We start from the raw sequence: 57,671 nt of genomic DNA on the forward strand, positions 1-57,671 counted from the left end.
CGGGGGGGGGGCGGGGGGGGGATCGGAGAGGGTTGCAATGCGTCGAGGGAGGGGGTGGGAGGGTTCGGGGGGAGAGGCCGATTCCCGCGGATCGGGTTGGACGCGGGTCGAGTCGGTCGATGAATCAGGATAACGGGGGAGGTCGGGCACCCGCTCCGGATCGTCGTCGGTTGATTAATTCGAGATCTTCAGAAACCAGGCGCTGAGCGTCCCCGTCCACAGCCCCATGCAGGCGATCGCGGCGAGCAGGCCGAGGACCACCGCCAGTCGGGCGCGCAGGGCGATCATGCCGGCCCGACGTTCGATCCGACGCAGTTCTCGGGCCAGCGCCGCGATCTGAAGCTCCAGCGACTCGAACCGCTCGCTAACCAGGTCGGTCGGCATCGAGGCCGACCCCAGGCGGTCGGCGTCGGCGGGGTTGGAGGTCAGGGCGAGCAGCGTGCTGTCCCAGCGGCGGCGGCGCTCGTGCATCGCAAGCCGCTGCAACCGGTCAAACACTTCCGGCTCTGGTTCGTTCGAACGACGATCCGGCATCGCATCCCGACTCCGACGGCCGAAGACCCAAGACCCACCTTTCGATCCTAGGTTACGGTTCGGCCGGCGTCTCCCGGTCCGTTTCCGGGGATCCTCCTGGAGTGATTCGGCCGGCTTGTCCCGTCCCCGGGACCGGGCCCTCCAGCGCCTCGATCCACCTCTCGAAGGCTGGAGGCAGGCAGTCTCGAGCCGCCAGCGGCCGCAGCCGGGCCAGCGCGCGGTCGAACCAGGACCGGGCCCCGTCGCTGTCGCCGGCCGAGGCGCGAAGCCCCCCAAGCCGTCGGCAAATGTAGGCCACGTCGAGCTGCGCCTGAGCGTCGTCCGGCGAGGCGTCGGCCAGCGACTCGGCCAGGCAGAGGGCCTCGCGGTGCAGCCGGTCGGCCTCTTCCGGGTCGTCGGAGAGGCGGTGCAGCTCCGCGAGCTTGTTCAGCGCGATCGACATGCCTCGTCTGGCCAGCGCGCTGTCCGGGTCGGCCTCCAGCAGCGATCGGGCCAGCTCCAGGCCCCGGGCGTAGTACCGCTCGGCCTCCGGCAGATCCCCCGAGCGTCGGCAGACGTCCCCCAGGCGGTCGCAGCAGATCGCCAGGTCGCGTCGGGCGTCCACGTCCCGCGGATCGTCCCGAGCCTGGGCCTCGGCCAGGGCCATCGACCGGCCGAAGACGGCCCGGGCTCCGTCCAGGTCGCCGGCCAGGCGGAGCAGCGCTCCCAGCTTGTTGCCCGAAATGATCAGGCTCCGCCGAGCCCCGGGGTCGTCCGGCCTCGCCCCGGCCATCGCCTCGGCCACCGAGACGGCCCTCCGGTAATAGCCCCGGGCGGACTCCAGGTCGCCGAGCTGCCGCTCCACGTCCCCCAGCTTGTCCAGCGCCATGGCCACCCCGCGCATCGCCTCGGCCGACTCCGGGGCGATCCTCGCCAGCACATCGGCAATGGCCAGGCTCCGCTTCAGGTAGGACCGAGCCCGGTGCGCGTCGCCGGATTGCCTGGCCAGGTCGCCGAGTTTGCCGTAAGCGATCGCCAGCCCCCGCTGGGCCCGGCCGCTTCGGGGCTCCACCGCCGCCAGGGCTCGGGCCGCCGCCAGGCCGCGCCGGTAGTAGTGTCTCGCCCCGGCGGCGTCCCCCCGACGCCGGCAGACGTCTCCGAGCCGGCCGAGCACCACCGACAGCCCCCTCCGGTCCCCCGGCTCGGGCCTCCCCGAGCCGACCAGCGCCTCGAAGGCCGAGAGGCTCCGCTCGAGGTGCCTCCCCGCCTCGGCCGATCGCCCCAGCCGCAGCGCAATCTCTCCGAGCTGCCGGTGGGCCTCCGCCAGCGCCCGCTCCACCTCGGCCGACTGCCCGCGCTCGGCGTGCTCGATCAGCCCCTCCAGCCCGCTGACGGCCGTCGAGAGCAGCTCCTCGCGGGCCTCCCTCGCCGCCGGCAGCGTGCCGAGCCGGTCCTCCACCGTCGTCACCAGCGTCCCATACGCCTCCAGCGCCGAGGAGAACAGCGCCCGGGCCGTCCGGGCCCGCTCCTCGGCCAGCCACTCGTCGAGCGCCTCGGCCAGCGCCCGGGCGGAGGGGAAGCGGCGGTCGGGATCCGGGTCGATCGCCCTGAGGCAGATCCGCTCCAGCTCGGGGTCGACTCCCTCCCGCACCGCCCCCGGGGGCTCATACTCCCCCCGAATCGCCCTGGCCAGCGACGCGACCATGCCGTCTCCGCCAACAACCGGCGGACGGCCCGCGAGCAGGCAGTACAGCGACGCCCCCAATCCAAACACGTCGCTCCTCGGCCCGACCCGGTCGTGCTCCCCCCTGGCCTGCTCCGGGCTCATGTAGCCGATCGTCCCCCGGACGTGCCCCGCCCGGGTTTCCCAGGGCGATTCCCCCTCGGTCCGGCTCGGGCCGATCCCCGGCGCCCCCCACGCCACCGTGCCGGTCCCCTCCCCTCCCTGCTCGGCCAGGACGATCGGCTCCCCTCCCGGCGCTCGGCCCTCACGGAGCGGGGAGACGGGCGAGGGGACCCGAGGAGGGCCGGCCTCCTCCTCCCCCGTCGCCCTCGCCAACCCCCAGTCCACCACCAGCGTCTCGCCGAAGGGCCCCAGCAGGATGTTCTCCGGTTTCAGGTCCCGGTGCACCACCCCCCGGCTGTGGGCGTATTCGACCGCCAGGCAGGCCTGCGCCAGCCGGCTGACCAGCGCCCGGAGCGTCGCCTCCCCCCCCGAGCCGGGGCGACTCCCCTCCCGGTGGAATTCCGAGATCGCCTCGCGGAGGCTCCGACCCCGCACCAACCTCATCGCGAAGAACGGCCGGCCGTCCTCGAACCGCCCCCGGCCGTAAACGGGGACAATCCCCGGGTGCTCCAACGCCCCGGTGATCATCCCTTCCCGCTCGAACCGGGCCCGGCTCTCCGGGTCGTCGGCCCGCTCGGGCCGGATCTGCTTCAGCGCCACCTCCCGGCCCAGCTCCGCGTCGATCGCCCGGTAGACGACCCCGAGCCCCCCCCCTGCCAGCTCGCCAACCACCTCGAACCGAGCCCCGCCTCCCCGAGTCTCCTCCCCCTCCACCGTCCCGGACGGAGACGATCCTTCCCTTGGCCCAGCCGGGATGTGGTCCGGAGCCGGACCCGCCCTCGGCAGCGCGATCGTCCCGTCCGGATCCTCCCCCGACCGGCCCGCTTGCCGCTCGACCCTCGCCGCCCAGCCCTCGACGATCCTCCGCAGCGCCTTCCGGTCGATCCTCCCCTCCCGGAACTCCCTTGAGGCCCGGACCAGCTCCTCGACCTCCGCCTCGACCGCTCCCTCCCCCGATCCGTTCATCGCCGATCGTCCCTGGCCCGCCCTCGATCCGCCCCCTCACCGATTCCGATGCCCCCCGGGCGGCTCCATTGTATCAGCGGCTCCCCCTCCCGGCCGACTCCCGGCGAGAATTGTGCCCGACGGGCCCCGCCCTCCCCGATCATCCTGATGTCGGGCCGCTCCCCTCCGAGACCCGACGGGCCCCGCCCTCCTGCCGATCCTTGGCATCCCGAAGCACAGCGGATTCTGCAGCGTTCCCGGCCAAAGAGCGCGCCGGGGAAGGGAGGCCGGGGCCGGGGGCGATCCCCGACCCGATCACCCCCCGTCCCCGAGATCGTCCCGCCCCCGCCCCCCTCGGCCCGGACCACCCGTCGTCCGGGGGGCTTCTCCCCGAGAGCCTCCCCGCAAGGAATGACGCACGCTCTCAAGGAACCATCACAAGATTGGAACCAGAGAACCCCTCGGCGTCCGGGCGGCGAGGTCAAGGGGAATGCGACCATCCGGAGTCCGGTCGTCCCGGCGCGGAACGAACCCAATCGGGCGGACCATCCTCTCCCGCAAGTCGTTCCGGAAAAAGGAGAAGCGTCCACTCCCGCCGACCGGACGGCAGCGCACCCGAGGCGCACCGGGGCGTTCCCGTCGCGGCCGTCGCCGAGGCCCGCCGCTGCCGGGGTCGTTGGTCGAAGCCAAGGCGATCGGACGGCGACCCGGGGCGCGGAACGAACCCAATGCCGGGGATGGAACCCGGGTGGAAGTCCGTTCCTCGTCAGGAGAAGCGGCGAATTCCCCGCGTTCGCCGACCAGCGTGCCGGCCGGGTGTTCCGGGCGATCAGGAGGGGCTGGGGGCGCCGTTGGCCGGCGGGGTGACGGGGTCGGAGTCGGCCCTGGCCTCGGTCCCGGGGGAGTCAGGGGGGACGCACTCGGCGGGAGGGTCCTCAAAGAACGCGCCGATGCGGCGGAACTTCTGGTAGCGGTGCTCCAGGAGCTGGTCGGCGGGGATCTCGGCGATCTTGCGGAGCGACCGGGAGAGGAACCCCTTCAGGGCGACGGCGGCTCCCCGGGGGTCGCGATGGGCGCCGCCGGGGGGTTCCTCGATGATCTCATCGATGATCCCGAAGCGGAGGAGGTCCTTCGCGGTCATCTTCAGGGCCTCGGCGGCGCGGTCTTTCCGGTCGGCGGTCTTCCAGAGGATTGTGGCGCAGCCTTCGGGGCTGATGACGGAGTAGTAGGAGTGCTCGAGCATCCCGACGCGGTCGCCGATGCCGATTCCCAGGGCACCGCCCGAGCCCCCCTCGCCGATGACGACGCAGACGATGGGGGTTTGCAGCTGGCTCATGGCCATCAGGTTCTCGGCGATGATGGCGGCCTGGCCGCGTTCCTCGGCCTGGATGCCGGGGTAGGCGCCGGGGGTGTCGATCAGGCAGATGATCGGCAGCCGGTGCCGGGCGGCGAGCTTCATGGCGCGGAGGGCCTTGCGGTATCCCTCGGGGTGGGCGCAGCCGAAGTTGCAGGCGGTGCGTTCGGCCAGGTCTCGGCCCTTCTGGTGGCCGACGAACATGACCTTCTGCTCGCCGAGGTGGGCGAAGCCGGTCACGATGGCCGGGTCGTCGCCGACGGCGCGGTCGCCGTGGAGTTCGAGGAACTGGTCGAAGATCAGCTCTAGGTAGTCTCGGGACTGGGGCCGGAGCTGATGGCGGGAGACCTGGACGGTTTCCCAGGGGGAGAGGTTGGCGAAGATGGCCCGTTTCAGGCCGACCAGTTCGCGGCGGACGGTCTTGATCTGGTCGGTCAGCCCGGCGGCGCCATCGGCTCCCTTGGCCTGGGCCTGCCGGGCTTCGAGTTCCAGCAGGCGGGCCTCCATCTCAAAGATGGGAGCCTCGAAGGGGAGGCGGTACTGGTTGGCCGGTTTGGTGTTGGTGTTGGGGTTGGTCGCGGGGGGCATGGTCGGCCGCCTCCTCCTGGCGCGGGCCGCTCGCCGGGATGCCGGCGCGGATGGCAGATGATGGAAGGCTGATGACGATCGCTGGGCGGCTGTCGCCCGACGGCGGGCGGCGGGCGCCGCCCGGGAATCCCCAAACCGGCCGCGACGGGCGAGCCGATCCCCCTCACATCGACATCCGATCCGCCATTGGATCCGGGTCGTCTTTGTAGATTTTCATACGATTGAAGGCGGCGAGGAACTCGCGAAGGTCCTTGATGCGGTCGTCGGGCCGCTTGGCGAGCATCTTGAGGACGAGGTCGGAGAATTCCTTGGTGATGGCCTTGTTGTGCGAGGTGGGGGGAACGGGCTTCTCCTTCATGTGCTTGTTGAGCAGCTCCATGGGGGAGTTGGCCCGGAAGGGCTGGCGGCCGGTGGCCAGTTCGTAGCAGGTGATGCCGAAGCTATAGATGTCGGCGGCGGCGGAGGGGGGGAGGCGGCGGATGACGTCGGGGGAGATGTAGCTGTAGGTCCCCTCGCGGGGGGGCTTGCCGGCGAAGAGCTTGCCCAGGCCGGTGGGGATCTTCTTGGCCAGGGCGTAGTCGATGACGCGGACCTCCCCCGAGCGGTTGACCAGAATGTTCTCCGGCTTGACGTCGCGGTGGGCCCAGCCCTTCTCGTGCATGTAGGCCAGGGCCTCGGCGGTCTGGCGGAGCACCGCATGGGGCCGGCCGGCGGGCAGGGCGTGGTCCTGGGGCTTGCCGATGACCAGCCGCAGCGTCATGCCCGGGAAGTAGTCCATCACGAAGTAGGGGGAGGGCTTGGCGTTGACGTACTCGTGGACCCGGATCAGGTTGGGATGGGTGAACTGTTGGCCGAGCTTGGCCTCGAAGGCCAGGGCCCGTCGCTCCTCGGCGTCCTGGGCTCGGCTCTCCAGCAGCTCCTTCAGGGCGAATCGCCGACCGGTCCCCTCCTGGACGACCTCCATGATCATGGAGTTCTGGCCCATCTGGAGGACGCGGACGATGCGGTAGTTGCCGATCCGATCTTCGCCGGTCGTCTGGGTTCCGGTGGCCACGGGCGCTCCTCGGGGGCGGGACGGGCTGGTCCTCGATCTTACCAAACCGGCCGTCCCGCACAACCGCGGGTCGGCCGGCGCCGGCCGCGGGCCGGGGCCCGCCCGGGAAGCCTAGATCTCGGTCCCGTCCGGGATGATGGCGAACTTCGGCACGACCACGACCCCGTCCCGGATGACGAACAGCCCGTGGTCGTCCGACTCCTGCACGCGGTCCCGGTTGAGGATCTTCACCCCGCGGCCGATCCGGGCGTTCTTGTCGATGATCGCGTTCTCGATCACCGAGCCGTCCCCCACGCCGATGTTCGGCCGGCCCTCGCGCTGGTTCTCCCGGATCCGTTTCTCTCCCTCGAAGACGTCGGCTCCCATGACGTAGGAATTCCGGATCGTCACCCCCGCGCCGATCTGGGAGCGCAGGCCGATGACCGACCGTTCCAGCACGCACCCCTTGCCGATGGCCGCCCCGTCGGCGATCAGCACGTCGGTGAGGGTCGCCCCGGTGATCTTCGAGGGGGACAGGTGGCGCGGGCGGGTGTAGATGTTCTGGTTGTTCGCGGCGAAGTCGAACGGGGCGTCGGTGCGGGTCAGTTCGATGTTGGCCCGGTGGAAGGCGCCGATGGTGCCGATGTCCTCCCAGTAGCCGTCGAACGGGTAAATCTGCACGCGGCAACTGGGGTCGGCGATGGCCGCGGGGAAGACGCCCTTGCCGAAGTCGTCGGCCTCGATCCGGGAGAGCAGGTCGATGAGCACCTGGCGGTCGAACAGGTAGATGCCCATGCTCGCCAGGTAGGGGCGGCTGCCGGCCGCCAGGCCGATCCGCTCCAGCGCCTCCGGCTCGGTGCGGACGGCGTCCAGCGCCTCCCGGGTCTTGGGCTTCTCGACGAAGTTGTGCACCTGGCCGTCGGGCTGGATCTGCATGATGCCGCAGGCGGTGGCCTCCTGCTCGTCGACCGGCAGGGCGGCGATGGTGGCGGTGGCCCGGGTCTCGCGGTGGACCCGGATCATGTCCCGGAAGTCCATCCGGTAGAGCTGGTCGCCCGAGAGGATCAGGATTAGGTCGGCCGGGTCGTGCTCCAGCAGGGAGAGGTTCTGGCGGACGGCGTCGGCCGTCCCCTGATACCACTCCTGGTTCTCCATCGTCTGCTGGGCGGCCAGGATCTCGACGAAGCCGCCGCCGAAGGCGTCGAACTTGTAGGTGTTGGTGATGTGCCGGTGGAGGCTCAGGCTGTTGAACTGCGTGAGCACGTACATCCGGTTCAGGCCGGAGTAGATGCAGTTGGAGATCGGAATGTCGATCAGCCGGTACTTGCCGGCGATGGGCACGGCCGGCTTGCTCCGCTGGGCGGTGAGCGGGAAGAGGCGGGTTCCCCGGCCGCCGCCCAGGATCAGGCAGGTGACGATGTCTCGGTTCATGGCGAAGCTCCCTCCTCGGGCGCCGGGCCGGCGCGGATCGGTGCGGGCGAGGTGCCGACCCATGCATCCGCCGCGCCGCGCTCCAGTCTACCAGACCCGGGCCTGCGGGTCAGGGAATCGGCCCGACTCGGCCGCCTCGCCCCGACGCGAGGCGGCCGGGAGCGGGCCGGGCTCCTCACCAGCCGAGCGACATGTTCGACTCGATCACCTTCCGCGCCTGGTCCAGATCGGTGCCGGTCTGCTGCATGTACAGCCGCATGGCGTGCAGCTTGTCGCCCCGAGCGCTGGCCAGGCACTCTCGGGCCTTGGTACACGGGTCGATCCCACCCTCGATGCCCAGCAGCCGCTTGGAGATCACCCAGGCGTCCCTCGGCCGATGGGTGACGCGCAAGACCTCCTCGCCCGGGTAGTTCCGTTCGGCGAAGGCGCGGGCGTCTTGCTCGCCGTTGACGCAGGCGATCATGATATGTGACGTGGTTTCCACCTCGAAGAGAGGCATGGCGATTGGCCCCCTGTTGCGAGTCGGGCGGCCGGCCGCGGGACGGGACGTGTCGGGCGACGGCCGCGGGGCTCGTCGGAATGGTTGGAAGATGGGTTTCCGCCGTCGGGAATCGTAAGCCCGAGCGACGGGCCCGGTCAAACCCCTGGCGACGGAATCAACTGGTTCGCCCCCTGCGATCCCGGGGACCCGTCGCGACGATCCGGGGGATTCCCTTGGCGGGCCCGGGATCGGCGGTGGTACGATGAGGCGATGGAGCCGATCCGACGGCTCGAGCGGCCCCCTCGGGGGGAGACGTGGGCGGTCCTGACGTGAGTTGTTTGTGAGAAGCGGACCCGGGGCGGAGCGAGCCGCCGCGTCGGAGGCTGTTGGTGTCGGCGGAGATCGGCTCGCATCGCGGCCGGGGAGCTTTGTCCCCGCCGGACCCCGAGTCCTGAGCCCCAGCGAGTTGGCTATGCCGGGAGACCCGCGCCATCGCCCCGACCCGAACCCGCATGACCCCCTCCCCTCCGGCCCCGCCCCCTCCTCGCTCCCGTGGGCCGACCCGAGGGAGGGGGCCGCACAGGTCGCCTCGGGGGGAGACTCCTCGATCGAGACCGACCCCGGCCGAACCTCGGAGCGGCCCTTCGAGCCCTCCGGCGCCTCTGAGGGGGGCATCACCCCTCCCGGCCTGCGCTCCTCCCGGTCCGGCGAGGCGATCGCCCTGCCCCCCCGGCTCGAGCCCGGCCAGTTGATCCTCAACGACCGCTACGAGGTCGTCCGACCGCTGGGCAAGGGGGGGATGGGGGAGGTCTGGCTCGTCTACCAGCGGGTGCTCGACGTCGCCCACGCCCTGAAGCTGATCACCCCGGCCATCGCCTTCGACCACCAGGTCCGCGAGCGATTCCGCCAGGAAGCCCGGGTGATGGCCAAGTTCTCCCATCCGAACGCCGTGGCCGTGCACGACGCCCAGATCGGCGCGGAGGCGGCCTACATCCTGATGGAGTACGTGCCCGGCCTCAGCCTGCTGCAAGAGCTGGAGGCCCACCCCGGCCCCCGGGGGCTGGACCGCGTCGGCCGGCTGCTGAAGCAGCTCTGCTCGGTGCTGCACAAGGCCCACTCCAGGCAGATCGTGCATCGGGACCTCAAGCCGTCGAACCTGATGATCGTCACCGGGGAGCCGCCGGACAGCGATCTGAAGGTGCTCGACTTCGGCATCGCCAAGGTGCTCGACCGGCCCGAGGAGCACGCGCTGACCGGCACCGACCACTTCCTGGGGACCCCGTACTACGCCTCCCCCGAGCAGCTCCGGGGGGCCAGGGTCGACGGCCGCAGCGACCTGTATTCCGTCGGGGTGATCCTCTACGAGCTGCTGGCCGGCACCCGGCCGTTCGGGGGCTCGGCCAGTCAGCAGATGCTCCACCACGTGAACACCCCGGCTCCTCGGTTCCGGGAACGGGCGCCGAACGTGTCGGTGCCGGAGGCGGTCGAGGCGGTGGTGCTCTCCTGCCTGGCCAAGGACCCGGCGGACCGGCCCGCGTCGGCTCAGCAGCTCTACACCGCGTTCCTCCAGGCCCTGCCGCCGGAGTTCCAGCCGTCGAGCGTCTCGACCTGGGGCCCCGGCTCGGGCTCCGGCCTCGGCGGCCCGAGGGCGTTTTCCTCGGCCGACTCCTGGGAGTCGGCCGCGCCGGAGACGGCCGTCCGGACCCTCTCCGGCGAGCCCCCCCTGCCCTTGGCTCCGGGCTCCTCCTCCAACAGCGTGGAGCGCTTCCACCCGTCGGTCGAAACGCCGCTCGGCCCGCTGATCGCTCCCTCCCCGGGCCTCGAGGCCGAGGCGGAAACCCGGCCCGACCACGCCCGGCCCCGCTCTTCCGGTGGCCCCCGGCCCCTCGGAGCGGGCGACGCCAGGTCGGAACCGATCGTCTCGGGGCCCCCCGGCTCGTCGGCGGTCGAGCCGCCGGCTCCCCGGCCGGAGCCCCGGCGCCCGGCGCTTCGCCGGCCGGTCCTCGGGGTCGTGCTCCTCGCCCTGGTCGGGACGGCCTCCTACCTCGGGCTCTCCGGGAACCGGCCCTGGGAACGGGAGATGCCCTCCTGGCCGGAGGGCTACTCTCCGCTGCCGTCGGCGGGCCGGCACGAGGACGGCCTGCCGCTGGCCCTCGTCCGGGACGCCGATCAGGTCGAGTTCCGGTACATTCCCGGTACCGGGGACACCCCCTTCCTGATGGGAGACCCCGACGGCTCGGGGGAGGACTCCCCGGCCTTCCCCGTGCTCCTCTCGGGCTACTACATCCAGAAGTACGAGGTGACGATCGGAGAGATCGAGCGCGTCCTCTCTCCCGAGGAGATCGCCGACGAGGCCATGGCCTCGTATCGTAAGGCCCGGGACGACATTAAGAGGGAGTTCCCCGACGGGTTCGAGCGCTACCCGGCCGCGGGGGTGCCGATCCGGTTCGCCGACCGCTTCGCCCGCCGGGTCGGCGGCCGGCTGCCCACCGAGGCGCAATGGGAATTCGCCGCCAGCTCCCGGGGCCTTCGCCCGAGATACGTCTGGAGTGATCAGGAGGAACATCCCACCCGGAGGATCGCCGCGGTCGACCGGGCCGCCTTGCTCGGCCGGGTCAACGTCGAGCTTCCCGATCGCTTCGGCCGGGATCGCTCGGAACAGGAGGTTTACGCCCTGACGGGGAACCTCCGAGAATGGTGCCGGGACCCTTACCAACGGTATTCGGAGCGATCCGAGCCGGTCGTCAACCCGGGGGGCGAGGTCCCCGAGATCGACTCGCTCCCGGCCGGATCCCTTGAGTTCGTGATTCGTGGCAGCTCCTTCCTGGGCTTCGGGTCCGAGTTCCGGGTGACCCGGCCCCGGGGGCTCCGCCCGAGCGAGCGGAGGCTTCCGGAAGAGGCCCGGGCCGCGATCTTCCGGGAGGGGGCGGTCGACATCGGCTTCCGGGTCGTGCTCGAACTCCGGGAGGATCGGGCCGGGGGAGGGGCCGAGGCCGTCTCGGTCGCCGAGGCTCAGCCGGGGCGGGCAGGGTCGCCTCGGGTCGACCCGGAGGACTGATCCCGGCCTCCCCGGACCTGAGGCGGGTCATCCGTCACGGTTCGGGGTGAGGCCGAGCACCGCGACTCCCCGAGAGGAGGGCCAGCCATGCGATCCGGATTCCCCTGGCGAGGCTTGCTGCTGGGGCTCGTCGCGGTCGTCGTCGCCGGGGTCGGCTGGGTTGCCTGGAATCGCCTCCTCCCGAAGCCCGGCCCGGGGGGCGAGGAGGCCGAACCCGGGGAGGTCGCCGGCCCCGGTGCGCCGGGAGATCCGACGGAGGAGGAGGAATCCAACCCCGATCGCCCGCCTCAGCTCTGGGCGGTGGTGATCGGGGTGGAGTTCTACGGCGACGCCCTGCCGGACTGCCCGGGGGCGTCGGCCGACGCGGAGGCGGTCCGGGACTGGCTGGTGGATCGGGCCGGCTGGCCTGCGGAGAACGTGGCGCTGCTGGTCGAGAGCGGGGCCGAGTTCGTCAATGTCCGGGAGGCTCCTGATCCCGGAGGCTACCGGCCGTCCCGGGCGAACCTGGACTGGGCCCTGCGGCACTGGCTGCCCGATCGAGCCGGCCCCGAGGACCTGGCGGTCGTCTACTTCGCCGGCCGGTCGGCCGAGATCAAGGCCGGTCCCGACGCCAGGCCTTGGGAGGCGTCCCGCTTCGTCGTCCTCCCGAATGACGCCCGGCCGGACGACCTCGACACGACCGGGTTCCGCCTGGACGAGGCGATCGGGGTGCTGGCGGCCCGGCAAGACAACCCGATCCTCTGCTGGCTCGACACCTCGCTCTCCGGCCGGGGCGCCCCCGAGCCGGGAGCCGACGACGAGGGGGAGCCCGGGTTCTCCCCCTCGTCGAGCCTGCCCTGGCTGGCCGACCTGACCCGGTGGCCGGGCGTCTCGGCCTGGCTGGCGGCCGACGGCCAGCCGGCGGCCGGTCCCCCCGAGTCCGGCCGGCACAGCCCCTTCACCGAGGCGCTGCTCGGCGGCCTCGACGCGATCGGCCCCGGCGGCTCCGTGCATGAGTGCCTCTCCCGGATGCTCGCCGACCCGGCCCTCATCGCCCAGGGGTTCCGGGTTCAGGGGGGGATGCCGGCCGGTCTGAAGATCCGGCCCGGAGAGCTGGAGCGTCGCCTTCCCGACGGCCCGAGGGAGCTGGTCCTCTCCCAGGGGCATGGCACGGCCCTGACCGACCTGCGCTTCTCGGCCGATGGCTCGTGGCTGATCTCGGCCGCGGATCGGGAATCCTCGGTCAAGATCTGGGACGAGCGGGGGGACCGGGTCCTTCGGACGATCTCGGGAGCCACCGGAGGCGTCCGGGCGATGGACGTCCGGTCCCGGGACAAGGGGCTCCTGCTCGTCGGCGACGGCGAGGGCTACCTCCGCGCCTTCGACCTGTCGGATCGGCCGAGCAACCTTGGGTTCACCCCCCCGAATCTGGGAGGGGCCGTCGAGGCGCTGGCGATCCTGCCTCCCGGGCCCTCGGACGATCACGAGGGGGACCGCGTGGCTGTCGTCTTCAACGACGACCGGACCGGCGAGGCCCGCGCCTTCGTCCGGTCGCTGGACGACCTGGGAGGCCCCGGCGAGCAGATCTCCCGGGCCTGTTCGGCCCTGATCCCGGCGCCGGAGGGGTCCGGCTGGGGGTTCGCCCTGGCCGACTCGGACGCTCGGTCGATCCTGGTCTTCGACCGGCAGGGACGCCCCCTGGCCGTCGGCGACGGCCCCCCGATCTCGGTGTTCGACGGGTACGATCGCCGCATCGACGCCGAGAACGCCGACGCGGCCGGCGACCTGCTGGCGGCGGCCGACAGCTCGGGCACGCTGGTGGTCGTCGAGACGAAGGGCTGGTCCGAGCGGCTCCGGGTCGACCTGGGGAGCCGTCCCGACCGCCTGGCGGTGGCGGCGGGGGGCTGGGTGGCGGTTGCCTCGGGGACCAAGCTGAGGCTGTTCGACCTGAGGGGGGAGGAGCCTTCGGAGCGGCCGGCGACGACGATCGATCGGCCAGTGGTGGCGCTGGAATGCTCGCCGGACGGGTCGTGGCTGGCGGCCTGCCCGAGGTCGAGGAGCCACGCCCCGGCCCCCCCGCTGCTCTGGCGGCTCGACGGCCCGGATCTGGAGCCGGTCCCCCTGGAGGTGGACGACGACCGGCCCGGCGCCCCCTGGACGCTTGCCTTCTCGCCCGACGGCTCGAAGCTAGCCGTCGGTGATTCCCTCGGCGGCCTGAGGCGCTGGGAGCTGCCCAGATCGGGGAGGCCCGACCCGAATCCCCTGCGCGACCAGCCCCCCCGTCGGGGCCAGATCCGCACCGTGCACGCCTCGGCCGACGGTCGGTGGCTGGTCCAGGTCACCCAGGACGGCCCGGCCCTCTGCTGGGACCTCCGGGACGGCCGGGGCCCCCGGATCCGGCCCGGCCCGTGGACCTCGGGGGTCATGCTGCCTCCCCTCGACGGCGGCGGGCCAAGGCTGGCGCTGGCGAGGAAGGCCGACCCGCGCCAGGACGGCATCCGGACCCGGATCGAGCTCATCGACGCCCGCACCGGCGACCTGCTGATGGGGTTCGCCCCCCCGCTCGGGGAGGACGGCTCGGCGCGGGAGAACTCCTGGTTCGAGGGGCTCTGCGCCTCGGCCGACGGGAGCCGGATCGCCGCCTTCTCGCCGATCGGGAACATCGCCTCGGTCTGGGACGCCGGGACCGGCCGGCCGGTGGCCTCGCTCGAGGGTTGCCAGTTCCCGATCGAGGCGGTCGACCTCTCGGCCGACGGCCGGCTGCTGCTCACCTCGGGAGGGGACGGCGCCCGGCTCTGGGACCTGCCCGTCGACGGCTCTGATCCCGTCGAGCGAGCGGCGATCGCCCCTCCGACCGACCCGAGCGGAGCGGCGGTCGCGATCACCTCGGCGCGGATCCGGCCTGATTCCGGCGAAGGCGGGCCGGTCGAGGTCGCGCTCGGCTGCCGGGACGGCCGGGTGCTCCGCTGGCGGGAGGGGGCCTGGCTCGACCCGCCGGACGACCCCCTGGCGAGGCTGGAGGACGAGGTCGAGGCGCTGGCCTTCTCCGGAGACGGCCGATGGCTGGCCGCCGGGGGGCGGATCGACCCGATGATCCGGGTCATCGAGCTGGGAGGAGGGCCGGAGCCGGCGCTCGGGTTCGCGGTGGCGCCGGGACCATTCGCGATCGGCCCGCAGTCGAGCCACGGGGAGCAAATCAACGCGCTGGCGTTCGTGGGGAACCGGCCCGTCCTCGTCAGTGGCGGGGAAGACTGCCTCGTGCGGTTCTGGGAGGCCCAGCCGACGGGGGGGGCAACCCTGCTGGGCACCCTCTCGGCCGACCAGGAGGCCGGCCAGTGGGTCTCCTATACCCCCGACGGCCTCTTCGACTGCTCTCCTCGGGGAGCCGATCGGATCTTCTGGCGGCTGGCGGGCCGGCTGGTCCCCCTGGCCGGCTACCCGAGCACTCATCGCGTCGTCGGCCTGGCGGGGAGGCTCCTTTCTGGCGACCCGCCGGCGGTGCCGGGGGCGATCGCCGAGCCGCCGGCGTTGACAATCGATGGGCCGGCCGACCGGGTCGTCTTCTCCCGGGAGGTCGAGCTGACCATCCGGCTCGATCGGCCCGATCCAGGCGTGGTCCGGGTGTACCAGGACGGCCGTCCCGTGCTCCAGGCCCGGACCGATACCGCTGAGGAGCCGGCGGCCTCGGACGATCCTCCCCGGCTGCGCCGGGCTCCCGAGGATCCGACCCTCTGGCACGCGACGGTCCACCTGCACTCCGGCCCGAACCGCTTCCTCGCCATGGCCGGGCCGTCGCTCCGGGCGGGGGTCGCGGCGGAGGACGATCCGACGGAGCCGGTGGCCGCCACCCCCGACGGCTACTCCGAGCCGCTGGAGCTGGTCTACGGCGGCGCCGACCCGGACGAGGAGGGCCTGGTGCACGTCGTCGCCATCGGGGTGGGGGACTATCGCTCCCGGGAGCGAGCCCTGCGGTTCGCCTCCCGGGACGCCGAGCAGTTCGCCCAGTACGTCAGCCTGAGCGGAGCAGAGGTTGGGGGCTCGATCGGCCGCTGCCACGTCCTGACCGACGACCGAGTGACCGAGGAGGCGATCCGGCTCGCCTTCGACGACGTGAGGGAAGCCGTCCGGGGCCGCCCCCAGGACACGGTCATCCTCTTCCTCGCCGGCCACGCCGACGCCATCGGCCCGGCGGACGAGGGGAGGTTCGTCCTGATCCTTCCCGAGTTCCCCTTCCCCGACCCCGCTCCCGACGGCGACGGAGGAGTCGATCCGGGGGTGGCCGCTGAGGTCGCCGCCGCCAACCGGGAAGACCTGCTACCCTTCGCGGCCGTCTACTCCGAGCTGCTGGGGCTGGAAGCGTTACAGCGGGTGGTGGTCATCGACGCCTGCCAGGCCGAGGCGATCCGAAGCGACCGCTCGATCCGCCGCATCCAGGAGCTGATCGACGGCGCCGCCTTCGAGGCGAAGACCTCGTATTTCCTGGCCGCCTCCCGCCAGGGGGTGCCGGCCGGAGAGTCGGCCGAGCTGGGCCACGGGCTGCTGACCTACGCGATGCTCCGGGGCCTGGGCAAGCCCGTCGGCCGAGGAGCGTCCTTCCTTCCCCCCACCGGCGACCCCCGGCTGGAGGTGCGCGACCACGCCGACTCCCCGCCGTTCGACGGCTATGTCACCACCGACGAGCTGCGCGACTTCGTCGACTGGGCCTTGCCGCTGCTGGCCGATCGATTCCCTCACCTCGCGCTGCGGACCGGCATCGACGGCCGCCCGGACGCCGACGACGACCCCGAGGCCCAGGCGGAGGTCAACGCCTCCGCCGTCCCTCCGACCATCGGCCTCAACGACGGTGGGTTCACCTTGCTCCGCGTGGGAACACCCCCTGCCTCCCTGACCGGAGGCGACTGATCACGCCCCTCTGTTCTCAGCAACCCCCGCTCTCGCCAGTCGATCGCATCGAGGCGAGGCGCCGTCCTCCCCCCATTCGACGCGACCGGCCGGAATTCCGCTCCGCCCTGACGCAGCGATCTGTCGAGACGACTTCAACCGGGAGGATCGACCCGCTCCCCGGTCCCGGTCCCGAGGGTCGGTCATCCCGTCGCCCTGGAATCAATCGCTCCCGCCGGCGGCGACCTCGACCGCTTCGGGAGGGGTCGGCGGCCCGAAGGCGGGGTTGTTGGGGTTGAGGTCGGGCAGGTAGATGCCGACCTGTTGCCGGTCGTTCTCCGCCTTGACGGCGATCGGCAGGAGTTCGGCGAGGTCGCCGATCGTGAGGATGGGGGGGGAGCCGTCGTCCTGGTAGCGGTACGGAAGGGCGTCGGCGGTCTCTCCGTCGAGCAGGGCGAGCAATCCCCGGGCGAAGACGCCGTGGCCGGAGGAGCCGTCGTAGAAGCTCGGCCCGGAGTTGGAGGCGAGGACGACGACAACCCGGCGCCGGGCGATCAGGTCGCGAACCCACTCCATCAGGGCGTTCGGCCGGCGAGACGGCGGCGTCTCGGGGTGAACGGCGTCGAGCAGGAGGACGACCCGGCAGCCCTGAGCCACCATCTCGCCGAGCGTCCGGGACAACTCGGCCGCGGCGATCATGCCGGTTCCGGAGGCCTCGTCGGCACCGGCGTCGGCGTCGACCCCGAGCAGCCGGGAGCCTCGGTCGCCCCCGAAGTCGATGAAGTGGGAGTTGACGAAGACGAAGACCGAGTCCCCCCGGGCCGGCCCGGGACCGCTTGGGGACTCCAGGATGCCGGACAGCGCGTTGGCGAGGCCCCCGGCCGTGGCGTCCTCGCCGACGAGGAGGGGGAGCGGGTGGATCCGATCACCCTCGAAGCCGTCGGAGGCGCATCGATCGGCGATCGAATTCAGGACCTCCCGGGCGTCGTCCTCGGCGAACCGGATGGGAGAGAAGGCGGAGGAGCCGAAGCGCTCGATTCCTAGGCTGACGACCCAGGCCCTCGGCTCGTCGGGAGTGCGGGGCTCGAAGGAGACGGAGAACGACCGTCCCCTCGGGGTGCGGTTCCCTTCGAGATCCTCGAGCTCGACCCAGATCGTCTGCCGGCCCGGGATCAGAGGGACGGGGATCGCCTGGGCTTCCCCGACCCGCTCCAGCGGCAGGTCATCGGGTCCGACCTCGATTTCCTGGACGAGGTACGTGTCGGCGAAGACTCGGACCCGGCGGATGGGCAGGCTCTCGGCCCCGAAGTCCTGGGTCGAGGGGGCAGCGACCGTCAGCTCAAGCCGGAGTTCCGGATCCGGGCTGACCAGCTCCGCATCCGGGACCGGGCTGGATCCCCCCCCGATGATCGGAGCCACCCAGACCTCCGGCCAGGGCGGCGGCGTGGTCGCCACCGGGACCTGGTTGGGCTCGTCCGGCTTCGGCTCCTCCGGTTTCGGCTCGTCCGGCTGAGGAGGGGTTTGGAGGGGGCGATCGTCGCCCGGATCGTTGAAGAGCGGGGAGGGGCGGACGAGGGCCTGCCCCAAGGCGTCGGGGAGGCTGGCGGTCTGGATCAGCCGGGTGAGGACGGCGGGCCGTCGGAATCGGTCCTCGTAGGCCCGGAAGGGAGCGGCGTCGGTCCTGCCGCCCTGGGTGGATCGGTTGCGGTGCCAGACGAGGTACCGGGAATCCCCCTCGATCGAGGTCTGGTAGTAGCCCGGCTCGGTCCAGGCGATCCACTCGCCGTCCTCGGCCGGGAAGATCGACAGGTCCGGCTGATCTCGCTTGGAGGTGCCAAGCTGGAGGATCACCGGCTCGGCCCCCTCGCCGTCGCGTTCGACCTGGAAGTCGAGGCGGTCGCCGGCCTTCGCCTCGATGACCCGGGTGACGTCGTCGAGGGGACGGCCGCCGAGGCCGGCGACCGTGATGCGGTCGCCCGGCCGGAGCCCCGCCTTCGCCGCGAAGGAGCCGGCCGCCACGGATTCGACCTTCCAGGGGAGGCTTCGCCCGTCGGGGGAGAGCGACCTGAGGCCGGCGCCGAGCGGAGGGGGGCGGTCGGCCTCGGCGAGCGACCAGAGGCGGATGGTCTGGTCGGCCGAGCCCGTCGCCAGCCATCGGCCGTCGGGCGAGGGGGCCATCGCGAGGACCGGCCCGCTGTGGCCCTCCAGGGCTCGGAGCCGGGGGCATTGCTCCCCTTGCTCGGGAATGCCGAAGATCCGGACCCCGAAGTCGCAGCCGACGGCGATCACCTCGCTCCGGTTGCCGGTCGGGTCGGGCAGGACGCTGTAGCTCCACCAGCGCCCGTCTCGGGACGGGTCGAGCCGGATGGCGGCCCACAACCGGGAGGGGTCGGGATTCCGGGGGTCGAACCCGGGGAGGCCGACGGCCACGACGTAGGTACTGAACGGCCGGACGACGAGCCGGCCTCCCTGGGCGGTCGCGACCGGGCCCCTCGGGGCGTCCCGGGGCTCGATCGGCCCGAGGCGATCGGGATCACGCTCGAAGTCGCCATCGAGGCGGAAGCCCTCGTACCGAGGAGAGTCGCCGGGAGCGCCGGGGCGGGCCCTCGAAAAGGCGATCGTGCCGGAGTCTTCGGACCAGCGCAGGTCCCAGATGGCCCCGCCGAGGCCGGAGAGGGTGATCGGGCGGCGGTCGATCGCCGGCCCCTCGGCCGGGGCGGCGCGGTCGAGAGGAAGGAGGGTGATCCGCTGCCGGTCGCCTCCGGCGACGACGGCGAATCGGCCATCGGGGGTGACGGCGCAGGCCCGGACTCGGCCCCGGGTCCGGCCGATCTCGACGGCCGGGGCGAGGGGATCCGAGGCGTCCCGGAGCTCGATGCGGCAGTCCAGGGGGGGCAGGGTCGACTGATCCGGGAAGTCCCCCTCGATGATGCTCGTCAGAAGCCGGGGGCCCGGAAGGCCCTCGGCCTCGACGCAGGAGAGGGCCTCGATCGGCCCCTGATCGGCGCCGGTCGAGCAGACGACCCGGTTGGCCAGGCCGGCGTCGGTCACGTCGAACCGCAGCAGCAGCCCGTTCTCCTGGCCGATGAAGGCCCATCGGCCGTCGGGGCTGAAGGCCAGGCAGTGGGGCTGGGTGAAGGCCCCGCCGGATCGGCCCGATCGCTGGGGGTTCCGAACGGCCTGGATGAGCCGGGGCCTCGTCGGCTCCGAGACATCCCAGAGGCGGATGGTCCCGACCTGTTCCCGGGAATCGTCGAAGGAGCTGCAGGAGATCAGGCGGGTCCCGTCGGGGCTGAAGGCGATCTCGACGACGTGCGGGGAATCTCCCTCGAGGAGGTCCCGGGGATCGGTGATCGCCCGGTCGTCCCGGAGAACGACCGAGGTTTTCGGGGCCTGGAGATCCTGGAGATCCCAGAGGCGAACCGTGCCGTCGGAGCTGGCGGAGGCGAGGAAGCGGCGGCTGCCGGGGAGGAACTCCAAGTCGTTGACAAGGTTGAAATGGCCGGCCGGGCCTCCGGGGGAGATGCGGAGGTTGCGGTAGCCTTCCGGGAGGACGGTGACGACGTCGCCGGTCCCCGGATCCTCGACGCCAGGGAAGCGGAAGAGGGTGATCTCCCCCGGATTCGCCCGGACGCCGTAGCCGGCAACGGCCAGCAGCGACTGGCCGTCGTCGTCGGGGGCCGAGCGGGCCATCGCGAAGATCGCCCCGGCCTGGCCGCGATAGAGCCGGGGGCGGAGCGTTCGGGAGAGCGAGGGGCGGCCGTCGGTGAGATTCCAGACGCGGACCACCTTGTCCTCTCCCGCCGAGAGCAGCAGCAGCGTCCCCTCGTCGTCCTGGTGGAAGAGCAGCTCCCGGATCTCTCCGCTGTGCCCTCTGGCGTCGACCACGGGCCGAGGGTCGGTCGGGTCGGGGGTTGTGGCCTGCCGGGCGATCGCGGGCACGCCGATCAGGGTAAGCCACCCCAGCAGCAGCGCCGGGGCCCGGGAGCCGGGACGTCGCCCGGGGGCCGGGCGGGGGGCCTCGGCGGGATCGCCGGGGAGCGAAGGGCGAGGGCCGTCGGGAGGAGGACTCGGCTGGAACACGGTGGCATCCTCGATCGGTCGGAACATCGCGACCCGGGACGGGGAGCCAGGAGGCCCGTCCCCCCTTCCCGTTCAGTCGGCATCCCTCCGGGGCCGGCGACGGGGGCCGGTCCGGCCTACCGGCCCCGGAAGGGACCGGGACGATCGGTGGCCCCGCGGGAGCCGTCCCCGTCTCCCCCGCCCCGAGGAGCACGGTTTCCGGCGGTCCGGGACGCCAAGGCCGTCTCGGGAGGTGTCGAGGAGGAAGAAACGACGGTCCCCGGTCCGGCAGACACCTCGACCCCGCTCGACTCGATCCCTCCATGCAAGAGAAACGGAACCGGCCGCGCCGGACAAGCAGAAAACGGGCCCGGCTCGGGAGAAAGCCCCGGGCCCTCGCGACGGCGTCGAACCGGGGATCGTGGGGGCGATGCGATCGATTTTGAGCAAGGAGGCCCGGCCCACCGGGTCGATAACTGGACTTGACGAAGGCCGAGTCGGCCGGCTCGGGAGGATCCCGAGACCGGAAGGCGAGAGGCTGTGACGAGTCGACTCTCCCCGGCGGAGCCGGTGGTTCCCCTCGTTTTGGAGCGGTACCGATGAGCAGGATGCTCTCAGGAGCACGCCGGCCGGTTTCGGCCTGCGGGATCGTCCTGGCGACCCTGGCCGGCCAGGCGGCGGCAGACGGGAGGCCGGGGCCGGCGGTGGTCTGGTCGGGCCCGGCGCAGGACATCGGAATCGAATCGGACCGAGAGCCGATTCCGCCGCCGATGATCCCCGGCGACGTCCGGCCGCTCGTCGAGGACGACATCCCGCCCCCCGTGGTCGTCCCCAGCCGATTCCGGCAGGCGTTGCCGATGGTCCCGGCTCCCGAGATCGGCGGCGAAGGGGACGGCGCCCCCGTGCCTCCCCCGGAGTTCCCCCCGATCGGGCCCGACGGGGAAGGCGGCGCTCCCCGGCCGCTCGACCCGATGGAGATGCCCGAGGACGGGAAGTCCGGCCCCCCTGGGCTGCGGGATCTGCTGCCTCCCGACCCGGGCCTCGGGGCATCGCCGGGGATCGGCAACCTCGGCGCGGCGGCCCCCGGAGCCTCGCTGGATCTCCTCGATTCCGGGGCCGCCGGCTTCTCCCCGGGAACGGGGGGAACCCAGGCGGTCGGCGAGGCGTTCCTGCCCATGTTCGGCGACCTCTCGCCGCTGTCCGGGGCGGGGATCCGGCTCGGAGGAGGTGAGGGGGCCCGGCCGCTGGGGTCGATGCTCGGCGCCCGGCAAGTGACCGGGCCGGTTTCGCCGCCGATCCCGATCGAGGCGCAGAACGCTCGCATCAACACCCGGGCCCGCGTGTTCAAGATCTCCGACAACCAGGTCCCCCGCCCCGTGGACCGCGTCTTCTTCACCTTCAACCACTTCGAGGACGTCAACGACGCGATCAACCGGCGCTTGAACTCCAATGTCTTCAACATGCAGGTGCAGCGCTACGTCATCGGCCTGGAAAAGACGTTCTGGGAGAAGAAGGCGTCGCTGGGCATCCGGCTGCCGCTGAACGTGGTGCACGCCGACAGCGTGACCAACGACCCGATGCAGTACGACCTGACCCGGTCGAGCACCGCCCTGGGGGACCTGTTCGTCTACTCGAAGTTCATCCTCCACGAGAACCAGGAGAGGAATTTCCTCCTCTCCGGCGGCCTGGCCATGACCCTGCCCGTCGGCCCCACGAGCTTCGCCGGCGCCTCGTACATCAAGAACCCGCACAGCTTCGCGATGCAGCCGTACCTGGCCTACTACAAAGCCATCGGCCGTTTCTACATCATCGGCTTCGAGGCCATCGACGTTCCGATCAACGAGGGGGACGCCACGGTCCTGTTCAACGACATCGCCTTCGGCTACGTCGCCTACCGGTCCGAGGACCCCAACGCCCTGATCCGCCTGGTCGCTCCGGTCTTCGAGGCGCACGCGAACATCCCGCTGAGCCACACCGACCCGTTCGACCTCTTCGACGAGGCGGGAACCCCCGACGTGGTCAACCTGACCTACGGCCTGAACATCCAGCTTGGCCGCCGCACGATCCTCTCCGGAGCCTTCGTCAACCCGGTCACGGGCCCCCGGCCGTTCGACTTCGAGGCGATGGCGCTGTTGAACATCTTCTTCTGAGCCCCTGATCGATCCGATTCCGAGGCCGACGACGAGCCCCCGACGCCCCCCGATCGAGAGGATCGTCGGGGGTGGCGGGGGCCGGCTCGTCTCCGGGAGGACGGTCGATCAGCGGCGTCGGCGACGGGAGGCAGGTAGGGTCGATTCGATCTGGTTGGCGGCGGCCAGGCCGTCGACTCCCGAGGCGGAGGGCCGGATCCGGGAGGGGCCGGAGGGGATGATCGGCTCGACAGGCCGGGTGCCGACGAAGTCCCGGGAGAAATTGTCGCCGGTGGCGCCGTCGAAGTTGCCGTCGAAGAGGATCACCTGGCCGCCGTCGGTGACGGTGCGGAGCGGGTTCGCGCCGTCGCCGACGAGCGTCAACTGGTACCGGCCGGTCCTCGCGTCGGGCTGGACGTTCTCGGGGACCTGGAGGATGACCCGTCGGGCGACCTCGTCGTACTCGACCGGGATGAGCGGGGTCGAGCCTCTCCCGATCGCGATGCGGTAGTTGTCCGGTTCGATGGCCGAGACGAGTTCGATGTAACCGTTGAAGACCACCTCGATCGTCTCGATCCGGCCGTCGAGGTCGAGGTCCTGGGGGCGGATCGCCTGGACGGTCGGCCCCTGGTTCTGCTCCCGGGCGCCGGTGTCGTCTCGGTTGCCTCGGAAGGTGTTGTCGAGGAGGCCCTGGGTGTCGCCGGGGGCCTGGTTGATGAAGATGCCGAAGCCCTGGCGGCGCACCCCTCGGCCGTTGTCAATGATGGTGTTCCCCCGGACGACGTTGGAGGAGGCGTGCTCGCCGAAGATCTGGAGGCCGGCCTGGAGGTTGCCGGCGATCGTGTTCCGGAGGATCTGATTCCGGGGGGAGTCGTTGATGAGCACGCCCTGGAGGTTGGCCAGCGTCTCGGGGCCTCCCGGGAGCACGCCGACAGAATTCCCCGAGATGACGTTGCCCGAAGTGATCGCCCCCGGCGTCTCCCGGTTGACGGGCGTGCCGCCCTCCTCGGGAGTGACGAACTGGCCGAAGACGGTTCGGGAGTTGATCACGTGTACGCCCACCGTCGGGCTGGAGGAGACGCGGTTCCCCTCGATGGCGTTGTTCGAGCCGCCGAAGATGAGGACGCCAGTCTGGTTGGGCAGCGGGACCAGGCTGGAGGGGTCGACGCCGATGTCGTTGTCGGCCACTCGGTTGCCGTCGGCGAGGTCGCCGAGTTGGACGCCGGAGAACAGGTTGCCGCCGATCACGTTGCGCTCGACCACGTTCCCCGATCCCTGGACGATCAGCACCCCGTCTCCGTTGCCCAGCGGCAGGGGACCGCCAACCTGGCCGCTGACTCCTTCGACTCGGGTCCCGCGGTCGAACCGGGTTCCGCTGGCGTCGGTGCCGATCCGGTTGTCCAGGACGGCGTTGCCCGAGGCCATTCGGATCTCCACACCGTTGCGGTTGCCGGAGATCAGGTTCCCGGAGCCGACGACGTTGGCCGAGGCGCCGGAGTCGATCAGCACGCCGATGCTGCGGAGGTCGACCCGGACGTCGAACGGCAGGTCGATGCGGAACTCGATCTCGTCGTCGAGGCGGCGGGGAGGCTCCAGGTTCGGGTCGTCGTTGGCCCGGAAGCGGAGCAGGGAGGTGAACGATGCCAGGCTCGGGTCGAGTGCGTTGAGCCCGGCCCGGTCGGTGCCGATGGTGGAGCTGGCCACGACATTGCCGGTCGAGCCGGGGCCGGCGATCCGGACGTTGGCCCGGAGGTCGGGGGCGAAGCCCTGGCCGTTGGCGGCGATGAGCACGCCGTCGGCAGCCGAGGGGCCTCCGATCGTGTTGCCGGCCGAGTTCTGGATGAAGACGCCGTTGAGCGCGTTGCTCAGCGCGGCCGAGCCGTCCTGCGTCGTCCCGATCACCCCGCCGACAATGCGGGTGGACCGGGTCCCGTCGAGCAGGGCGATCCCGAAGCCGAGGTGGCCCGAGACGACGTTCCCCGAGAGCACGGTGCCCGAGGCGCCTTGATCGACGATGACCCCGCTGCCGGGATCGTCTCGAGAGCCGATCAGGTTGTCGATCACCACGTTCTCCGCCGCGCCGGGGCCGGTGATGAACACCTCGTTCCCCCCGTTGCCGGCGATCTCGTTCCGCAGGGCGTTCAGCGCCGGATCCGGGCCGATGGCGGTGCCGATCGAGTTCGCGCCCGCCCCGTCGATCCGCACGCCGACCCCGAGGTTGCCCGGCCCGATCCGGTTCGAGAGCAGCGCATTGCCCGACGAGCCGGCCCCCCGGAGCACGACCCCTTCGCCGGAGTTGCCGGCAACCGTGTTGTTGGCCAGCAGGTTGCCGGGAGAGTCGATCAGCACCACGCCGTCCAGCCGGTTCGGCAGGGATGCGCTTCCGACCGTGTTCCGTTCCAGCCGATTGCTCGGGGAGGAGAGCAGGGCGATCCCGAAGCCGCCGTTGTCGGCGATCTGGTTGCCGACGATCTGGTTGCCCGAGGAGTTGGCGACCAGGACGCCGCTCAGGGAGTTCCCGGCGCCGGCGATGCCGGAACGGTCGGTGCCGATGCGGTTGTCGGCCAGGAGGTTGCCGTCGGCCCCATTGACCAGCAGGACGGCGTCCCGGATCCCCCGGGAGATGACGTTGGCGACGATCGGATTGCCGTCGGCCCCGTCGATCTGGAGGCCGATCCCGACATTCGGCAGCGGGGAACCGTCGTCGTTACTCACGCCGATGAGGTTCCCCACCACGGCATTGCCGGAGCCGGCCCGGGGGTCGGTCGCGGTGGCCGACCGGACCAGCGAGACGCCGATGCCGCCGTTGCCGGCGACCACGTTCGAGAGGATCTGATTGGCCTGACCATCGAGCACGGTGACGCCGCCGATCGCGTTGCCCAGGCCCGGGGCGCCTCCGGCGTTGGTGCCGATCCAGTTGCCGAGGATCCGGTTGCCGCTCGACGAGAGCCCGGCAACGATGACCCCGAAGCCGCCGTTGCCCGCGAGGACGTTCCCCACGCCGCCGACGAGGTTGCCCGGCGCGTCGAGGATCAGCACGCCGCTGCCGCCGTTGCCCAGCGCCATCGCGCCGGAGGCGTCGGTGCCGATGCGGTTGCCGGCGACGACGTTGTTCGAGGAGCCGGCGAGGATCCGGACGCCGTCGCCGCCGTTGCCCGAGATCAGGTTGGCCGATGGCTCGTCGATGCCGCCGACGACGTTCCCCGTCGCGGAGGAGAGGACCACCCCCGCCCCGGCGTTGCCCAGGGCGGTTGTGCCGGCCGGGTCGGTGCCGATGCGGTTGTTGGCCACGACGTTGCCCGAGGCGCCGGCCTCGATGCGAACGCCGTCGCCGAAGTTCGAGGAGATGAGATTGGGGGAGGCGTCGGCCCGGCCGATGAGGTTGCCGGTCGCCCCAACAACCAGCACGCCCTCCCCGGCGTTGCCAAGGCGGGTGGCCCCGGTCGGTCCGACGCCGATGAAGCTGCCGACCAGCACGTTGGCCGAAGTTTCCTCGCCGGCGATCCGAACGCCGGGGCCGCCGTTCTGCGTGACCACGTTGCCGGCGCCAATGGTGTTGGCCGAGGCCCCCGACTCGATGGCCACGCCCACCAGATGGTTGGTCGAGACGATGTTGCCGGCGTCGAGCGCGTTGGCCGAGGCCAGCCGCTCGATCACCACGCCTCCCCCCGCGTTGCCGGTGATCGTGTTCCCGCCCAGCCGGTTGCCCGAGGTCCCCTGCCCTTCGATCCGGACGCCGGCGCCGGCGTTCGCGTCAATGGCGTTGTCAGTGATCGTGTTGGCCGACGCCTGGCCCTCGATCCCCACGCCATCGCCAGCGTTGGCGTCGATGGCGTTGCCGGAGACGAGGTTGCCCGAGGTCCCCTCGCCGAGGAGGCGGAGGCCGTCGCCCGCGTTGGCCGAGAGTGTGTTTCCGGCGCCAACGGTGTTAGCCGTCGCGCCTCCCTCGATGCGGACGCCATCGCCAGCATTGCCCAGGGGAAGCGAGCCGGAGGGGTCGGTGCCGATGACGTTGCCGACGATCGCGTTGGCCGACGTGCCAGCGCCGATGACCGAGACGCCCCCCTGGGCGTTGGCCGCGATCGAGTTGCCGACGCCGACGGTGTTGGCCGAGGCCCCCGACTCGATCCTTACGCCAAACTCGCCGTTTGGCCGGGCGGCCGCCCCGCTCGCGTCGGTCCCGATGCGGTTCCCCAAGACCAGATTGGCCGACGTCCCCACCCCGGTGATGCGGACCCCCGCCCCCGTGTTCCGACCGATGACGTTGCCGCTCCCGATCGTGTTGGCGAAGGCCCTCGATTCGACGCGAGCGCCGTCCCGTCCGTTCTCGGAGATCGAATTGCCCCGGGCGGTGTTGGCCGAGGCGGCCATCTCGAAGCGGATCCCGTCAGACGCGTTGCGTTCGAGAGCGTTGCCCAGGACGAGGTTGGCCGAGGTACCGGCGCCGGAAAGCACCACACCGGCGAGGGAGTTGCCGGCGACCGTATTGCCCTCGGCCGAGTCCATCCCGCCAACGGTGTTGGCGGCGGCACCGGCCCCGATGCGGACGCCGTCACCGCCGTTGCCGTCGATCGCATTGCCAAGAACAAGATTTGCCGAAGTGCCGATATCGATGATGCGAACGCCGTCTCGGGCGTTGCCGCTGATCGTGTTGCCAGCGCCGATGGTGTTGCCAAAGGCCCTGGATTCGATACGGACACCCTCGACAGCGTTGGCTTCGATGCGGTTGACCACGACAAGGTTGTTGGTGGTCGACGCATCAGTAATGCGGACGCCGTTGCCAACGTTCCGGGTGATGGTGTTGCCGTCGACGGTATTGGCTGAGGCGGCCTCTTCGATGAGGACGCCGTCGAGGGAGTTCTCGAAGATCGCGTTTCCAACAACGCGGTTGCCCCCCGCCCCGGAGAGGACGACGCCGGACGTATTGAAGCCGATCGTGTTGCCCAGGGTTGGATCACCGCCGCCGACGGTGTTGGCCGAGGCGGCCTGTTCCAGGCGAACGCCGTCCTGACCGTTTCCGAGATCGGTGGAGCCATCGCTCGCGGTGCCGATAACGTTACCGACGACGAGGTTGCCGGTGGTCCCGGCGCCGGTGAGCCGGACGCCGTTCTGATCGTTGCCGGAGATGAGGTTGCCGAACCCGGCGCCTGAGGAGCCGACCGTATTGTCGGAGGCAGCCAACTCGATCCGAATGCCGTCCTGGGCATTGGGCAGGGCGAGAGTGCCGCCGAGATCGGTGCCGATAACGTTACCGACGACGAGGTTGCCCGTGGTGCCAGATCCGCCGATGCGAATGCCGTCCAGATCGTGGCCGGAGATCAGGTTTCCCAGGCCAGTGGGCGAGCCCGGCCTGCCGGCGCCTCCGATGGTGTTGTCGGTGGCCATCGCCTCGATGAGGACGCCGTTCAGGGAGTTCCCCAGGTCGAGGGTGCCGGCGGGGTCGGTGCCGATGAGGTTGCCGGCGACAAGGTTGGCGGAGGTGCCGGCGCCGGTGAGCAGAACGCCCTGGGCGTTGTTGGCGGAGATGACATTGCCCGACGTGGACGAGGGGCCGCCGATGGTGTTTCCCGAGCTGCCGCCGACGAGGACGATGCCGGCGTCAGTCGACTCGCCGTCGCCGTTGGGGAAGGCGGTGCCGTCGGGGAGCAGCCCGACGTAGCTCAGGGCGATCCGGTTCCGCTCCGAGTCGTTCACCCGGATGCCGAAGTCGGTGAATCCGACAACGGAGAGCGCCAGCATCTCGGAGGCCGGCCTCGACGAGGCGCCGGCCCCCGAGGCGAGGTCGAGCCCGATCGAGACGTTGTTGCTGCCGTCGAGCACGATGACCGGCGCCGTCCCGTCGTAACCGGGCTGGGTCCGGCCGTCGATAACCACCCGATCGGTGATCGTCGGCAGCGGAGCGACGACGAGGATCGTGAACGGGGGGCTGCCGGACGGGATGCGGAACGTGATCCGGTTGCGGCCCGGCAAGAAGTTGGCGTTCCAGATGGCTCGGCGCAGCGACCGGAACGGGAAGGGGAACGGGGTGTCGAGCGTGGTGGTGACGCGGAACGGGTCGAAGGGATGGCCGACGCTCCCGCCCTCACCACTGGCAAGCGGGTCGTCGGAGGTGAAGGCGGAGGTGTTCCCCTGGGCGTCGGTGGCGGTGGCGTTGAAGACCAAAGAGGCCGGGTCGGCCGGGGTGGGAGCGTCGGGGAAGGCGAACTCGTCGCTCGGGAAGACCCCGCCGGGGAAGAGGGCGGGGTCGAGCGGGAAGGAGGTCGTCGTCTCCTCGGCCGATCCCAGGGCGATCGTGTGGGCCCCCAGGAACACGCGGCCCTCCGGATCGTTCGAAACGGCCGCGAACAGCTCGATGCGGAACGGGCCGTTGGTTCCGGGGGGAGACTGCACCGTGAGCATCACGCTCGGGTTGGGCGACCCGGCAACGATCTCGGCGTCGAGGATCGTCGGCGCCTGCTGACCGCCGTTGCCGCCGTCGGTCAGGTCAATCCCGCTCCCACCGTGGGAGAAGATGCGATTGCCGAGAATCGGGTTGCCGGTGGTATTCGAGCCGTCCACCCGGACGCCGGCCTGGCCGTTGTTGGTGATGAGGTTGTGCGGCTGGCTCGCCTGGCCGCCGATGGTGTTCAGCGCCGCGTCGGCCTCGATGAGCACCCCGCTCAGGGTGTTTCCCAGCGCGATCGTGCCGGCGAGGTCGGTGCCGATGGCGTTGCGGTCCACGAGGTTGCCCTCGCTGCCGGCCCCCGAGATGCGGACCCCGTTGCCGGCGTTCCCGGCAATGACGTTCTCCCGGCCGGCCGACGTCCCGCCGACGGTATTCGAGGCCGCGCCCCCCTCGATGATGACGCCGTCGCCGCCGTTTCCCAGCGCAATCGTCCCGGTCGCGTCGGTGCCGATGAGGTTGCCGACAATCTGGTTGCCCGAGCTGCCCGGCCCCGAGATGCGGACGCCAGCACCGTTGTTGGCCGAGATGACGTTTCGATCCGCCGACGAGGTCCCGCCGACCACGATGCCCGAGCCATTGAGGAGCAGGCCGGCGTCGGTCGCGTCGCCGTCGCCGTTGGGAAGCGGAGCGCCGCTGGCGTCGAGGCCGATCAAGTTGCCCGAGATCACCGCGTCGTCGGCATTCACGAACAGCCCGGCGGAAGTCGCGCCGCCGATCGCCAGGCCCCGGACCTCACTGCCGTCGGCGTCGAGCTGAAGGGCGATCGCGATCAAGCCTCCCCCGTCGAGCACCACGACCGGCGAGCCCGCGAAGTCCGGTTCGGTCGTGCCGTCGATCATCACCGACTCGCCGGCCGCCACCGTCAGCGGCGATCCCAGACGGATGACGTGGGGAGCCGTGTCGGTCGCGTCGGGGATCGAGAAGGCGATGACGTCCGCCATCCCGTTCGCCGTGTTCAGCGTGCCGGCGATCTGGGCCAACTCGGACGCCGAGAGGGCCAGGGGATCCACCGTCCCGGTGTCTCCATTGGCCAGGGCGATCGCCTCCCGGAGCGTCAGGAACGGGTCGCCGACGGCGATCACGTCGTCGGTGCTGTTGACCGTGATCGTCGCCAACAGGACACGTGGCTCCGCCTGCTCCACGATCGGCCGCACCGAATGATGCCTCGGTCTCCGGGACGACTTACCGCGAATTCGCTTGCCCTTCCTCATCGGTGCGGCTCCAGGTCTGGGCGCTCACAGGTCAAATCGATCCGTTCTTTCGGTATCGCAGCCGGCCGCGGGACAGTCTGCCGAACCCGTTGAATCGCCGCGATCGGCCCGATCCGCGCATCTTCCAAGAACTACACTGTAATGTGCAGCCCTCCGGAGTCAAACGAATTGTCGATGTTGCCCAGAACTCCCAAACACAATCGGATCAAAGGAAATGATGGGTGATTGCTTGAGATTTCGAATAGCCAGAGGATGGGAGCGGAATGCTGCCGAGACCTGGGGCCTCGATCGGACGGGAGGTGGGTGGGAGCGGGGCCACGCCCTCGCGACGGGCGGAGGGTTTGCTAGGATGGCGGGGGCGGCCCCTGGTTCGGCGTCGGGATCCGGGAGTGGGGGCGGCGGCCGTTGGCCCCGTCGGGCCGGCGGTTCGGAGCATCGATCGAGAGGTGGGGCCAAGCCATCGCGGAGGCGGGGCGACGATGACGCGACGCGACTGGGGACCGGGCCGTCAGCCGAGCGTGGCCGTCGGGCTGCTGCTGATGACGGTGGCGGCGGGGACGGCGACGGCGACGGCGACGGTGCAGACCCGGCAGGGGGCGCCTCGGAGCCCCGTGGGGCCGATCGAGGAGTTGGCCACCCTGCACCTCAACCCGGGCCTGCGGGCGGAGTTGGTCGCCTCGGAGCCGCAAATCGCTAGCCCGGTGGCGATCGCCTTCGACGAGCGAGGGCGGCTCTGGGTCGTCGAGATGCGCGACTATCCCAACGGCCCCGCTCCCGGCGACCCTCCCGAGGGCCGCCTGTCGGTCCTGGAAGACCGCGACGGCGACGGCCGCTTCGAGCATGCCCGGGTCTTCGCCGACGGCTTGCTGTTCGCCAACGGCGTGCTCCCTTGGGGAGACGGCGCGATTGTGACCGCGGCCCCCCACATCGTCTGGCTGCTCGACGACGACGGCGACGGCCGAGCCGACCGCCGAGAGGTGCTGTACGAGGGGTTCGCCGAGGAGAACCCGCAGCTTCGAGTCAGCCACCCGACCCTGGGAATCGACGGCTGGGTTTACGTCGCCAACGGCCTCCGAGGCGGCAAGGTCCGCCGCGCCGGCGACCCCGACGCCGAGCCGATCGACCTCTCCGGCCGGGACTTCCGCTTCGATCCGACGACCGGTCGTGCCGAGGCGGTCGCCGGCATGGGCCAGTTCGGCCTGACCTTCGACGACTGGGGGCGCCGCTTCGTCTGCACCAACCGCAACCACCTCATCCCCATCGTGGTTGAGGACCGCTACGCCAGTCGCAATCCCGATCTGCCCGCCCCGCCGCCCTCGCGAGACGATCAGACGGCCGGAGGCGCGGCCCGGGTGTTTCCGCTGGTCGACCAGTTCACCACCTCGTCGCTGCACATCGGCAGCTTCAGCGCCGCCTGCGGCGTGACGATCTACCGGGGAGACCGGCTGCCCTCCTCCTATCGCGGCTCCGCCTTCACCTGCGAGCCAACCGGCAGCCTCGTCCACCAGGAGGTGCTCTCTCCCGACGGTGCCGGCTTCAAGGGGCATCCTCCGCGAGAGGGGGTCGAGTTCCTCGCCAGCACCGATCCGTGGTGCCGCCCCGTGTCGATGGCTCACGGCCCGGACGGGGCGCTCTATGTCGTGGATATGTATCGGGCCGTCATCGAGCACCCGCAGTGGATGCCCCCCGAGCTACGCGACCGCCCCGACCTGCTGCTCGGCAAGGACCTCGGCCGCATCTGGCGGATTGTCCCCGACGACGAGGCCGACGCCGACCGGAGCCAGCGTCCCTTCCCGGCCGAGGCCGCGACGGCCGAGCTCGTCTCCCTGCTCGACCACCCCGACGCCTGGTGGCGGACCACCGCCCAGCGCCTGTTGCTCCAGCGGAACGACCCGGCGGCGATTGACCCATTGCGCAAGGCGGCCCGATCGTCGGCCAGCCCCCTCGGCCGGGTCCACGCCTCCTGGCTGCTCGAGCACGCCGGGAAGCTGGACGAGGAGACGATCCTTGGTCTGCTCCGGGCCGACCACCCCCGGCTCCGGGAGCACGGCGCCCTGCTGGCCGAGCGCCGACTCGCCGACGCTCCCGCCCTCCTCGAGGCCCTGGCCGGGCTGGCCGACGACCCCGACCCCCGCGTCCGCTTCCAGGCCGCCCTGAGCCTCGGCTTCTCGGACGACGACCGCGTCCTCGACCCGATGGCGACGATCGCTCTGCTTGGGGCCGACGACCACTGGACCCGATACGCCGTCGCCAGCGCCGTCCCCGGTCGGGCCGGTGCTCTGGTCGAGACGCTGCTCTCACCGGAGCACGACCTGGCCGCGCTCCCCGACGAGGGGAGGATCGCCCTGCTCCGGGAACTGACCGCGCTGGTGGGCGCCCGCCGCGACCCGGTCGAGATCGCCGCCGTGCTCGGGGAGATCCAGTCCATCGACGGGGGCACCGCCAGCCGTTGGCTCGTCGCCGGGCTCGACGGCCTGGCCGAGGGACTCGGCCGGCGAGGGACGGGCTTGGCCGCCGTCCTCGACCGGCTGCCCGAGGCGGTCGTCGATCGCACCGCCTCGGCGCTGGCCCGGCTCTCGGACGTGGCCGAGGATCCCGACCGCCCCGAGGACGATCGGCTCCGGGCGATCCGGCTGCTGGCCCAGGCCCCCGGCACGGTCGCCCTGCCGGCGTTAGCCCGGCTGCTGGTGGACGAGCCGATCCAGGACCTCCGGATCGCCTCGGCCCGAGCCCTCGCCGCCAGGCCGGAGCCCGAGGCGGCTGGGATCCTGCTCGATCCCTTCCGATCGTTCACTCCCCCGGTCCGCCGGGCGGTCGCCTCCGCCCTGCTCTCCCGCCCCGACCGCGCCTCGGCCCTGCTCGACGCGATCGAGGACGGCCGCCTCTCCCCTCGGGACCTGGACGCCGACCAGTCCCGACGCCTCCGCGACCACCCCTCGGCCGAGGTTCGCGACCGTGCCCGTTCCCTGCTCGCCTCCAGCCTCCCCGGCGACCGGGCCGAGGCCCTGAAGCGCTACCGGGCCGCTCTGGAGCTTCCATCCGACCCCTCCCGGGGCCGTGAGGTCTTCCGTCGGGCGTGCGCCACCTGTCACCAGATCGAGGGGATCGGCGCCGTTGTCGGCCCCGACATCGGCGACACCCGCACGAAGACCAAGGAGGCGCTGCTCTCCGACATTCTGAACCCGAACGGCGCCATCGACGCCAACTACCTCTCCTACACCGTCGCCACCGTCGACGGCCAGGTCGTCACCGGCCTGATCGCCGCGGAGACGGCCTCCGCCCTCACCTTGCTCCGAGCCGAAGGGCAGTCGGACACGGTGCTCAAGCGAGACGTCGAGGAGATGCGCTCCGACGGCGTCTCGCTGATGCCCGAGGGGCTGGAGAAGGACATCACGGTCGACCAGATGGCCGACCTGCTCGACTACCTCAAGAACTGGCGCTACATGGACGGCGCCGTCCCCCTGCCGAGCCCCTCCCCATGAATGGACCGAACCCGGAGGCGATCGCCCTGGCCGATCGCCTGGCCGCGCTGTATACCCCCGTCGTCGCCGACGTGCTCGACCGCCTCGGCTACCGAGACCAGTGCCCCCAGGCCGACATCCGCCCGCTGTCCCCCGCGATGCGGTGCGCCGGCGTGGTTCGGACGGTGCGGACGATCGTCGCTCCGACGCTCGACCCCCCCGAGCCCTACAAGGGGGAGATGGAGGCCGTCGACGCCCTGAAGGCCGGCGACGTGATGGTTGTCTCTCGGTGTGAGTGGAGCTTCTGGGGAGAGCTCCTTTCGACCGCCGCCCGCTACCGAGGCTGCCGGGGCGTGCTGATCGACGGTTTCACCAGGGACACCCAGGCCATCATGGCGATGGGCTTCCCCGTCTTCTGCCGGGGCATCCACCCGGCCGACAGCCTCGGCCGGCTCGACGTGGAGGCGCACGACGTGCCCATCGAGTTCGGCGGCGTGGCCGTCCGCACCGGAGACCTCGTGCTTGCCGACCACGACGGGGTTGTCTTCGTCCCCGCCGCCGCCGCCGAGGAGGCGATCGCCCGGGCCGAGGAGAAGGTGGCGGGCGAGAATCTCGTCCGAGACAAGCTGGCCGAGGGGATGTCGGTGACGGAGGCGTTTCGGCGGTACGGAGTCCTGTGACGCGGGCTTTCCTGGATGGCGGATCGTCGCTCCGAGGATCGGGGGGCCGGGGCCGTGTCGACTCCAGCCCCCCGATCCTCGGATCGACATCGACAGCCCTCCGAGACCTTTGGGATCACTCCTCATCCATCGGGAAGATTGGCCGCCGGATGTGCCGGTAGGCGAACCGCCTGGGGTCGATGGCGGTGATGCCCGGCGTGTCAACCGGGATGATCTCCCCCGCGATCGGCCCGTAGGCCGCCTTGTAGGCGACGGCGGCCTTGGCGACGAGGATGCGTTGCGCGGCCGGGTCGAGGCCGAGGCTGGTGAGCTGCCCCAGGCTGAAGGGGGGCGTGCGCAGCGTGTTCAGCACCAGGGTGATCGGACCGGGCAGCTCGACAACGGCGGTCGGGCCCTGGTCGTTCAGCCGGCGGCCGCCGTGGCGGGCCTGGTCCTCGACCCAGGTGCCGTCGTGCAGCGAACGGACCTCTCCCGAGACGGCCACCGGCCCGCCGTGATCGGCGATCCCCCTCCCGCCGACGGCCCGCTCGAACCGCCCGCCGGGGCCGAGAGCACGGGCATGGGCGGCCGCCTCGGGGTCGTGGAGCACGACAATGGCATCCCGGGCCCCCTGTCGGATCAGCTCGGCCAGCAGCACGGTGCCGTCCCCCGGCGTGCCGCCACCGATGTTGTCGCCCAGGTCGACGAGCACGACAGGGGGGCGATCGGACGCGATCGCCTGGCGGACGGCCTCGGCGGCATCCGGAGAGCGGACGTCGAGCGCTCGGCGGATCGACCACATCCGTTCCCCCAGCTCGGCGGCGACGTCGCGGGCAAGGTCGGGGTCGTCGTCGGAGACGGCGATGATCGAGGGGCCCATCTCGGGGACGTCGGCGTAGGGGAAGCCGGCCATCACGCTGACCGTCGCGATGCCGGGCCGGGCCTCCAGCGATCGGGCCAGCTCCATCAGCGACCGCATCGGCTCTCGGTCGGTCTCCTGGCCCAGCAGATTGATGACCATCGGCGGCGAGACCAGCGCGGTGCTCGGGCGGAGGTCCCCCCGGACGATCGCCGAGGCCAGCCGAGCGGCGAGGACGCCCCGCTCGCGCTGGTCGATATGAGGATACGTCTGGTATCCCACCAGGGCATCGGCGTGCTCGGCCATCGCGGGGGAGACGTTCGCGTGGAAGTCGAGCGAGGCGACGATCGGAAACTTCGGGCCGACCGCTTCTCGAAGGCGACGCAGGACCTCGCCGTCAGCATCGGGGTGGTTTGGGGTGACCATCGCGCCGTGCAGGGCGAGCAGAAGGCCGTCGACCGGCTCTCGGCGGAGGGCGGACGCGATGCGGGCCACCACCTCATCGAGCACCGCGTCGTCGACCGGGCCCCCCGGCGTGGCCCAGGCCATCGTCGTGGGCACCGCCTCGAACCCGAAGCGGGAGGCCCCCTCAAGAAAGCCGCCGACCTCGTGGTGGGCGTCTCGCCAGATGGGGACGAGGGCGTCCCCGTCCGCGAGGCTGCCGGCGCGGAAGTCGTCGAGCGTCGTCCTCGACCCGGAGAACGTGTTCGACTCGTGCATCAGGCCGCCGACGGCGATTCTCATGGGGACGCTCCGGGGGCTTGTTCGAGGGCCGGTGGCAGGTCGCGGCCGGTCCTCCCCGCCAAGGTTGACGACGCGGCCGGCAGGGCTATCGTGTCGTCGAGGACCCGATCCGTCGAGGGGGGAGTGGCCGACGATGCCGATCGCATCGGTTAATGGGACGGAGCTGTTCTTCGAGGACGAGGGCCGGGGCACGCCACTGGTCTTCGTGCCCGGACTGGGGGGCTCGCACGCCATGTTCGCTCCCCAGGCGGAGGCGTTCCGAGGGTCGCATCGCGTCATCCGCCTCGACCTGCGCGGCAACGGGAGGTCGGGGAGGCTCGACGGCCCGATCGGCACGGTCATCGACCGCCAGTGCGACGACCTGGCGGCGCTGTTCGATCGGCTGGGCCTGGATCGGGTCGTGCTGATCGGCGTCTCCTACGGCGGCGCGGTGGTCCTGCGGTTCGCGAGACGGCATCCCGACCGGTTGTGGGGCCTGGTGCTGGTGGACACGTTCGCCGAGCTGCGGTGGACCCGGCCCATGGAGGCATTGATCCGCGTCTCGTCCGTCCTGATGCTGCCGGGCTTCTTCCTGCCTCGCCCGGTACTGCGAGCGTCGTTGCGTCTCTTCTATCACCGATGGCCGGCCGCGATGGCGGCGATCCCGGACCTAATCGATGGGTTCCGACCCCGAGAGGCCGCGCTCCAGAGCGAGGCGATGTGCCTGGTCGATGAGGCGAAGCACGCGGGGGAAATCGGGTGCCCCTCGCTCGGGATCGTCGGCGAATACTCGAAGACGGCCGTCCGGCTGATGGAGCGGGCGACGCTCGGAATCCCTGGAGCCCGGCTGGAGGTTGTGCCGGACGCATTTGATCCGACCAACCTCTGCCAGCCCGAGGCGTTCGCACGACGGTTGGCGGAATTTCTCTCCCGGCTCGGTTGCCCCGGCGGACAGAAGATGAACGATCATGACCATTGATAGCGTTTCTCTTAATATTTTTGTTTTTATTTTTGATCAACCGTGTCTACAATCCTTTGCCAGCGATCGACCGCACCGAAGGCGTGGACGGCGAGGCGGAACACGGCGCTGACCGCCACCCAGATCGCATGCCCCACCAGCGAGACGACGGCCAGCGCCATCAGCGGGACGAGCACCGCTTCCATCGCACGATCCCCCTGTTCGTTGGTGTCCGCCTGCGGGGTCGGGCCGAGGACAGTCCTCCTTCCTCTCCTGAGAATCCGGCCGTCGGGCGTGCCACGCCAGGGATCCCCGGCTGGAAAAACCCGACATGTCGGGCGAACCCCGGTCGAATCGCGGTGTCTGCCGAGGTACAACCCGATGGCGGGGTAGCTCAATCGGGTAGAGCGCGACGGATCACCGGCTCCTTGCCCGGCGACGGGCCGATCGGACGATCCTTATCACTTGTAATGACGAGGTTGTGGGTTCGAGTCCCACCCCCGCCGCTCGGCGAGCCGGAGCCCCAGGGTTATCGTTCGACAACGAGTGCTCCCCTGTGGCGTCCCCTTGTTCGCCGAACCGTTCCCCTTCGATGTGACGGCCCGTGTCCGATCCGCATCGCCTTGACCGGCCTGATTCTCGGGCCGGGACGCCGTGGATCGGTTCTCTGGTAAAAGCGGGTTCGAATCCCGCACGGGCCGCTCGGCGGGCCGGAGGCCGAGGGAAATCACGACGGTCCCGCGATTCTCCGACGCGCTCGGGTCTGGCCGGCCTCCTCCCGGGGGCCGACCGGCCGTCATCGCGGTTCCTTGGCCGATGTGTGCCCGCCGGAAGGAGGTTGTGATGGTCAGGTCGTTTCTGAAGCACGTGAACATCCGGCGGACTCCGCAGCGCGAGCCGATCCCGGGCTCGGTCCAGGTGCCAAACTCGGCGGGAGGCTTCGCATTCCCGGTCGACGACTGGACCCGGCTGGAGCGGTTTCTGATCCTCGGCAGCGAGGGCGGGTCGTACGACGCGACCGAGCGGACCCTGACGATCGAGAACGCCGGTGCCGTCATCCGCTGCCTGGAGGCCGACCCGGTCCGGACGATCCGCTCGATCGTCCAGGTGAGCGAGTCCGGCCGCGCGCCGAAGAACGACCCGGCCGTGCTCGCGCTGGCGATCGCCGCCGGGATGGGGCACACTGAGGCCGCCTCGGCCGCCCTGCCGAAGGTCTGCCGCACGGGCACACACCTGTTCACCTTCGCCGAGGCCGTGCAGGGCCTCCGCGGCTGGGGCCGCGGCCTGCGCCGCGGCGTGGCGTCGTGGTACGAGGGGAAGCCGATCGACGCGATCGCCTACCAGGTCGCTAAGTACCGCAGCCGATCGGGCTGGTCGCACCGCGACCTGCTCCGCCTGGCTCACCCGACCACCGGCGACCCGGCCCGCCAGGCCGTTTATCGCTGGGTGGTTGGCGGCGCCGGAGCGCTCGGACCGCGCGAGGTGGCTCGGGGAGGGTCGACCGCGTCCTACCCGGACGTCTCCGAGCACCTGCCCCGGCTGCTGGCCGCGACCGACGAGGCACGCACCGCCGACCGGGCAACCGTCATCCGCCTGATCCGAGAGGACGGGCTGCCGCGCGAGTGCATCCCCACCGAGCACCTCAACGACCCCGAGGTCTGGGAGGCGCTGCTCGAGGCGATGCCGATGACCGCGATGGTCCGCAACCTCGCCAAGATGACCAGCATCGGCCTGCTGACCCCCGGCTCGATCGCGACCCGGACGGTCCGGGCCCGGCTGGCGGACGGCGACCAGCTGCGCAAGGCCCGCCTGCACCCGCTGGCGGTCCTGATCGCCTCGAGCACCTACGCCCGGGGCGCCGGCCTGAAGGGCGGCCTGTCGTGGGAGCCGGTGAAGTCGATCGGAGAGGCCCTGGACAACGCCTTCCTGCTGGCCTTCGGCAGCGTCTCGCCAGCGAACAAGCGGACGTTGATCGGGCTGGATGTCTCCGGGTCGATGGGCTTCGGCCGGGTCGCCGGCTCGCCGCTCACTCCCCGGGAGGCCTCCGCCGCGCTGGCGATGGTCATGGTGCGCACCGAGCCGGAGTGCCGCGTGATGGCCTTCCAGTCGAAGTTCGAGCCGTTCCCCATCGGCAATCGCGAGCGCCTGGCCGATGTGGTCCGGCGCGCGGAGGGCCTCCCGTTCGGCGGGACGGACTGCTCGCTGCCGATGGTCGAGGCGATGCGGAAGGGCTGGCCGGTTGACACCTTCGTCGTCCTGACCGACAGCGAGACCTGGGCCGGCGCGATCCACCCGGTTCAGGCGCTTCGGGAGTACCGCCGGGCAACCGGCATCCCCGCCCGCCTGATCGTCGTGGGCATGGTGTCCAACGGGTTCACCATCGCCGACCCGGACGACGCCGGCATGCTCGACGTCGTCGGCTTCGACGCCTCGGCCCCCGAGGTCATGAACGGCTTCTCCCGGGGTGATCTCTGATCGGTCCCCGGGCTCGGCGCCCCGGGTCGTACCCGCGACCCGGGGCGTCGTCGCGTTCTGGCTCGATCAATCAACCGGCCGCAAGACCGCCGTCACCGCGAAGTGATCGGAGGGCGTCCGGCCGTCCCGATCGGGCCGCTCGATCGTTGCCGACCGGACCTCCCAGCCCGGGGAGGCGGCGATCCAGTCGATCCTCGGGCCGTCCACGTCCTCGGCCCGGAAGCCCGAGAAGGTCCCCTCGCCGGCCGACCGCTCCGGATGGACGGCCCGGTAGGTGTCGATCAGTTGCGGGTCCGGCGCGTCGCCATCGAACAACGCCCGGTACGGCTCGCTCCCTTCCGCCGCGTTGAAGTCGCCGGTCACCACCACGAGGGCCCCCGAGGCGAGCTCGGCGATCTTCGATCGGATCAGGCGGGCCGACTCGACCCGGGCGACCCGCCCCCGGTGATCGAAGTGCGTGTTGAAGACGGCGATCGGCCGGGAGTCCGGCGACGTCAAGTCGCGCAGCTCGACCCAGGTCACCATTCGGGGCAGCGAGCTATCCCAGCTCGTGCTGCCGGCGGTTTCCGGCGTCTCGCTCAGCCAGAAATGGCCGCCTCGGAGCCGCTCGAAGCGGTCGGCCTTGTAGAAGAGGGCCATCATCTCGCCGGCCTCGGCACCGTCATCGCGGCCGGCGGCGAGGACCTCGTATCCGGGGAGCCCCCGGAGAAGGTCGTCGCGCTGGAAGGCGAGCGTCTCCTGAGTGCCGAGGATGTCCGGGTCGACGGCCCGGATCGAATCGATCAGGAACTCCTTGCGATGGTCCCAGGAGTTCTCGCCGTCGCTGGCGGATCCGTAGCGGATGTTGAAGCTCATCACTCGAATGTCGTCGGCCCGGTCCTCGCGCTGAGCGGGCAGACAGAGGGCCATCGAAAGTAATGCGATCATGGGACCTCCCGGCATGCTGGTTCGGGGCGGCAGCCTCCCGGCCGTCCCGGAGCGGCCATCCTACGCCCCTCGGCCCCCGAGGGCACGAGAAGTTGGGGTGAAATCCGGCTCGGGCGCCGATCAGTCGCATTCCCCCACCGCCCGGCCGCGGCGATAGGCGAGCCTCGAACGTCAAGGGTTTTCCCTCCACGCTCGACTTGCCAATCTCGATGGAGCGGGGCGAGCGACGAGGCGCCCGCTCGGGGGTTCCGGTCGCCCCCGTCGGGTCGTATCCTGAGCCCATCGAGCCCCGCCCTCCCCCGGAGTCGGCCCCTCGCCGAGCCTTCCGGAGCGATCACCGGACAGAAGAAGGTCCCGCCATGCACCGCCGACGATGGCTCCAGGCCGCGAGCGGCCTCGCCGCCACTCCCCTGCTGCTCCCGTCCCTCGCCAAGGCCGGGGCCGGGGCAACGGTCCTCCCGACGTCGGACGAAGGGCCGATCACGATCGGCTCGCGCCGAGAGCTGTTCGTTGACCGGTTTCTCATCGATCGCCTCGATGGCGGCGTCTCCCTCGACCTGGAGCGTCCGAGGGACGAGGGGATCGCCCTCCCCTTCGATCGTCCCTGGGAGGGTGCCTTCTGCGGCTACGCCACCGTACTCAAGGACGGAGACCGCTATCGCCTCTACTACCGGGGCCTTCCCCAGGCCGGCGCCGACGGCAGCGCCGTCGAGGTGACCTGCACCGCCGAGTCTCCCGACGGCCTCCGCTGGGAGAAGCCGGAGCTGGGCCTGTTCGAGGTCGACGGCACCCGAGCGAACAACGTCGTCCTCGCCGACATGCCCCCGTTCTCGCACAACTTCTGCCCGATGATCGACCCCCGGCCCGGCGTCCCCGCCGACGAGCGCTACAAGGCCCTCGCCGGCACGAGGCAGACCGGCCTCTGCGCCTTCGCCTCCGCCGACGGCTACCGCTGGCGACGCCTCGACGACGGCCCCGCCATCACCGCCGGGGCGTTCGACTCCCAGAACGTCCCCTTCTGGTCCGAGCACGAGGGGAAGTTCCTCTGCTACTTCCGCATCTTCGCGGATGGCTACCGGCAGGTCGCCCGCACCTCCTCCGACGACTTCCTCCACTGGTCCGAACCCGAGCGCATGACCTTCGGCGGCGCTCCGCTCGAACACCTCTACACCAACCAGACCAGCCCCTACGTTCGCGCCCCGCACCTCTACATCGCCATCGCCGCCCGGTTCATGCCGGGCCGCCGCGTCATCTCTCCCGAGCAGGCCGAGGCCATCGGCGTCGATCCGTCCTACTTCGGCGACTGCTCCGACGCCGTCCTGCTCTCCTCCCGGGGCGGATCGTCCTATGACCGCACCTTCATGGAAGGCTTCCTCGTTCCCGGCATCGGTCCCGAGAACTGGGTGTCTCGCACGAACTACCCGGCGCTGAACGTGGTGCAGACCGGCCCTCACGAGATGTCCTTCTACGCCAACCAGAACTACGGCCAGCCGACCTCCCACCTCCGCCGCTATTCCCTCCGCCTCGACGGCTTCGCCCGCGTTCGAGCCGGGTACGGTGGCGGTGAGCTGATCACTCATCCGATCACCTTCTCCGGCCGCCGCCTCTCGCTCAACTTCGAGACCTCGGCCGCCGGAGCCATCCGGGTCGAGATCCAGGAGCCCGACGGCCGCCCCATCCCCGGCTTCTCCCTGGCCGACGCCGTGGAGACGATCGGCAACGAGATCGACCGCGCCGCGTCCTGGGCCGGCGGCGAAGACGTGAGCGCCCTGGCCGGCCGTCCGGTGCGGCTACGCTTCTCGCTCAAGGATGCGAGTCTTTATGCGATGCAATTCATCGCATAAGTCCAACGAAGGTAGACCAGCAAGGGGCAATCACCCGGCTCGGAAAGGGGACCGACGTGTCGATCGTGGAGCTGGAGATCCGCCCCCTGACCGGGGCGACCGTCGATGGCGGCTGGCCGCAGGGGCATGAGCCGCAGGAGAACCTGCATACGCTGCTCATCCTCCGCACCGACGACGGCCGAGAGGGCTTCGGCAGTTGCTTCACCTCGGGATCGCTCGTCGCCGGGGCGATCGAGTTGCTCTGGCCAATGCTCAAGGGGGCGTCGTCCGTCGAGCCGGAGCGCGTCTCCGAGACGCTCCGCCAGTCCACCTTCTGGCAAGGCCGAGGGGGCGCCGTCGAGCACGCCATCAGCGGCATCGACCTGGCCCTCTGGGACCTCATGGGCAAGGCCTGCGGCCAGCCTGTCTCCCGGCTGCTTGGGGGAGACTATCGTCGGTCGATCAAGCCCTACGGCTCCATCCTCTTCGACGAGCCCGATCCCCTCCGCCGTACCCTGGCAAGCGTCGTCGAGCGCGGCTTCCGCGCCATCAAGCTCGGCTGGCGTCCCTTCGGCCGCCGCGACCGCAAGTTCGACGAGCTGATCGTCCGCTCGGCGCGTCAGGAAGTGGGGGACGACGTCGAGCTCATGGTCGACGCCGGCGGCAGCGAGCAGTTCTGGCCCCACGGCGTCAACTGGGCGAGGAACACCGCCGAGATGCTCGCCGACTTCAACATCGTCTGGTTCGAGGAACCCCTGCCCCCCGACGACCTTGACGGCTACGTCGCCCTCACCCGAGTCTCCCCGGTCCCCATCGCCGGTGGGGAGGTGCTCACCCGTCGCCAGTCGTTCCTTCCCTGGATCGAACGCCGCGCCGTCGACATCCTCCAGCCGGACTGCACCAAGAACGGCGGCCTCACCGAGTCTCGCCGCATCGCCTGGCTGGCGAGCGAACACAACATCCAGGTCGTTCCCCACGGCTGGAACACCGCGGTTGGCCTCGCCGCCGACCTGCAATTCTCCGCGGCGCTGCCCGTCGCCCGTTACGTCGAATACCTCACGCCGTGCGCCTACATCGACGCGATCACCGCCCGGCCCTTCCGCCTCGACGACCGAGGCCACCTCGAGATTCCCTCCTCGCCGGGGCTGGGCATCGAACTCGACCCCGAGGCCCTTTCCCGATTCTCGCCCAATCGTCGCGTCTTCCGCTGATCGGCCTCCCGCTCACCTTCCCCCGTCCGACGATTCTCCGCATCCGAAATGTACGACTTTTGTGCAACAGCCCTGTCCGTTATGCTCGACAGGGACCTCCTCGCGATCCGGCGCGCCGAGATCCCCCCGACGACGGCCACCCGAACGATCGAGCTGCCCCGATGAGACGCCCTCGAACGACCCTCCGGCCCGTCGTGATCGGTCTGATGCTCCTGCCCGCCGCCTCCCGGGCCGAGGATTCCGCTCCGGATGCCTTCTTCGAGGCGACCATCCGTCCGATCCTCGCCGAGCGCTGCCAGTCCTGCCACGACAGCGACGCTCCCGAGGCGGGCCTCTCCCTTTCTTCCCGGGCGGCGCTGCTCTCGGGAGGAGACTCCGGCCCCGCCGCCGAGCCCGGCGACCCCGAGGCGAGCCTGATCGTCGAGGCGATCCGCTACGACTCGTATGTGCAAATGCCCCCAAACGGCAAGCTGCCTCCCGACGAGATCGCCGCCCTGGAGCGCTGGATCGAGCTTGGCCTGCCCTGGCCCGGCTCTCCCGACGAGGAGGCCAGCTCCGCCCGGGAGGAGGAGCCGCACTGGTCCTTCCTCCCCATCCGGGAACCCCCGCCGCCGGAGGTGGACCACCGGGATCTCGCCCGCTCCCCGATCGACCGCTTCATCCTCCGTCGCCTGGAGGCCGAGGGGCTCTCCCCCTCTCCGGAGGCGGATCGTCGCACGCTCATCCGCCGCGTCTGCCTCGACCTGATCGGCCTGCCACCGACCCCCGAGGAGGTCGACGCCTTCCTCGACGACGACCGCCCCGACGCTTTCGAGCGGCTCGTTGACCGTCTCCTCGCCAGTCCCCACTACGGCGAGCGCCAGGCGCAGCACTGGCTCGACGTCATCCGCTGGGCCGAAACCTGGGGCTTCGAGACGAACTCCCCCCGCCCGAACTCCTGGCCGTACCGCGACTGGGTCATCCGAGCCATCAACGACGATTTGCCCTACGATCGCTTCCTCTTCCATCAGCTCGCCGGCGATTTGGTGTCTGACGATGCCGCGACCGGATTGCTCGTTTCCGGCCCGGCCAACTTGCCGGGGCAGATCGGCAAGGACGAGGAGTCGATGCGCCAGGCCCGCCAGGACGAGCTGGACGAGACGGTCCGCACCGTCGGAGAGGCGTTCCTGGGCCTGACGATCGGCTGCGCCCGCTGCCACAGTCACAAGTTCGACCCGATCTCCCAGCGCGACTACTACGCCTTCCAGGCCGTCTTCTCCGGCCTCCGCTACGGCGACCGCCGCCTCCGAGGCCCCGAGGACGACCGCTGGGCCTCCCAGGCCGCCGAGATGGCCGGCACGATTCAGTCCCTCCGCGATCAATTGGAGGAACGGCGCCTCTCCCTGGGCCTCCGCCCTCCCCTCTCGCCGAGCTACCAGGAAGACTGCTTCGACCCCATCGAGGCCACCGCCGTCCGCATCACCATCCTTGCGACGCACAACAACGGCCGCGCCTCGCTCGACGAGTTGGAGGTCTGGTCCGCCGACCCGGAGCCGGTCAATGTCGCCCTCTCCTCTCGAGGAGGCCGAGCCTCCGCCTCCAGCTTCGCCCTGGAGAACCAGACCAGGCACCCAGACAACCTCATCGACGGCAAGACCTTAGAGGAGGGTGCCTTCCCCTGGATCGTGGCCCAGGCGGGCCCGGCCTGGGCCCGGGTCGACCTGGCCGAGCCGACTCGCATCGACCGCATCGCCTGGCGACGGGGCTACGACGGATTCCCCACCGATTATGAGGTCGAAGTCCTCCTCCCCGACGGCTCCTGGCTCGCGGTTTCCAACTCCCGAGACCGCCTCCTCCACGAGGAAGATCGCCGAGCCGCCGACGCCGTGACGCTCTCCCGTGTCGAGCCCGAGGAGGTTGCCGGCCTCGTCTCCCTCCTGGCCGAGATCCGTCGCCTCGACGGCGAGCGTTCCCGACTCGCCGCGGGCCCCCAGGTCTTCTCAGGCCTATTCGGCAGCCCCGAACCGACCTATCTCCTCCGCCGCGGCGACCCGATGCAGCGTCTCGATCCCGTCCCCCCCGACGCTCCCGACATCCTCGGCTCGCTCGACCTGCCGCCCGACGCCCCCGACCCCGAGCGCCGAGCCGCCCTCGCCCGACACCTGACCGACCCCTCCCACCCGCTCACCGCCCGGGTCATGGTCAACCGCGTCTGGCAGTCCCACTTCGGCACCGGACTCGTCTCCACCCCGTCCGACTTCGGTCGCATGGGCCAGCCCCCCAGTCATCCCGAGCTGCTCGACTGGCTCGCCGCCGAGTTCGTTCGGGGAGGCTGGTCCGTCAAGCGCCTGCATCGGCTCATCGTCACCTCGGCCACGTATCGACAGGCGAGCACTCCCCGGACCGACGCAATCGCCGTCGATGCCGATTCCCGGCTCCTCTGGCGCTTCCCCCCCCGCCGCCTGGAGGCCGAGGCGATCCGAGACGCGATCCTTCGCGTCAGCGGTTCCCTGAACGACCAGATGGAAGGGCCTGGTTTCGACTTCTTCAACCAGAAGGGGGGCCTCTCCGACTACATCCCCGTCGAGCGCTTCGGGCCCGATGGCTGGCGACGCATGATCTACGCCACCAAGATCCGCATGCAATCGGTCGACGTCTTCGGCGCCTTCGACTGCCCCGACGCCGGCCAGATGACCCCGAAACGCTCCCAGTCCATCACCCCCATCCAGGCCCTCGGCCTGTGGAACAGCCCGTTCGCCCTCCACCAGTCGTCCCGATTCGCCGATCGCGTCCGGGATGAGGCCGGCGCCGAACTCGCCGATCAAATCGACCGAGCCGTCCGCCTCGCCCTCGGACGTCCCCCCACCGACGACGAGGCCGATTCCCTCGCCGCTCTCGCCCTCGAGCACGGCCTGGAGCAAGCGTGCCGCGTTCTGCTGAATACAAACGAATTCGTGTTGATCCCCTGATTGACGCGAACGACTTCGCGCCCCCGCCCCTCGGAGTGTCGCCATGCCCGAGCCCCGACCCTCGACGAGCGGGCTCCGCCTGCTGGACCGCCGCGCCTTCCTCGCTCGCACCTTCGACGGCCTCAGCTCCATCGCCGCCGCCGCGCTGCTGGCCGAGGACCGCCTGCTCGCCGCCGACGGCCCCCGACGCCCCGTGATCGACCCCGCCCGTCCCCACGCCCCTCGCCCGCCGCACTTCGAGCCGAGGGCGACGAACGTCCTTGTCATCTTCTGCGCCGGGGCCCTCAGTCATGTCGACACATTCGATTACAAGCCAGAATTAATTCGATTCGACGGCCGCCCCATGCCTGGCAACGAGCGGCTCGTCTCCTTCCAGGGCGAGAATGGCAATCTGAAGGCACCGCTCTGGCCCTTCCGCCCGCGCGGCCAGTGCGGCAAGATGACCTCCGACCTGCTGCCCCACCTCGGCGAGCTCGCCGACGAGCTCTGCTTCGTCCACTCGCTCACCACCAAGTCGAACACCCACGGCCCCGGTGAGAACGTGATGTCCACCGGCTTCACGACCGAGGGCTTCCCCGCCATGGGGGCGTGGATCACCTACGCCCTCGGCAGTGAGAATCGCGACCTCCCCGCCTTCGTCGCCATCGAGGACCCCCGAGGCATGCCCCAGTCGGGCCCAAACAACTGGGCCAACGGCTTTCTACCGGCCGCCTTCCAGGGGACACCGTTCAGCTCGTCGAAGCCCATCCGCCACCTCTCCCGCCCTGCCGGCGTGTCGGCGGAGGCCGACGCTGACGCCCTCGATGCCCTCCGCTCCCTGAACGCGAGGCACGCCGAGCATCACCCCGGCGACCAGTCCCTCGCCGCCCGGGTCGCCGGCTACGAGCTGGCCGCCCGGATGCAGCTCTCCGTTCCCGAGGCCGCCGCCATCGACGCCGAGCCCGAGCACGTCCTCCGGCTCTATGGCGCCGACCACCCCGACCCCGTCCGCTCCGGCTTCGCGCGCAATTGCATTCTCGCCCGCCGCCTCCTGGAGCGCGGCGTCCGCTTCGTCCAACTCTTCAACGGCGCCTACGCCTCCGGAGGACGGCTGAACTGGGACGGCCACAGCCAGCTCAAGGAGCAATACGAGGAGCACGCCGCCGTCCTCGACCGCCCCGTCGCCGGCCTGCTCCGCGACCTGAAGCGCCGAGGCCTGCTCGACTCCACGCTCGTCCTCTTCTGCACCGAGTTCGGCCGCATGCCCATGTTCCAGCTCGGCACCTACGGCCGAGACCACAATCCGTTCGGCTTCACCTGCTGGCTCGCCGGGGCTGGAGTCCGCGCCGGCACCAGCTTCGGCGCCACCGACCCCTTCGGCTTCAAGGCCGAGCAGGACGTCCTCACCGTTCACGACCTGCATGCGACGGTCCTGCACGCCCTCGGGCTCGACCACGAGGCGTTGACGTATTATCATAACGGCATTGAGCGCCGACTGACCGACGTCGCGGGCAACGTCATCCCGGCGCTCCTCTCCTGACCGGCTCGCACGATCCCCCGCAACCGACCCCTCCCGACTCCCCCTGATCGCGCCGCCATCGCCGGCCCGTCGGGAATTCGCCTGGCGACGAACCTCCCGGCCGCCGATCTCGTAGAAGGGAAGTCGCGAGGATGCCCCGCCCTCCTCGGGTGTTCGGGTGTCCTCGCCCTCAACTCCGGGTTGCCTAATCCCCTCCCGGGGGGTAACTTGGATTCGAGTTTCCCTCGCCCTGTCCCGGTTCGAGTGCCGATGCCAACCCGTCCCCGCTCCGATCGCCGTCGTCCCTTCCTGATCGCCCTGGTCGCGATCATCGGGATGACCTGCGCGGCCGGTGCCGCCTCGGCCTGCTCGACAGCGATTCCCGAGCCCGGGGCCTCCTGCCCGATGGGAGACTCCTCGGGGGGGTGCTGCTGCTGCTCCCCCGAGCCATCGGCCGTCGTCGATCGCGTGACGTTCGGCGATCCCGAAGCCCTCGATCACGCTCCGGCCCCGCTGCGTTCCCCGTCCTCCTCCTGCCGGTCGTGCGTCTGCCCGTCCAACGGGCCGGCAGCTCCCGCCTCTCGCCAGGAATCGAGGAGATCCGAGGGGCGCCCTTCCTCGGCGTCCTTCTCCTCGCTCTCCGCGATCCTCCCCCCCGACCTCCTCGACTCCGATCCAACCCGCCCGGTCCCCTCCGTCGCCACCGGGCCTCCTCGCGTGCCGATCTACCTGCGCACGCTCCACCTCCTGAACTAAATCCGATCGACCGGGGCCCCTCCGCGCCCTCCTTCCGGAGCGGCCGCGTCCGACCAGCCTCGAGGACGCCCCTCCCCGGGCCGACATCCCTCCTGCGCATCCGTCCCGATCCGGGACGATCGCGCCAGGCTCACCGTCCGATCGGACCTCGACCCCCGAGGCCGACCGATCGATCGACGTCATCGGATTCGTTCTCTTTGTTCAGGAGCACATTCGATCATGGCATCTCGCACGATTCTCCGCTTCGTGGCGGTGGTGGCATCCGCCGCGCTCTCCCTCGCGCTGCGTCCCTCGCCGGCCCTCGCCGGGCTCCCGGAGAACGGCGTTGCCCCTCAGCACGGCGGGACACTCGCCCAGACCGAGCGCCACCGCTTCGAGGTCGTCTTCGAGCCCGGCGGCCTCCGCGTCTATCCCGTTGGCGACGACCTGGCCCCCGGCGCGGTGGCCGGACTGAAGGGCCGGGCCTACGTTCTGCTGCCGGGAGCCTCGCAGTACTCGGCCCCCATCGAGCTCCGGCCGGTCGCGACCGCTCCGGAGGGTCCCCCCGATGCCCTGGCCGCCGAGGCGGACCTCGCCGCCCTGCCGGCCGAAGGGACCCGAGTCACGCTCCAGGTCTGGAAGCTCCCCGACCCCGCCGAGACGACGGCCCAGTTCACCCTCCCCCTCGTGATCGCCAGCCCCGCCCCCATCATCGCGGTCGAGGCCACCGAGGAGGACCGCCTTGCCGTCTTCGCCCAGGAGACCTGCCCGGTCAGCGGAGCGGACCTCAAGGCCATGGGCGGCCCGATCCGGGTCACCCGGGGCGACTCCGATCGGCTCTACCTCTGCTGCCGGGGCTGCCTGCCCAAGGTCGAAGAAGCGCCCGACCGCTCCTTCTCCGCGGTCCTCACCGCCTCCGGCGCCACCAAGGCCGATGTCGAGGCGGTGGCCGCTCAGGGAACCTGCCCGATCAGCGGTGAGAGCCTCGACAGCATGGGAGGCCCGATCAAGCTGGCCCGCGCCGGCCGGTCCGTCTTCGTCTGCTGCGCCGGCTGCATCCCCGCCGTCAAGGCTGACGTCGACACCTACCTCGGCGCCGATCCCGGCAAGGCTCCCGAGCCCGTCGAGCACGACGAGCACGACCACGGCCCGAACGGCTGACCTGCTCCTCCTCCGTCGGCCGGGGCCTCCCCGCCGCCGATCGGTCCGGCCGGGCCGCGCGACCCTCCCGATGTGTGTTTGAGCCCCGCTCGGGGGGACTCGTGTCGGCCCGGTCGGGCCGATCGGCGGCGGCAGCCCGGGGTTCCCGGCCGCCCGCTGGCGTTCGTATTGATCGAACCAGCATCCGAAGCAGACCATCCCCCGATCCTCGTCGAGACGTCGTCCGCTCCCTGGCGGGATGAACTCCCCGGCCTCGGCTCCCGGGCCTCGGGGATTGGTCGTCGTCCTCGACGGGTTCGTCCGGTTCTTTCCTTCGAGCGGTTCGCCCTCGTCGGGGCGTCACCTGACTCCGGCCCGCTCCCCCGCTTGCGGTGGCAGGGGCATCTCGGGCCGGGCCAGGGGGGCCGCGACCGGTCGAATCGCATCAGCCCATCGAGATCGGCTCACGATCCACCCCGATCGAACGATCTGACGCCCGCTCCGGGCGTGCCGGAGGTGCCCCATGCCTGATCACGTCCCGAACGCCGAACGCCCCACGGCGCCCCTCCCCGAGCCGCGACCGCGCGGGCGGGCCTCTCGGATCATGGGAGGCCTGGGGACGACCGTCGCCGTGCTGGGCGCCCTCGGCCTGGGGATCGGCCTCGGCCGGTCGCTCCTGGCGCCCGAGGGAGGCGGCCCCGACACCGAGGGGCCCAGCATCTCGTCCTCCGGGGCTGACGGAGCAACCGTCTGGACCTGCTCCATGCACCCTCAGATCCGGCAGCCCAACCCGGGCGACTGCCCCATCTGCGGCATGGACCTCATCCCCGCCGCCTCCTCCGCCGGCGATCAGGCCGAGGGACTCCGAGCGGTTTCCATCAGCCGAGAGGCCCGAGAGCTGCTCGACCTGAAGGTCGCCCCCGTCGAGCGCCGATACGTCACAGCCACCGTCCGCATGGTCGGCAAGGTCGACTACGACGAGACCCGCCTCGGCTACATCACCGCCTGGGTTGCCGGCCGGCTCGACCGGCTCTTCGTCGATTACACCGGGGTCGAGGTGCAGGAGGGGGACCACATGGTCTCCATTTACAGCCCCGAGCTCTACAGCGCCCAGGCCGAGCTGATCCGGGCCCGCCAGGCCACCCAGCAGCGTCGGACCTCGCCCGGCATTCTCGGAGCCGATCGCCTGCTCGAATCCGCCCGGGAGAAACTCCGTCTCTGGGGCCTGACCGAGGGGCAGATCGCCGAGATCGAGGCGAGCGAGGAGCCGTCGGACCATCTGACCATCTATGCCCCGATGTCCGGCATCGTCATCGACAAGAATGCCCAGGAAGGCATGTACGTCGACACCGGAACGCGCATCTACACCATCTCCGATCTCTCCGAACTCTGGGTGAAGCTGGACGCCTACGAGTCGGACCTGCCCTGGCTCCGCTACGGCCAGGAGGTCGAGTTCACCACCGAGGCCTACCCTGGCGAGGTCTTCACCGGCACCATTGCCTTCATCGACCCGGTGCTCAACGCTCGGACCCGCACGGTGAAGGTCCGCGTCAATGTGCCCAACCCCACCGGCAAGCTGAAGCCTGATATGTTTGTCCGAGCGGTCGTGCGCGCCCAGGTCGCCACGGCCGGCCGAGTCATGGACGCGGGGCTGGTCGGCAAGTGGATTTGTCGGATGCACCCCGGCGTGGTGAAGGAGACCGCCGGCGACTGCGACATCTGCGGCATGCCCCTGGTCCGCACCGAGTCGCTCGGCTACGTCTCCGCCGCCGCCGCCGAGTCGGCCGAGCCGCTCGTCGTGCCCGCCTCCGCCGTGCTCAAGACCGGCACTCGAGCCGTCGTCTACGTCGAACGTCCCGACGCCGAGACCCCCACTTACGAGGGCCGAGAGATCGTCCTCGGCCCTCGAGCCGGCGACTTCTACATCGTCCGAGCCGGTCTGGAAGAAGGTGAACGTGTCGTCACTCAAGGAAACTTCAAGCTTGACAGCGCCCTTCAAATCGCCGCCAAGCCCAGCATGATGAACCCCGACGGCGGGATGGCGGGAGGCGCCGAACACCGGCACGGTGGCGGCCCCCCTTCCGGCAAAGGGGCCGAGGCCCCTGAGGACGCCGCACCGCCGATCCCCCCCTCGGTCGCTTCCCAGCTCTCCCGCGTCCGCTCGGCCGCCGCGAAGGTCGCCGAGGCGGCCGAGTCCGGCGACCGAGAAGCCATCCGCTCCGCGTTGCGGACCGTCGAGCAGGCCGTCGACGCCGTCGACGCCACCAAGCTCGACGGGCACGCCGCCATGCTCTGGAAGGAGCTGGCCATGAGGCTCCGGAATGATGCCGTCGACGGCCGATGGGCTCTCAGCGACCCCCGCATCCGGGACGCCGTCGACCGCCTCACGTCCGACTCGGCCCTCCTCGCCGGCCGCTTCGGCCTCTCCGACACTCCCGCCTCCCTCATCGCCTCCGGCCCGTTCGATGCCCCTGACGCCTTCCGGGAGCAGCTTGCCCACCTCTGGGAGGCCTACCTCGAGGCCCAGGGCGCCCTGGCCTCCGACGACCCGGACGCCGCCCGATCCGCTGTCGCCTCGGCCGAGCAGGCCCTGAAGGATGTCGAGATGTCCCTGCTCGACGGCGAGGCCCACCAGACCTGGATGGCCGCCCTCCCCGAGATCGCCGACGCGCTGGAGTCGATGGCGGCCGCCTCCGATCTCGAACACCTCCGCGCCGGCTTCGGGGCCTGGTCCGAGGCCATGCCGGTCGTCATCACCGCCTTCGGCCTTCCCGAGTCGGCCGGCCCGGTCTACCAGCTCTTCTGCCCGATGGCGTTCGACAACCTCGGCGCCGCCTGGCTTCAGGCCGATGACCAGGTGCGCAATCCCTACTTCGGCGCTGCGATGCTGACCTGCGCCACCGATCTCTCGAAACTCTGGGCTCCCCCCCCCGACGAACCGGCCGCCCGCCGTCTCGTCGAGCTCCCCGACGCCTTCCAGGAGCAGCTTGCCCACCTCTGGGAGGCCTACCTCGAGGCCCAGGGCGCCCTGGCCTCCGACGACCTGGAGGCCGCTCGTGCCTCCTCCGGCTCGATCGAGACGGCGATCTCCGCCGTCGACCCCTCCGGCCTCGACGACGAGGCCCTCGCGGTCTGGGAGCGCGAGCGGCCCAACCTCCTGGCGGCCGCCTCCCGCATGGCCTCGGCCGAGGGGATCGAGCCCCTGCGAGCCGGCTTCGCCCTGCTCTCCGAGGAGATGCCGGTCATCCTCGAGGCCTTCGCCTTCGACCCCGGCGGCGAGTTCTACCGCATGCACTGCCCGATGGCCTTCGACGGCCGAGGCGCCGCCTGGCTCCAGGCCGGCGAGCAGCCCCGCAACCCCTACTTCGGCGCCACGATGCTCCGCTGCGTCGACCAGGTTGAGCCCCTCGCCCTCGGCAACTCCCCGGCCTCCCCCGAGGAGGGCCCCGCCCATGAGTGACCCCCGCCCTTCCGTCCCTCCCGGGCCGGCCTCCCGAGCCTCGATCCTCGACCGGATCATCCGCTTCTGCCTGGAGAACAAGCTGGTCGTCGCCCTGGTCGTCGTCGCCGTGGCGGTCTGGGGGGCGATGGTCGCTCCCTTCGACTGGGACCTTGGCCCCCTCCCCCGCGACCCCGTCCCCACCGACGCCATCCCCGACATCGGCGAGAACCAGCAGATCGTCTTCACCGAGTGGATGGGCCGATCGCCGCAGGATGTCGAGGACCAGATCACCTACCCGCTGACGGTCAACCTGCTGGGCATTCCCGGCGTCAAGACGATCCGCAGCTACTCGTTCTTCGGCTTCTCATCGATCTACATTGTCTTTAACGAGGACATTGAGTTTTACTGGTCCCGATCCCGGGTCCTGGAGAAGCTCAACAGCCTCCCCGCCGGCACCCTGCCCGAGGGGGTCCAGCCGGCCCTTGGCCCCGACGCCACCGCCCTCGGCCAGATCTTCTGGTACACCCTCGAAGGCCGGGACCCCGACGGCAACCCCGCCGGCGGCTGGGGCCCCAACGAGCTGCGCACGGTGCAGGACTGGTACGTCCGCTATGCGCTGCAGTCGGCCGAGGGGATCAGCGAGGTCGCCTCGATCGGCGGCTTCGTCCAGGAGTACCAGATCGACGTCGACCCGGACGCCATGCGCGCCTTTGGCGTCACGCTCGATCAGATCTTCAACGCCGTTCGGATGTCGAACGTCGACGTCGGCGCCCGAACGATCGAGGTCAACAAGGTCGAGTATGTCATCCGAGGCCTCGGCTTCCTGGAAACGGTCCAGGATATCGAGGAGTCGGTCATCGCCCAGTCGGAGAACGTCCCCGTCCGCGTGAAGGACGTGGCCACCGTGACCCTGGGCCCCGCCCTCCGCCGCGGCGCCCTGGACAAGGCCGGGGCCGAGGCCGTCGGCGGCGTGGCTGTCGTCCGCTACGGCTTCAACCCGCTCGAGGCCATCCGGAACGTCAAGGCCAAGATCGCCGAGATCGCCCCCGGCCTGCCCACCACCGTCGACATCGACTTCGATCGGGTCGGCCGAGACGAGGTCGAGGCCTTCGCCAAGGCCCACGGCTTCCGCGCCTTCGATGGCGCCGGCCCCGACGAGGACGCCTGGCTCTCCTGGCTCCGCTCCCACCCCCGAGACGACTGGCCCGACTGGGCGACCACCAGCCAGGTGACCGTCGTCCCCTTTTATGACCGCACCGGCCTGATCCACGAGACGCTCGGCACCCTGAACACGGCGCTCGTCGAGGAGATCCTCGTCACGATCATCGTCGTGATCGTCATGGTCATGCACCTGCGCAGTTCGTTCCTCATCAGTGTGCTGTTGCCCCTGGCTGTGCTCATGTGCTTCATCGCCATGAAAACGTTCGGCGTCGACGCCAACGTGGTCGCGCTGTCCGGCATCGCCATCGCCATCGGCACGATGGTGGACATGGGCATCATCATCTGCGAAAACATCCTCAAATACCTTGACGAGGCCGACCCCGAGGAGCCCCGCATCGAGGTGATCTTCCGTGCCTCCAGCGAGGTTGCCTCCGCCGTGCTCACGGCCGTGTCGACGACCGTGATCAGCTTTTTGCCCGTCTTCACCATGATCGGCGCCGAGGGGAAGCTGTTTCGTCCGCTGGCCTTCACGAAGACGTTCGCCCTGATCGCCTCGGTGATCGTGGCCCTGACGATCATCCCCCCCGCCGCTCATCTCCTGTTCACCGGTCGGGTCGGCTCCCGGAAGCCGCGGATGTTGTTCGCCATCGGGTTGATCGCCGCTGGGGCGGTGGTCGGCGCCGAGTTCTTCTGGTGGGCCGGGGCGATCCTCGCCGCGCTGGGCACCTACCGGCTGGCCGAGCCGATCCTGCCGGCCCGGGCGCGCCGACTCGCTGTCTACGCGGCCAACGCGGCGGCCGTGGCCGCGGTCGGCGTGGTCCTGACGCGGCACTGGGAGCCCCTCGGGGTGGATCGTGGCTTCCTCCGCAACCTTGCCTTCGTGTCCGCGCTCGTCGGCGGCCTGCTCGGAGGATTCGTGCTCTTCCAGACGGTGATCTACCGGCCGCTCCTGCGCTGGTGCCTTGATCACAAGGTGCTGTTCCTCTCGTTACCCACGGCCGTCGTCCTGCTCGGCGCCTCGGCCTGGCTCGGGTTCGATCGCGTCTTCGCCGTTGTCCCCTGGGCCGTCGCTCGGGCCGGAGGCGACGCCGAGGGGGTCCGCCTCTCGAGGCCCTGGGTGACGCTCCGCCACACCTTCCCCGGCCTCGGCCGCGAGTTCATGCCCCGGCTCGACGAGGGCTCATTCCTCTGGATGCCCACCACCATGCCCCACGCCTCGATCGGCGAGGCTATGGACGTGCTCCAGCTCCAGGACACGGCGATCAACGCCATCCCTGAGGTCGACCTGGTCGTCGGCAAGATCGGCCGCGTCGAAAGCCCGCTCGACCCGGCCCCCATCTCCATGATCGAGACGATCGTCTCGTACAAGCCCGAGTACATCACTGACGAGTCCGGCCACCGCATCAACTTTCGTTACGATGAAAATACCGGAGAATTCGTTCGGGACGAGCGCGGCCAGCTCATCCCCGACCCCTCCGGCCGCCCCTTCCGCCAGTGGCGAGACGAGATCCGCAGCCCCGACGACATCTGGGACGCCATCGTCGAGGCCGGCACCATCCCCGGCTCCACCTCCGCGCCGAAGCTCCAGCCTATCGAGACGCGGCTCGTCATGCTCCAGACCGGCATGCGCGCCCCGATGGGGCTGAAGGTCTACGGGCCCGACCTGGAGACGATCGAGCGCCTGGCACTGGAGCTGGAAGGGCTGCTCAAGCAGGTTCCCAGCGTCGAGCCCTCCGCCGTCATCGCCGATCGGGTCGTGGGGAAGCCCTACCTGGAGATCGACATCGACCGCGAGGCGATCGCCCGGTACGGCCTGATGATCCGGCAGGTTCAGGACGTCATCGAGGTCGCGATCGGCGGGAAGCGCATCACCACGACCGTCGAGGGCCGCGAGCGCTACCCGGTGCGCGTCCGATACCTCCGCGAACTGCGCGACCAGATCGAGACGCTTGGCCGCATCCTCGTCCCCGCCCCCGACGGCACCCAGATCCCCCTGGAGCAGCTCGCCGAGATCCGCTACGTCCGGGGCCCCCAGGCCATCAAGAGCGAGGACACGTTTTTGGTCGCTTATGTCCTGCTCGATAAGAAGCCCGGCCATGCCGAGGTCGACGTCGTCGAGGACTGTCAGCGCCTGCTGGCGGAGAAGATCGATTCGGGCGAACTCGTCCTTCCCGCCGGGGTCAGCTATCGCTTTTCCGGCAGCTACGAGAACCAGATCCGGGCCCAGCGGACGCTGTCCGTCGTCCTGCCGTTGGCGCTCTTCCTGATCTTCCTGATCCTGTACTTCCAGTTCAAACAGGTGCCCACCACCCTGCTCGTCTTCTCCGGCATCGTCGTCGCCTGGGCCGGCGGCTTCCTGATGATCTGGGCCTACGGGCAGGACTGGTTCCTTAATTTTGATGTGTTTGGAATCAACATGCGTAACCTATTCCAGGTTCACACGATCAACCTTAGCGTCGCCATCTGGGTCGGCTTCCTCGCCCTGTTCGGGATCGCCTCGGACGATGGGGTGGTCATCGCCACCTACCTCGACCAGAGCTTCGGCGCCGCCCGGATCGACACCGTCGAGGACGCCCGGGCCGCCACCCTCGAGGCCGGCCTCCGTCGCGTTCGCCCGTGCCTGATGACCACGGCGACCACCATCCTCGCCCTGATCCCCGTGCTCACCTCCACCGGCCGGGGCTCGGACATCATGGTCCCCATGGCCATCCCCAGCTTCGGCGGGATGCTCATCGAGGTGATGACCATGCTCGTCGTTCCGGTCGTCTACTGCGCCGTCAAGGAGTTCAAGCTGCGAACCGGCCTCCGCGACGAGCTCTTCGCCGAGGGAGCCCGCTGACCCGTCGGGCCGGCCCTGGGATCCCTCCCGAGCGGCGATCGGACAAATTTCCATGGTCATCTGAAACCTCCCCGTCCGTACCCCTGTATTCAGGAAAAGACGCCGCCCGGGAGGAGTCCTGGGACCTTCGCCTCCCCCGATCGATTCCAAGGGAGCAGGCCGCCGATGCGACTCGCCAGGGATCTCCCGTTCCTCGGCCTCGTCCTCGTGATTGCCCTCGGCCTCGGTGCGGTCCTGCTGCCGCCGATGTCCCCCGGCTCCTGGCCCGAGGACCGTACCGACCTTGGCCGCTCCGCCCCCGCCGACGTCGTCAAGGCCGTCGACGTCTCCTTCCGGGGCCGTTGGGAACGCGAGGGCATCCTCCCCGCTCCCCGGGCCGACGACCTGGCGATCATGAGACGGCTGTCGCTCGCCCTGACCGGCTCGATCCCCTCGCTCGAGGAGATCCGGGCCTTCGAGGCCCGTCCCCCGGACCGCCGGGTCGCCGAGTGGGTCGACCTGCTGCTGGAAGACCGCCGGTCGGCCGACTACCTCGCCGAGCGGTTCACCCGGGCGTTCGTCGGCACCGAGGCCGGGCCGTTCATTGTCTTCCGGCGCCGGCGGTTCCGCTCCTGGCTGAGCGACCAGATCCTCGAGAACCGCCCCTTCGACGGGATCGTTCGCGACCTGATCGCCAGTGACGGGCTCTGGACCGACCGCCCCGCCACCAACTTCCTGACCGCCACCTACGACCCGGAGCGAGAGATCCCCGACCCCGATCGCCTCGCCTCCCGGTCCGCCCGCGCCTTCCTCGGCCTGACAGGGAGTCTAGAAAGTGAGTTTCCTGACCAGCCGTCGGGCCATGAGGTGGATCATC

General features: G+C 70.7%; 26 protein-coding genes, 1 tRNA gene and 2 pseudogenes (1 of these 29 running past the window's edge). 17 read left to right on the forward strand and 12 right to left on the reverse strand.

Features of this window, described 5'->3' with window-relative positions:
- Positions 1–174 precede the first annotated feature (174 nt).
- The 6 genes from TsocGM_RS19765 to TsocGM_RS19790 form a co-directional block, all read right to left on the reverse strand.
- Positions 175–534: a hypothetical protein gene (locus tag TsocGM_RS19765; protein WP_126727192.1), complete on the reverse strand. Its 360-nt coding sequence runs from the start codon at positions 532–534 to the stop codon at positions 175–177.
- Positions 535–586: 52 nt separating this feature from the next.
- Entirely contained in the window at positions 587–3,325 is a 2,739-nt protein-coding gene (locus TsocGM_RS19770; RefSeq protein ID WP_126727193.1) for a serine/threonine-protein kinase, read from the reverse strand.
- A gap of 808 nt (positions 3,326–4,133) precedes the next feature.
- Positions 4,134–5,246, reverse strand: a complete 1,113-nt coding sequence (locus TsocGM_RS19775; protein WP_126727194.1) for an acetyl-CoA carboxylase carboxyltransferase subunit alpha — start codon at positions 5,244–5,246, stop codon at positions 4,134–4,136.
- Positions 5,247–5,409: 163 nt separating this feature from the next.
- Entirely contained in the window at positions 5,410–6,300 is an 891-nt protein-coding gene (locus TsocGM_RS19780; RefSeq protein WP_233579049.1) for a serine/threonine protein kinase, read from the reverse strand.
- Positions 6,301–6,411: 111 nt separating this feature from the next.
- Positions 6,412–7,710: a glucose-1-phosphate adenylyltransferase gene (locus tag TsocGM_RS19785; RefSeq protein WP_126727195.1), complete on the reverse strand. Its 1,299-nt coding sequence runs from the start codon at positions 7,708–7,710 to the stop codon at positions 6,412–6,414.
- Positions 7,711–7,885: 175 nt separating this feature from the next.
- A complete protein-coding gene (locus TsocGM_RS19790; RefSeq protein WP_126727196.1) occupies positions 7,886–8,209 on the reverse strand; it encodes a DUF6793 family protein in 324 nt (107 codons plus the stop codon).
- A 454-nt stretch (positions 8,210–8,663) separates the two neighbouring features.
- Here TsocGM_RS19790 and TsocGM_RS19795 point away from each other — a divergent pair, with 454 nt between their 5' ends.
- Together TsocGM_RS19795 and TsocGM_RS19800 are read left to right on the forward strand one after the other, a co-directional pair.
- Positions 8,664–11,249: a bifunctional serine/threonine-protein kinase/formylglycine-generating enzyme family protein gene (locus TsocGM_RS19795; RefSeq protein ID WP_126727197.1), complete on the forward strand. Its 2,586-nt coding sequence runs from the start codon at positions 8,664–8,666 to the stop codon at positions 11,247–11,249.
- A gap of 87 nt (positions 11,250–11,336) precedes the next feature.
- A complete protein-coding gene (locus TsocGM_RS19800) occupies positions 11,337–16,130 on the forward strand; it encodes a caspase family protein (protein ID WP_126727198.1) in 4,794 nt (1,597 codons plus the stop codon).
- A gap of 201 nt (positions 16,131–16,331) precedes the next feature.
- Here the strand turns inward: TsocGM_RS19800 and TsocGM_RS19805 are convergent, their stop codons facing one another.
- On the reverse strand, positions 16,332–20,192 hold the full coding sequence (locus TsocGM_RS19805) for a WD40 repeat domain-containing protein (RefSeq protein ID WP_158633642.1): 3,861 nt from the start codon (positions 20,190–20,192) through the stop codon (positions 16,332–16,334).
- A 578-nt stretch (positions 20,193–20,770) separates the two neighbouring features.
- On the opposite strand from TsocGM_RS19805, the gene TsocGM_RS19810 reads away from it, so the two are divergent.
- Entirely contained in the window at positions 20,771–22,321 is a 1,551-nt protein-coding gene (locus tag TsocGM_RS19810; RefSeq protein ID WP_126727200.1) for a hypothetical protein, read from the forward strand.
- A gap of 108 nt (positions 22,322–22,429) precedes the next feature.
- Here TsocGM_RS19810 and TsocGM_RS19815 read toward each other — a convergent pair whose 3' ends face one another.
- Positions 22,430–29,860, reverse strand: coding sequence for a right-handed parallel beta-helix repeat-containing protein (locus TsocGM_RS19815; RefSeq protein ID WP_126727201.1), 7,431 nt, complete (start codon positions 29,858–29,860; stop codon positions 22,430–22,432).
- A 575-nt stretch (positions 29,861–30,435) separates the two neighbouring features.
- On the opposite strand from TsocGM_RS19815, the gene TsocGM_RS19820 reads away from it, so the two are divergent.
- Both TsocGM_RS19820 and TsocGM_RS19825 read left to right on the forward strand, forming a co-directional pair.
- Complete coding sequence (locus tag TsocGM_RS19820; RefSeq protein WP_158633643.1) at positions 30,436–33,438, forward strand: PVC-type heme-binding CxxCH protein; 3,003 nt, start codon at positions 30,436–30,438, stop codon at positions 33,436–33,438.
- Positions 33,435–34,097, forward strand: coding sequence for an RraA family protein (locus tag TsocGM_RS19825; RefSeq protein ID WP_126727203.1), 663 nt, complete (start codon positions 33,435–33,437; stop codon positions 34,095–34,097). Before TsocGM_RS19820 ends, TsocGM_RS19825 begins: the two co-directional genes overlap by 4 nt.
- A gap of 115 nt (positions 34,098–34,212) precedes the next feature.
- On the opposite strand, the gene TsocGM_RS19830 is transcribed toward TsocGM_RS19825, so the two are convergent.
- Positions 34,213–35,679 (reverse strand): M81 family metallopeptidase, encoded by a 1,467-nt coding sequence (locus TsocGM_RS19830; RefSeq protein ID WP_126727204.1) that lies wholly within the window; start codon positions 35,677–35,679, stop codon positions 34,213–34,215.
- 133 nt (positions 35,680–35,812) lie between these two features.
- Here TsocGM_RS19830 and TsocGM_RS19835 point away from each other — a divergent pair, with 133 nt between their 5' ends.
- Positions 35,813–36,637, forward strand: a complete 825-nt coding sequence (locus TsocGM_RS19835; protein WP_158633644.1) for an alpha/beta fold hydrolase — start codon at positions 35,813–35,815, stop codon at positions 36,635–36,637.
- Positions 36,638–36,663: 26 nt separating this feature from the next.
- Here the strand turns inward: TsocGM_RS19835 and TsocGM_RS26180 are convergent, their stop codons facing one another.
- Positions 36,664–36,822, reverse strand: a complete 159-nt coding sequence (locus TsocGM_RS26180) for a hypothetical protein (protein WP_158633645.1) — start codon at positions 36,820–36,822, stop codon at positions 36,664–36,666.
- Positions 36,823–36,999: 177 nt separating this feature from the next.
- On the opposite strand from TsocGM_RS26180, the gene TsocGM_RS26185 reads away from it, so the two are divergent.
- Positions 37,000–37,122 (forward strand) — tRNA-OTHER (locus TsocGM_RS26185).
- A 337-nt stretch (positions 37,123–37,459) separates the two neighbouring features.
- Positions 37,460–39,091, forward strand: a complete 1,632-nt coding sequence (locus TsocGM_RS19840) for a TROVE domain-containing protein (RefSeq protein WP_126727206.1) — start codon at positions 37,460–37,462, stop codon at positions 39,089–39,091.
- Between the two features lie 66 nt (positions 39,092–39,157).
- Here the strand turns inward: TsocGM_RS19840 and TsocGM_RS19845 are convergent, their stop codons facing one another.
- Positions 39,158–40,018: an endonuclease/exonuclease/phosphatase family protein gene (locus TsocGM_RS19845; protein WP_126727207.1), complete on the reverse strand. Its 861-nt coding sequence runs from the start codon at positions 40,016–40,018 to the stop codon at positions 39,158–39,160.
- 359 nt (positions 40,019–40,377) lie between these two features.
- Between TsocGM_RS19845 and TsocGM_RS19850 the strand changes: the two genes are divergently transcribed.
- From TsocGM_RS19850 to TsocGM_RS19890, 9 genes and pseudogenes are all read left to right on the forward strand, one after another.
- The gene (locus TsocGM_RS19850) at positions 40,378–41,862 is read left to right on the forward strand and encodes a hypothetical protein (RefSeq protein WP_199756844.1); all 1,485 of its coding nucleotides are present in this window, start codon (positions 40,378–40,380) and stop codon (positions 41,860–41,862) included.
- A 56-nt stretch (positions 41,863–41,918) separates the two neighbouring features.
- A complete protein-coding gene (locus TsocGM_RS19855) occupies positions 41,919–43,052 on the forward strand; it encodes a mandelate racemase/muconate lactonizing enzyme family protein (protein WP_126727208.1) in 1,134 nt (377 codons plus the stop codon).
- Between the two features lie 161 nt (positions 43,053–43,213).
- Positions 43,214–46,000, forward strand: a complete 2,787-nt coding sequence (locus TsocGM_RS19860; RefSeq protein WP_126727209.1) for a DUF1553 domain-containing protein — start codon at positions 43,214–43,216, stop codon at positions 45,998–46,000.
- A gap of 43 nt (positions 46,001–46,043) precedes the next feature.
- On the forward strand, positions 46,044–47,519 hold the full coding sequence (locus tag TsocGM_RS19865) for a DUF1501 domain-containing protein (protein WP_126727210.1): 1,476 nt from the start codon (positions 46,044–46,046) through the stop codon (positions 47,517–47,519).
- A 249-nt stretch (positions 47,520–47,768) separates the two neighbouring features.
- Positions 47,769–48,254, forward strand: a complete 486-nt coding sequence (locus TsocGM_RS19870) for a hypothetical protein (protein ID WP_126727211.1) — start codon at positions 47,769–47,771, stop codon at positions 48,252–48,254.
- 219 nt (positions 48,255–48,473) lie between these two features.
- On the forward strand, positions 48,474–49,394 hold the full coding sequence (locus tag TsocGM_RS19875; protein ID WP_126727212.1) for a hypothetical protein: 921 nt from the start codon (positions 48,474–48,476) through the stop codon (positions 49,392–49,394).
- 502 nt (positions 49,395–49,896) lie between these two features.
- Positions 49,897–52,833, forward strand: a complete 2,937-nt coding sequence (locus TsocGM_RS19880) for an efflux RND transporter periplasmic adaptor subunit (protein WP_126727213.1) — start codon at positions 49,897–49,899, stop codon at positions 52,831–52,833.
- Positions 52,826–56,815: an efflux RND transporter permease subunit gene (locus TsocGM_RS19885; RefSeq protein WP_126727214.1), complete on the forward strand. Its 3,990-nt coding sequence runs from the start codon at positions 52,826–52,828 to the stop codon at positions 56,813–56,815. Before TsocGM_RS19880 ends, TsocGM_RS19885 begins: the two co-directional genes overlap by 8 nt.
- A gap of 246 nt (positions 56,816–57,061) precedes the next feature.
- A pseudogene (locus TsocGM_RS19890) lies at positions 57,062–57,556 on the forward strand (DUF1549 domain-containing protein); the annotation flags it as partial.
- A 66-nt stretch (positions 57,557–57,622) separates the two neighbouring features.
- On the opposite strand, the pseudogene TsocGM_RS27210 reads toward TsocGM_RS19890, so the two are convergent.
- Positions 57,623–57,671, reverse strand: a pseudogene (locus tag TsocGM_RS27210) (IS5/IS1182 family transposase); its annotated part runs 69 nt beyond the window's last position; the annotation flags it as partial.

It is taken from the genome of Tautonia sociabilis, from assembly GCF_003977685.1.
Classification (GTDB): Bacteria; Planctomycetota; Planctomycetia; order Isosphaerales; family Isosphaeraceae; genus Tautonia; species Tautonia sociabilis.

Bases quoted from the DNA above. Each gene is read 5' to 3' on its own strand.
- TsocGM_RS19880 (WP_126727213.1), top strand. From the start codon at position 49,897: ATGCCTGATCACGTCCCGAACGCCGAACGCCCCACGGCGCCCCTCCCC.
- TsocGM_RS19840 (WP_126727206.1), top strand. From the start codon at position 37,460: ATGGTCAGGTCGTTTCTGAAGCACGTGAACATCCGGCGGACTCCGCAG.
- TsocGM_RS19785 (WP_126727195.1), bottom strand. From the start codon at position 7,710: ATGAACCGAGACATCGTCACCTGCCTGATCCTGGGCGGCGGCCGGGGA.
- TsocGM_RS19800 (WP_126727198.1), top strand. From the start codon at position 11,337: ATGCGATCCGGATTCCCCTGGCGAGGCTTGCTGCTGGGGCTCGTCGCG.
- TsocGM_RS19850 (WP_199756844.1), top strand. From the start codon at position 40,378: ATGCACCGCCGACGATGGCTCCAGGCCGCGAGCGGCCTCGCCGCCACT.
- TsocGM_RS19875 (WP_126727212.1), top strand. From the start codon at position 48,474: ATGGCATCTCGCACGATTCTCCGCTTCGTGGCGGTGGTGGCATCCGCC.
- TsocGM_RS19775 (WP_126727194.1), bottom strand. From the start codon at position 5,246: ATGCCCCCCGCGACCAACCCCAACACCAACACCAAACCGGCCAACCAG.
- TsocGM_RS19845 (WP_126727207.1), bottom strand. From the start codon at position 40,018: ATGATCGCATTACTTTCGATGGCCCTCTGTCTGCCCGCTCAGCGCGAG.
- TsocGM_RS19790 (WP_126727196.1), bottom strand. From the start codon at position 8,209: ATGCCTCTCTTCGAGGTGGAAACCACGTCACATATCATGATCGCCTGC.
- TsocGM_RS26180 (WP_158633645.1), bottom strand. From the start codon at position 36,822: ATGGAAGCGGTGCTCGTCCCGCTGATGGCGCTGGCCGTCGTCTCGCTG.
- TsocGM_RS19885 (WP_126727214.1), top strand. From the start codon at position 52,826: ATGAGTGACCCCCGCCCTTCCGTCCCTCCCGGGCCGGCCTCCCGAGCC.
- TsocGM_RS19765 (WP_126727192.1), bottom strand. From the start codon at position 534: ATGCCGGATCGTCGTTCGAACGAACCAGAGCCGGAAGTGTTTGACCGG.
- TsocGM_RS19860 (WP_126727209.1), top strand. From the start codon at position 43,214: ATGAGACGCCCTCGAACGACCCTCCGGCCCGTCGTGATCGGTCTGATG.
- TsocGM_RS19830 (WP_126727204.1), bottom strand. From the start codon at position 35,679: ATGAGAATCGCCGTCGGCGGCCTGATGCACGAGTCGAACACGTTCTCC.
- TsocGM_RS19835 (WP_158633644.1), top strand. From the start codon at position 35,813: ATGCCGATCGCATCGGTTAATGGGACGGAGCTGTTCTTCGAGGACGAG.
- TsocGM_RS19870 (WP_126727211.1), top strand. From the start codon at position 47,769: ATGCCAACCCGTCCCCGCTCCGATCGCCGTCGTCCCTTCCTGATCGCC.
- TsocGM_RS19865 (WP_126727210.1), top strand. From the start codon at position 46,044: ATGCCCGAGCCCCGACCCTCGACGAGCGGGCTCCGCCTGCTGGACCGC.
- TsocGM_RS19810 (WP_126727200.1), top strand. From the start codon at position 20,771: ATGAGCAGGATGCTCTCAGGAGCACGCCGGCCGGTTTCGGCCTGCGGG.
- TsocGM_RS19820 (WP_158633643.1), top strand. From the start codon at position 30,436: ATGACGCGACGCGACTGGGGACCGGGCCGTCAGCCGAGCGTGGCCGTC.
- TsocGM_RS19825 (WP_126727203.1), top strand. From the start codon at position 33,435: ATGAATGGACCGAACCCGGAGGCGATCGCCCTGGCCGATCGCCTGGCC.
- TsocGM_RS19795 (WP_126727197.1), top strand. From the start codon at position 8,664: ATGCCGGGAGACCCGCGCCATCGCCCCGACCCGAACCCGCATGACCCC.
- TsocGM_RS19770 (WP_126727193.1), bottom strand. From the start codon at position 3,325: ATGAACGGATCGGGGGAGGGAGCGGTCGAGGCGGAGGTCGAGGAGCTG.